Source organism: Candidatus Enterococcus willemsii, from assembly GCF_009933335.1.
Lineage (GTDB): Bacteria > Bacillota > Bacilli > Lactobacillales > Enterococcaceae > Enterococcus_F > Enterococcus_F willemsii.
The window spans coordinates 57,672-115,342 of the sequence record NZ_MAEL01000045.1 but is presented as its reverse complement, the minus strand read 5'-3'; the positions used below and the strand labels follow the sequence as shown (position 1 = coordinate 115,342).

The 57,671-nt window shown below is 36.1% G+C and carries 50 protein-coding genes (1 of these 50 only partly in view); 10 read left to right on the top strand and 40 right to left on the bottom strand.

The features are described 5' to 3' along the window. Window positions 1–10: 10 nt before the first annotated feature. Window positions 11–454, bottom strand: coding sequence for a 3-hydroxyacyl-ACP dehydratase FabZ (gene fabZ / locus BAU17_RS09540; RefSeq protein WP_161902591.1), 444 nt, complete (start codon window positions 452–454; stop codon window positions 11–13). A gap of 212 nt (window positions 455–666) precedes the next feature. On the opposite strand from fabZ, the gene fabI reads away from it, so the two are divergent. Both fabI and BAU17_RS09530 read left to right on the top strand, forming a co-directional pair. Then, complete coding sequence (gene fabI / locus BAU17_RS09535) at window positions 667–1,422, top strand: enoyl-ACP reductase FabI (RefSeq protein WP_161902590.1); 756 nt, start codon at window positions 667–669, stop codon at window positions 1,420–1,422. A gap of 84 nt (window positions 1,423–1,506) precedes the next feature. After that, window positions 1,507–2,418, top strand: coding sequence for a mechanosensitive ion channel family protein (locus tag BAU17_RS09530; protein ID WP_161902589.1), 912 nt, complete (start codon window positions 1,507–1,509; stop codon window positions 2,416–2,418). A 41-nt stretch (window positions 2,419–2,459) separates the two neighbouring features. On the opposite strand, the gene cbpB is transcribed toward BAU17_RS09530, so the two are convergent. The 8 genes from cbpB to BAU17_RS09490 all read right to left on the bottom strand — a co-directional run bounded on the left by cbpB (window position 2,460) and on the right by BAU17_RS09490 (window position 8,857). Beyond that, window positions 2,460–2,954 carry a cyclic-di-AMP-binding protein CbpB gene (gene cbpB, locus BAU17_RS09525; protein WP_161902588.1) on the bottom strand — a complete coding sequence of 165 codons (495 nt, stop codon included), beginning with the start codon at window positions 2,952–2,954 and terminating at the stop codon, window positions 2,460–2,462. Window positions 2,955–3,050: 96 nt separating this feature from the next. Beyond that, window positions 3,051–3,563 carry a metallophosphoesterase gene (locus BAU17_RS09520; RefSeq protein WP_161902587.1) on the bottom strand — a complete coding sequence of 171 codons (513 nt, stop codon included), beginning with the start codon at window positions 3,561–3,563 and terminating at the stop codon, window positions 3,051–3,053. Between the two features lies 1 nt (window position 3,564). Beyond that, window positions 3,565–4,911 carry a ribonuclease PH gene (gene rph / locus BAU17_RS09515; protein ID WP_161902586.1) on the bottom strand — a complete coding sequence of 449 codons (1,347 nt, stop codon included), beginning with the start codon at window positions 4,909–4,911 and terminating at the stop codon, window positions 3,565–3,567. Window positions 4,912–4,941: 30 nt separating this feature from the next. Then, window positions 4,942–5,742, bottom strand: a complete 801-nt coding sequence (gene racE / locus BAU17_RS09510) for a glutamate racemase (RefSeq protein WP_161902585.1) — start codon at window positions 5,740–5,742, stop codon at window positions 4,942–4,944. Between the two features lie 219 nt (window positions 5,743–5,961). Then, on the bottom strand, window positions 5,962–6,618 hold the full coding sequence (locus tag BAU17_RS09505) for an amino acid ABC transporter permease (RefSeq protein WP_161902584.1): 657 nt from the start codon (window positions 6,616–6,618) through the stop codon (window positions 5,962–5,964). A gap of 13 nt (window positions 6,619–6,631) precedes the next feature. After that, window positions 6,632–7,279 (bottom strand): amino acid ABC transporter permease, encoded by a 648-nt coding sequence (locus tag BAU17_RS09500; protein ID WP_161902583.1) that lies wholly within the window; start codon window positions 7,277–7,279, stop codon window positions 6,632–6,634. Between the two features lie 10 nt (window positions 7,280–7,289). Further along, window positions 7,290–8,102: a transporter substrate-binding domain-containing protein gene (locus BAU17_RS09495; RefSeq protein ID WP_161902582.1), complete on the bottom strand. Its 813-nt coding sequence runs from the start codon at window positions 8,100–8,102 to the stop codon at window positions 7,290–7,292. Between the two features lie 17 nt (window positions 8,103–8,119). Beyond that, window positions 8,120–8,857, bottom strand: coding sequence for an amino acid ABC transporter ATP-binding protein (locus tag BAU17_RS09490; protein ID WP_161902581.1), 738 nt, complete (start codon window positions 8,855–8,857; stop codon window positions 8,120–8,122). A gap of 219 nt (window positions 8,858–9,076) precedes the next feature. On the opposite strand from BAU17_RS09490, the gene trpS reads away from it, so the two are divergent. Then, window positions 9,077–10,087, top strand: coding sequence for a tryptophan--tRNA ligase (gene trpS / locus BAU17_RS09485; RefSeq protein ID WP_161902600.1), 1,011 nt, complete (start codon window positions 9,077–9,079; stop codon window positions 10,085–10,087). A gap of 54 nt (window positions 10,088–10,141) precedes the next feature. Here trpS and BAU17_RS09480 read toward each other — a convergent pair whose 3' ends face one another. From BAU17_RS09480 to BAU17_RS09425, 12 genes are all read right to left on the bottom strand, one after another. Next, the gene (locus BAU17_RS09480) at window positions 10,142–11,725 is read right to left on the bottom strand and encodes an ABC transporter ATP-binding protein (RefSeq protein ID WP_161902580.1); all 1,584 of its coding nucleotides are present in this window, start codon (window positions 11,723–11,725) and stop codon (window positions 10,142–10,144) included. A gap of 222 nt (window positions 11,726–11,947) precedes the next feature. Next, entirely contained in the window at window positions 11,948–12,937 is a 990-nt protein-coding gene (locus BAU17_RS09475; RefSeq protein WP_161902579.1) for an NERD domain-containing protein, read from the bottom strand. A 193-nt stretch (window positions 12,938–13,130) separates the two neighbouring features. Then, entirely contained in the window at window positions 13,131–15,008 is a 1,878-nt protein-coding gene (locus BAU17_RS09470; RefSeq protein ID WP_161902578.1) for a BglG family transcription antiterminator, read from the bottom strand. A gap of 94 nt (window positions 15,009–15,102) precedes the next feature. Beyond that, window positions 15,103–16,395, bottom strand: coding sequence for a PTS sugar transporter subunit IIC (locus BAU17_RS09465; RefSeq protein WP_161902577.1), 1,293 nt, complete (start codon window positions 16,393–16,395; stop codon window positions 15,103–15,105). Window positions 16,396–16,397: 2 nt separating this feature from the next. Then, a complete protein-coding gene (locus tag BAU17_RS09460) occupies window positions 16,398–16,691 on the bottom strand; it encodes a PTS sugar transporter subunit IIB (protein WP_161902576.1) in 294 nt (97 codons plus the stop codon). After that, window positions 16,688–18,097 carry a glycoside hydrolase family 1 protein gene (locus BAU17_RS09455; protein WP_161902575.1) on the bottom strand — a complete coding sequence of 470 codons (1,410 nt, stop codon included), beginning with the start codon at window positions 18,095–18,097 and terminating at the stop codon, window positions 16,688–16,690. Before BAU17_RS09455 ends, BAU17_RS09460 begins: the two co-directional genes overlap by 4 nt. Beyond that, on the bottom strand, window positions 18,090–18,422 hold the full coding sequence (locus BAU17_RS09450; protein ID WP_161902574.1) for a PTS lactose/cellobiose transporter subunit IIA: 333 nt from the start codon (window positions 18,420–18,422) through the stop codon (window positions 18,090–18,092). Before BAU17_RS09450 ends, BAU17_RS09455 begins: the two co-directional genes overlap by 8 nt. 200 nt (window positions 18,423–18,622) lie before the next feature. Beyond that, a complete protein-coding gene (pheT, locus tag BAU17_RS09445) occupies window positions 18,623–21,043 on the bottom strand; it encodes a phenylalanine--tRNA ligase subunit beta (protein WP_161902573.1) in 2,421 nt (806 codons plus the stop codon). A gap of 5 nt (window positions 21,044–21,048) precedes the next feature. Continuing rightward, a complete protein-coding gene (gene pheS, locus BAU17_RS09440; RefSeq protein ID WP_161902572.1) occupies window positions 21,049–22,092 on the bottom strand; it encodes a phenylalanine--tRNA ligase subunit alpha in 1,044 nt (347 codons plus the stop codon). 330 nt (window positions 22,093–22,422) lie between these two features. Continuing rightward, window positions 22,423–22,746: a winged helix-turn-helix transcriptional regulator gene (locus BAU17_RS09435; protein WP_161902571.1), complete on the bottom strand. Its 324-nt coding sequence runs from the start codon at window positions 22,744–22,746 to the stop codon at window positions 22,423–22,425. Between the two features lie 62 nt (window positions 22,747–22,808). Beyond that, window positions 22,809–26,474 carry a helicase-exonuclease AddAB subunit AddA gene (addA, locus tag BAU17_RS09430; protein WP_161902570.1) on the bottom strand — a complete coding sequence of 1,222 codons (3,666 nt, stop codon included), beginning with the start codon at window positions 26,472–26,474 and terminating at the stop codon, window positions 22,809–22,811. Beyond that, entirely contained in the window at window positions 26,467–29,997 is a 3,531-nt protein-coding gene (locus BAU17_RS09425) for a PD-(D/E)XK nuclease family protein (protein WP_161902569.1), read from the bottom strand. Before BAU17_RS09425 ends, addA begins: the two co-directional genes overlap by 8 nt. 202 nt (window positions 29,998–30,199) lie before the next feature. On the opposite strand from BAU17_RS09425, the gene BAU17_RS09420 reads away from it, so the two are divergent. Further along, window positions 30,200–30,796 (top strand): nitroreductase family protein, encoded by a 597-nt coding sequence (locus BAU17_RS09420; RefSeq protein WP_161902568.1) that lies wholly within the window; start codon window positions 30,200–30,202, stop codon window positions 30,794–30,796. A 23-nt stretch (window positions 30,797–30,819) separates the two neighbouring features. Here the strand turns inward: BAU17_RS09420 and BAU17_RS09415 are convergent, their stop codons facing one another. Then, window positions 30,820–31,311, bottom strand: a complete 492-nt coding sequence (locus BAU17_RS09415; protein ID WP_161902567.1) for a hypothetical protein — start codon at window positions 31,309–31,311, stop codon at window positions 30,820–30,822. A 148-nt stretch (window positions 31,312–31,459) separates the two neighbouring features. Between BAU17_RS09415 and BAU17_RS09410 the strand changes: the two genes are divergently transcribed. Beyond that, entirely contained in the window at window positions 31,460–31,987 is a 528-nt protein-coding gene (locus BAU17_RS09410; protein WP_161902566.1) for an HdeD family acid-resistance protein, read from the top strand. Between the two features lie 85 nt (window positions 31,988–32,072). Beyond that, on the top strand, window positions 32,073–32,513 hold the full coding sequence (locus BAU17_RS09405) for a hypothetical protein (RefSeq protein WP_161902565.1): 441 nt from the start codon (window positions 32,073–32,075) through the stop codon (window positions 32,511–32,513). 40 nt (window positions 32,514–32,553) lie between these two features. Here the strand turns inward: BAU17_RS09405 and BAU17_RS09400 are convergent, their stop codons facing one another. From BAU17_RS09400 to cdaA, 8 genes are all read right to left on the bottom strand, one after another. Further along, the gene (locus BAU17_RS09400; protein WP_161902564.1) at window positions 32,554–33,081 is read right to left on the bottom strand and encodes an HdeD family acid-resistance protein; all 528 of its coding nucleotides are present in this window, start codon (window positions 33,079–33,081) and stop codon (window positions 32,554–32,556) included. Between the two features lie 143 nt (window positions 33,082–33,224). After that, window positions 33,225–33,851, bottom strand: coding sequence for a hypothetical protein (locus BAU17_RS09395; protein WP_161902563.1), 627 nt, complete (start codon window positions 33,849–33,851; stop codon window positions 33,225–33,227). A 146-nt stretch (window positions 33,852–33,997) separates the two neighbouring features. Continuing rightward, complete coding sequence (locus BAU17_RS09390) at window positions 33,998–36,133, bottom strand: DUF4129 domain-containing transglutaminase family protein (RefSeq protein WP_161902562.1); 2,136 nt, start codon at window positions 36,131–36,133, stop codon at window positions 33,998–34,000. After that, window positions 36,130–37,125 (bottom strand): DUF58 domain-containing protein, encoded by a 996-nt coding sequence (locus BAU17_RS09385; RefSeq protein ID WP_161902561.1) that lies wholly within the window; start codon window positions 37,123–37,125, stop codon window positions 36,130–36,132. The genes BAU17_RS09390 and BAU17_RS09385 overlap by 4 nt, the downstream gene beginning before the upstream one ends. A gap of 3 nt (window positions 37,126–37,128) precedes the next feature. Next, a complete protein-coding gene (locus BAU17_RS09380) occupies window positions 37,129–38,046 on the bottom strand; it encodes an AAA family ATPase (protein WP_161902560.1) in 918 nt (305 codons plus the stop codon). An 83-nt stretch (window positions 38,047–38,129) separates the two neighbouring features. Beyond that, complete coding sequence (glmM, locus tag BAU17_RS09375) at window positions 38,130–39,482, bottom strand: phosphoglucosamine mutase (protein ID WP_161902559.1); 1,353 nt, start codon at window positions 39,480–39,482, stop codon at window positions 38,130–38,132. A 16-nt stretch (window positions 39,483–39,498) separates the two neighbouring features. Beyond that, window positions 39,499–40,641: a CdaR family protein gene (locus tag BAU17_RS09370; RefSeq protein WP_161902558.1), complete on the bottom strand. Its 1,143-nt coding sequence runs from the start codon at window positions 40,639–40,641 to the stop codon at window positions 39,499–39,501. After that, window positions 40,641–41,531 carry a diadenylate cyclase CdaA gene (gene cdaA / locus BAU17_RS09365; RefSeq protein WP_161902557.1) on the bottom strand — a complete coding sequence of 297 codons (891 nt, stop codon included), beginning with the start codon at window positions 41,529–41,531 and terminating at the stop codon, window positions 40,641–40,643. Before cdaA ends, BAU17_RS09370 begins: the two co-directional genes overlap by 1 nt. 194 nt (window positions 41,532–41,725) lie before the next feature. Here cdaA and BAU17_RS09360 point away from each other — a divergent pair, with 194 nt between their 5' ends. Both BAU17_RS09360 and BAU17_RS09355 read left to right on the top strand, forming a co-directional pair. Next, complete coding sequence (locus tag BAU17_RS09360; protein ID WP_161902556.1) at window positions 41,726–42,238, top strand: thioredoxin domain-containing protein; 513 nt, start codon at window positions 41,726–41,728, stop codon at window positions 42,236–42,238. A 52-nt stretch (window positions 42,239–42,290) separates the two neighbouring features. Continuing rightward, window positions 42,291–42,800 carry a DUF3916 domain-containing protein gene (locus BAU17_RS09355; RefSeq protein ID WP_161902555.1) on the top strand — a complete coding sequence of 170 codons (510 nt, stop codon included), beginning with the start codon at window positions 42,291–42,293 and terminating at the stop codon, window positions 42,798–42,800. An 85-nt stretch (window positions 42,801–42,885) separates the two neighbouring features. On the opposite strand, the gene whiA is transcribed toward BAU17_RS09355, so the two are convergent. The 5 genes from whiA to uvrB form a co-directional block, all read right to left on the bottom strand. Next, entirely contained in the window at window positions 42,886–43,821 is a 936-nt protein-coding gene (whiA, locus tag BAU17_RS09350; protein ID WP_161902554.1) for a DNA-binding protein WhiA, read from the bottom strand. A 15-nt stretch (window positions 43,822–43,836) separates the two neighbouring features. Continuing rightward, the gene (locus tag BAU17_RS09345; protein ID WP_161902553.1) at window positions 43,837–44,835 is read right to left on the bottom strand and encodes a gluconeogenesis factor YvcK family protein; all 999 of its coding nucleotides are present in this window, start codon (window positions 44,833–44,835) and stop codon (window positions 43,837–43,839) included. Then, window positions 44,832–45,716, bottom strand: coding sequence for an RNase adapter RapZ (rapZ, locus tag BAU17_RS09340; RefSeq protein ID WP_161902552.1), 885 nt, complete (start codon window positions 45,714–45,716; stop codon window positions 44,832–44,834). Before rapZ ends, BAU17_RS09345 begins: the two co-directional genes overlap by 4 nt. Before the next feature lie 262 nt (window positions 45,717–45,978). Then, a complete protein-coding gene (gene uvrA / locus BAU17_RS09335; RefSeq protein WP_161902551.1) occupies window positions 45,979–48,807 on the bottom strand; it encodes an excinuclease ABC subunit UvrA in 2,829 nt (942 codons plus the stop codon). A gap of 14 nt (window positions 48,808–48,821) precedes the next feature. Continuing rightward, complete coding sequence (uvrB, locus tag BAU17_RS09330; protein WP_161902550.1) at window positions 48,822–50,807, bottom strand: excinuclease ABC subunit UvrB; 1,986 nt, start codon at window positions 50,805–50,807, stop codon at window positions 48,822–48,824. Window positions 50,808–51,061: 254 nt separating this feature from the next. Here uvrB and BAU17_RS09325 point away from each other — a divergent pair, with 254 nt between their 5' ends. Continuing rightward, complete coding sequence (locus BAU17_RS09325) at window positions 51,062–53,212, top strand: amino acid ABC transporter substrate-binding protein/permease (protein ID WP_161902549.1); 2,151 nt, start codon at window positions 51,062–51,064, stop codon at window positions 53,210–53,212. Between the two features lies 1 nt (window position 53,213). Continuing rightward, window positions 53,214–53,951, top strand: a complete 738-nt coding sequence (locus BAU17_RS09320; protein ID WP_161902548.1) for an amino acid ABC transporter ATP-binding protein — start codon at window positions 53,214–53,216, stop codon at window positions 53,949–53,951. 65 nt (window positions 53,952–54,016) lie between these two features. On the opposite strand, the gene BAU17_RS09315 is transcribed toward BAU17_RS09320, so the two are convergent. From BAU17_RS09315 to dnaJ, 5 genes are all read right to left on the bottom strand, one after another. Next, window positions 54,017–54,799 (bottom strand): metallophosphoesterase, encoded by a 783-nt coding sequence (locus BAU17_RS09315; protein ID WP_161902547.1) that lies wholly within the window; start codon window positions 54,797–54,799, stop codon window positions 54,017–54,019. 187 nt (window positions 54,800–54,986) lie between these two features. After that, complete coding sequence (locus BAU17_RS09310) at window positions 54,987–55,640, bottom strand: ABC-2 transporter permease (protein WP_161902546.1); 654 nt, start codon at window positions 55,638–55,640, stop codon at window positions 54,987–54,989. After that, window positions 55,637–56,488: an ATP-binding cassette domain-containing protein gene (locus BAU17_RS09305; RefSeq protein ID WP_161902545.1), complete on the bottom strand. Its 852-nt coding sequence runs from the start codon at window positions 56,486–56,488 to the stop codon at window positions 55,637–55,639. Before BAU17_RS09305 ends, BAU17_RS09310 begins: the two co-directional genes overlap by 4 nt. Then, the gene (locus tag BAU17_RS09300) at window positions 56,489–56,866 is read right to left on the bottom strand and encodes a GntR family transcriptional regulator (RefSeq protein WP_161902544.1); all 378 of its coding nucleotides are present in this window, start codon (window positions 56,864–56,866) and stop codon (window positions 56,489–56,491) included. A 125-nt stretch (window positions 56,867–56,991) separates the two neighbouring features. Next, window positions 56,992–57,671: the 3' portion of a molecular chaperone DnaJ gene (gene dnaJ, locus BAU17_RS09295; protein ID WP_161902543.1), read on the bottom strand. The gene runs 487 nt beyond the window's last position; the window shows 680 of its 1,167 coding nt (coding positions 488–1,167); its start codon lies beyond the right edge, outside the window; its stop codon occupies window positions 56,992–56,994.

Genomic DNA, 57,671 nt, shown 5'->3' with positions numbered 1-57,671 from the left:
CGCCATTTTTTTATTGTTTTTGCTCACCGACGATAAAGGTAAACTCACATTCTGCTACTTTCTTACCTTCAACTGTTGCAATTGCATCTGCTGTTCCGACTGAACCCTTTACTTTAGTAATTTCAAACGATAATTTGATTGTATCTCCCGGTACCACTTTTTGACGGAATTTTGCTTTATTGATTCCACCAATATAAGCTGTACGACCTAAAAATTCTTCTGATTTTAAAATTAAGATTGAACCAGCTTGTGCAAGGGTTTCTAAAATTAAGGCGCCCGGCATAACTGGATTTCCTGGGAAATGTCCTTGGAAGAAATCTTCATTGATTGTTACATTTTTCGTTGCAATAATTTTTTTACCAGGATCAATTGAATCAACATAATCTATATAAATAATTGGATAACGGTTTGGAATTAACTCCATTACTTCTACTTCAGTCAACAATTTTTTCATTCTTTCGTTCCTCTTTTCACTAGTTTAAAAATTTCTTTTACTTTGATTATCAAAGTATCATATTTTGATTAATTTGGCAACTTTAGAATTAATTAAGTAAATTTAGTTTGACAATCAAACAATTTTATCTAATAATAGATAATCATGGTGGTAAGCCATGAATTACAAAATTGAATGTACTTATTCATCTATTTATTATAAGGAGTGGAATTATGAGTTTCTTAACTGGTAAAAAAATCGTCGTCATGGGTGTCGCAAATAAACGTAGTATTGCATGGGGTTGCGCACAAGCTTTACGTGAACAAGGTGCAGAAGTTATTTACACTTATCAAAACGAACGTATGAAAAAACCTTTGGAAAAATTGTTAGAAGGAAATGAATTTTTAGTTGAGTTAGATGTTGCAAGCGATGAAAGTATTGCCAAAGCTTTTGATGCAATCAAAGAATATGCAGGTGAAATTCATGGTGTGGTTCATGCTGTTGCTTACGCAAACAAAGAAGACTTACAAGGAAATGTCACAGATATTTCTCGTGATGGTTATGCTTTAGCGCAAGACATTAGTAGCTATTCATTAATTGCTGTCACACACTATGCAAAACCAATTTTAGCCGACAATAGCGGTATTGTGACATTAACTTACTTAGGTGCTGAACGTGCGGTTCCTAACTACAACATGATGGGAATTGCAAAAGCTTCATTAGAGGCAGCTGTTCGTTACCTAGCTGCTGAATTATCTCCACAAAAAATTCGTGTGAACGCTGTTTCTGCTGGCGCTTTAAAAACACTAGCTGTAACAGGCGTGAAAGATCACCAAAAATTAATTCAACTATCTGAAGAACGTACACCAGATCATATTGGTGTAACAATCAAAGAAGTCGGAAATGCGGTTGCTTTCTTAATCAGCCCATTATCAAGCGGAATTATCGGAGAAACGATCTTTGTAGATAAAGGTGTTCATTTATCTTAATTTTTCTTTTAACTGCATCTAATTAGTTTTCTTTTTTAACAATCTCTTGCTACAATAAGAAACGGAATTGTAGGAGGGATTGTTATGTATTTTTTAGGAACAGCTGCAACAACCGATTCATCAGAAATCGGTATTATTGAGCCTGCTGCCAAGCAATTAAATGCTTTTCAACGCTGGTGGGCAAATTTAGATTGGGAGGCTATTACAGGTCTTCTTATTCAAAAGACGCTAACGATTATCTTTATCATTATATTGTTTGGGATTCTCGCACGTGTCGCTAATTTTTTAATTGACCGTGGATTTCGTTCCTATGGAAAAAAAGTGAATAATGAAATTAGAATGACAACATTACGTACATTGATATATAATATTGTGCAATATACACTCGGATTTTTCTTTATTTATGCCCTACTTTCAACCATTGGTATCCCTGTCGGTTCATTGTTAGCAGGTGCGGGAATTGCAGGTTTAGCCATTGGTTTAGGTGCACAAGGCTTTATGAATGATATTATCACTGGTTTTTTCATCATTACCGAACAACAAATTGACGTGGGTGATTATGTTCGTCTGATTGATTTAACTATTGAAGGTACCGTCACTGCGGTTGGTTTACGTACGCTACAGTTAAAGTCTGCTGATGGAACGGTTCACTTTGTACCCAACCGGAATATCACCACTATCAGTAATACGTCTCGTGCAGATATGCGCGTGTTAGTAGATGTTCGTATTGACCCAACGGAAGGAATTGCTGGCATCCAACAAGCAATTGAACGAGCAAACCAAAGCATCGTTGAAAAATATGCGGAATTTATTCAAACACCACCTGTTGTTTTTGGCACAGTCGATTTAGGAAATAGCAATTATGCTATTCGTACAACAATGTATGTGACAAACGGTCGCCAATTTAAATTGCAAGAAGAATTATTGACTGCATCCATTCATGAATTAGCAAAAGATGGTTTTACGATTCCAAATAGCCCAATTTTGCCAAAATAAAAAGAAGTGCCTAGAAGATTTTTCTCGGCACTTCTTTTTTATTAACTAATTAATTTTTCTTTTATTGGCTTTTCTTTTGGTGTCATCTCATATCTTTTTTCTAGTTCATGAACCAAATGATTAACTGATTTTAAGATTTCTTTTCTGGTGACAATTCCATGAAAGACTTTTTCTTCATCTACGACTGGAAGAAAAGAATTGTTGACTAATAAATGCAACATATCTTCTAGTTCTTCTTTATAAGTGATGGATGGTACATTGACTTCCATGACATCTGCCACTGTTAGCCCCTCCAAAATCCCGATATCAAAGCCTGTTAGTCCCATCATCTTATCAATGATATTAGCTAAACTAATCAAACCGACTAAATGGTCTTCTGAATCTAATACTGGAATTTTGGCATAGCCAACTTTTGAAAGAACAAGCAGTGCATGTTCCAACGGATGATTATATAATACCGTTGCCACATTATCTGCTGGAATTAAGAAATTTTCTTGATTTTCCATCAGTAATGCTTCGATATGTTTCCCAATCAAATTTATTCCTCCATTTCAATTTCCACTTTATTATTTTACCTTAAAAATGGAAAAAGAAAGCGAGAAAATCGCTTTCTTTATAAAAATTATAACAATTTATTTTGCAAAGGTAAATGCTAAATCAGGGATTGCTTCAAACTCTCGATTATAATATTGCACATGGAAAGCTTCTGGTGTGCTATCAATAATCGCATAGCTTTTAATTTGAATGGGCCCGCGCGGTTGTGAAATACTACCTGGGTTTAAGAAAAGACGTGATCCAACCTTTTCACAACCGATTTGATGAGTATGACCAAATAACACGATTGTTGCATCATTCGTCTGTGCTTCGATTCCTAATTGCGTGACACCCATGCGAACATTTGACAGATGACCATGCGTGACATAAATTCGATCTTGACCAGTGTCAATCAATTGATTTTTTTTGTACCCTGCATCATAATCACAATTCCCAGTAACAACGTATGCTGACTGCCATAACTCGTCACTTGAAGGTAATTCAGAATCTCCACAATGAATCATATAATCGACTTTTCCTTGATAGTGCTGGAACAAATCGACTAAAATTTTGCGGTCGCCATGATTATCACTTACCACTAAGTATTTCAAATTAAATCTCTCCTTCCAACCAAGTTTGCCAGTTCTCACGTAGTTTTTCTATTGCTTTCCCACGATGACTTTGTTTGTTTTTTTCTTCTGGTAACATCTCTGCTGCTGTTTTGTCCGTTCCATCCACAATAAATAGTGGATCATAGCCAAAGCCATCATTTCCTCTTGGAATACGTGCAATACGTCCTGGCCACTCGGCTTCAACGACTAAACTTTCTTTTTGAGGTGCTGCAAAAACTAACGTACAATGGAACTGCGCTGTTCGTTGTTCATCAGGTACATCGGTCAATTCATGTAAAAGTTTAGCATTATTAGCCGCATCACTTTTTTGCGTACCGGCAAAACGCGCAGAATAAATCCCTGGCATGCCTCCTAACGCGTCTACTTTCAGCCCAGAATCATCCGCTAAAACAGGACATTGTAATAAATTGGCAATAGTTTCTGCTTTTAAGCGCGCATTGTCTTCAAATGTTTGACCGGTTTCTGCCACGTCTGGTAAATCAGGGAAATCATTCAAGGTTTTTACTTGATAGCCCGCTTCTCCAAAAATTGCAGCGAATTCTTTGGCTTTCCCCATATTACCAGTGGCAATCATAATGGTTTTATCCGAAAATTCACTTTGATCAACCGATGCGTACAGTGCTTCTTTTTGCAAAGCAATAAGTTCTTCAATCGCTGTTTTCCCATAAACTAGCATCTCATTGAGTTGCTCACCGTCAAAAGTTGCTCCTTCACCTGTGCCTTGAATTTCCACAAAGCGTCCCGATTCAGTCATCACTAAGTTCATATCGACTTGTGCAGCACTATCTTCGACATAATCTAAATCTACGCCACAAGAACCATCTGGGAGAATCCCCACACTAATTGCTGCTAAGTGTTCTTTAATCGGATTTTCTTTTAATTCATTACTTTGCATTAATTTATCAATCGCTAAGCGTAACGCAACAAAGGCACCTGTAATACTAGCTGTGCGTGTACCACCATCTGCTTGGACGACATCGCAATCAACAACAATACTACGCTCTCCTAATTTATTCAAATCAACCACCGCACGCAACGAACGCCCAATCAGACGTTGAATTTCCATTGTGCGACCGGTGAGTTTCCCTTTAGAACTTTCTCGACGATTTCTTGTATTTGTCGCACGAGGTAGCATACTGTATTCTGCTGTTACCCATCCTTGACCAGTATTTCTTAAAAAAGGAGGCACACTCTCTTCAATTGTTGCTGAACAAATGACTTCCGTATCTCCAAATGAAATCACAACTGACCCTTCCGGTTGTTTGTAAACATGTGTACGGATTTGAATTTCTCTTAATGCTTGTTGTCCTCTACCATCATGACGCATGAATCTTCCTCCTTGTATAAATAAATCTTTCTATAAATCAATATGTTCAGAATGCACTGGAATTGTTTCTAACCATTCCTTAGCAATACCATCGAACATGACCGTTGAGCCAGTCGTATAAAAGTATGCACTTGGTTGTCCAGCTGTGGTATTGGCTATATCAAAGTAATCCAACAACATACTGACTTCCCCAATCGTTTCTGCACCAGAATCAATTAACGTAACTTGTTCACCCATCACATTTTGGATGATTGGTCGTAATAAAGGATAGTGTGTACAACCTAAAATTAAGGTATCTAACTTTTTAAATTTCAACGGGATTAAAGTCTCAGCCACAATTTTTTTTGCTACGGATGATTGAAATTGATTACTTTCAACAATGGGTACAAATTTCGGACATGCTAAACTCGAAACAGTTGCTTCTGGTACTTTAGTTTTGATGGCTTTTTCGTAAGAACCACTTTTTACCGTTCCAGCAGTCCCAATGATACCAATATTGCGATTTTTCGTGGTTTTAACCGCTGCTCTCGTGCCGGGTAAAATCACGCCGACAACAGGAATATTCAACTGCTCTTTAATTTCTTCTAATGCGACTGCCGTTGCGGTATTGCAGGCAATCACAAGCATTTTAATATTTTTTTCGAGTAAGAAGTGGGTCATTTGCCAAGTATATGCAATGACTTGTTCGGCAGGACGCGGACCGTATGGACAACGAGCTGTATCACCTAAATAAATAATATGCTCATTTGGCAATTGTTTCATTGCCTCCTTCACAACAGTTAAGCCCCCCACCCCAGAATCAATAAAACCAATGGGTTGTGTATTTGTCATTTTTTCCATCCTTGTTATTCAATTTATCTCTTTATTTTGTACTTTTTCCTATTTTTTTTCAAGCGTTCCATTCGTAACCCCGCTCTTTTTTATTATAGCACGAAAAAAATCCAAGGACCTGCTACAATCTAGTTGTTTTTTAGATAAATAAAAAGTGTTAGAATCGGCAAGCGACTTTCTAACACCTTTTATTTGCAAAACTCGCTCATGTGAACGAGTTTAATATTTGTATTTTTTTGTTTCCAAATATTTTGATAACAATGATAAAACGTAGCAAATCGCAAAATAGCTCACGGTCATCGCGACGAACATCGGAATGACATAATTGGTATTTTGACCATAAATAATACGTGCATGGTGGGTAATTTCTGGTAAAGAAATAATTACTGCTAAGGATGTATCTTTAACCAATGAAATTAACTGGCTGACAATTGCTGGAATCATTGAACGAACAGCTTGTGGCAAAATAATAGTACGCATCGTTTCTACATAAGTTAATCCTGTCGATAAACCTGCTTCCATTTGTCCTTTTGGTACTGCATTCAATCCTGCACGGAAAATTTCTGATAACATTGCTGATTCAAAAATCGTTAATGCTACAACTGCTGACCAGAAAATATCAAAACGAATCCCAATTTGTGGTAAAGCAAAATAAGTGAAAAAGATGATTAATAATAGTGGTAAGTTACGAATGATATCTACTATTGCACCCAAAATTTTTGAAAAAAATGGAATCTTAGCAAAACGTAATGTTCCTACTAAGCCACCAATTAAAAAACTAAATACAATTGAAAGAACAGAAACCGCAACAGTTACCTGTAATCCATCTAATAAAAATCGTAAATTTACGAATGAAAATGCACCGATAAAATCCATTGTTGTCTCCTTTCTATCCTCGAACTGCCCAACGTTTTTCTAAATTAGCCATTAAATATGATAATGGTAAGGTTAATACCAAGTAGAAAAGCCCTACAATGATATACGTATCAAAAGTAATGAATGTCGCATTAGCAACTAAATCACCTTGATACATTAAATCCATCCCGGCAACCATTGCTAAAATAGATGAATTTTTAATCAAATTAATAAATTGTCCACCTAATGGCGGAATAACAATTTTAAATGCTTGTGGTAAGACAATATATCGCATCGTTTCCGCATAAGTAAATCCTGAAGAAAGCCCTGCTTCCATTTGTCCTTTCGGTACAGTTTGAATACCTGAGCGTACCGTTTCAGCAATAAATGCTGAAGTGTAGATGGTTAAACCGATCGTTCCTGCTTGGAAACCGTCAAATGGCATCCCATATAATGGTAAAACGACATAAAAAAACATCACAATAATTAAAAGCGGGATATTTCTAAAAAATTCAACATACGCCTTCGCTAAATTTTTGACGAATTTATTTTCTGAAAGTTGCAAAATTGCCATTAACGTCCCAATAATCAAACTAAAAAATAATGCTAGTAAACTTGAAAGAATCGTATATTTGAATCCTTCAAAAAACAAATTGGCATTTGTTTGAAATAACTCAATCATTTTATCCCTCCTATTTTACTCTTCCTGTGTCATCATTCGGGAACCATTTCTCATAAATTTCATCATAAGTTCCATCTTCATGCATTTCTTTTAATGCTTGATTGACTGCTTTACGGAAGTCATCTTGTCCTTTGTTAATCGCAATTCCATAAGGTTCTTCAGTGAAAGTCCCACCGACTAACTTATAATCGGGATTTTCACTCGCCATTCCTAACAAAATAGCATTATCTGTGGTCATCGCATCCCCTTGTCCGGCTTGTAGCGCAGTGAAAGCTTCTGCATAATTTTCTAGCTCTAAAATTTTTGCTTTGGGTGATGCTTTTCTAATATTGACAGCTGAAGTTGAACCTTTAACAGCTAACACTGTATCATTTTCATCTAACGTGTCGACACCTTGAATATCACTATCTTTATTTACTAATAATGATTGACCTGCATCAAAATAAACATCTGAAAAGTCTACTTGTTTCTTACGCTCCTCAGAAATCGTCATCGTCGCAATAATCGCATCAATATTCCCATTTTTTAATAAAGGAATTCGCGTTTTAGAAGTCACTTCAACAAAGTTAGCATGACCGTCACGGCCTAAGATTTTTTCAGTAATAGCTTTGGCAATATCAATGTCAAATCCCTTCACTTCTCTCGAAGGAATATCCATTAAACCAAATAGGCGGGTGTCATTTTTCACACCCCACACAATTTCATTCGAAGTCTCTGCTGTTTCCAAAATATTCAAGTCTGCAACATTTCCTGACTTACATCCAGCAAATCCGAAAAGAGCTAGTCCAAGAATAAAATAGGAAAAAAACGTTTTTTTACGCATCCTTTTCCCTCCTAATCCTAGTGATTAATTACTTTACTAATAAATTGTTGCGCACGTTCTTCTTTTGGATTTTCAAAGAATTCTTTTACGTTACGACTATCTTCTAATACTTGTCCATCGGCCATAAAAATAACGCGATCGGCTACTTCTCGCGCAAAGCCCATCTCATGCGTCACGACAATCATTGACATTCCTTCACGGGCGATTTTTTTCATTACATCCAGTACATCCCCAATCATTTCAGGGTCAAGAGCTGATGTTGGTTCATCAAATAATAACATTTCAGGTCGCATCGCTAATCCTCTAGCAATTGCCACACGTTGTTGTTGACCACCAGATAGCATCGAAGGATACGAATCTTTTTTGTTCAACATTCCAACACGATCTAAAATTTCTTCAGCGCGCTTGGTTGCTTCTGCTTCACTTTCTTTCAAGACTTTTGTTGGCGCTAAAATAATATTTTCCAATACAGTTTTGTTTGGATAAAGATTAAAATGTTGAAAAACCATTCCTATATTTTTACGAATTTCCGTTAATTTTGTTGCTTTACTACGGATATCCTGACCATTAATCAATAAATTTCCAGAACTAATCTTTTCTAGTCCATTGATGGTACGAAGCATTGTACTTTTTCCAGAGCCTGACGGTCCGATCACTACGACAACTTCTCCTTTTTCAAATTCCAAATTAATGTCTTTTAACGCATGGAATTTTCCGTAGTATTTCTCAACGTTTTTAAATTCAATCATTGACATTGTTTCACGCTCCTATTTTCTTTTAAATGGCAATTTAAAATTGCACAATAATGCATATTATAGTCTGTCTATTTCTCATTTGTAAAGTTTTTTATAAGTCTAAGTAAGCAATATATACCAAGATTCAATAAGAATTGCGAAGAAACGCTTAGAAAAGATTGTGTATTTTTGTAAAAAAAGGTAAGATTATGTGTAAACTATTTAAAAGAAAAGGTGAATATTTTGAATACAATTCTTACTGGAGATCGTCCTACAGGGAAACTGCATTTAGGACATTACGTGGGTTCTTTAAAAACACGTGTTGAGATGCAAGCTAACCCAACGAATAATTTATATGTCATGATAGCTGATGTCCAAGCGCTAACTGATAACGCCAAAAATCCAGAAAAAGTTGCTTCAAATATTTTAGAAGTTGCTTTGGATTACTTAGCAGTTGGTTTAGATCCAACTAAAACAACCATGTTTATTCAATCGCAAATCCCACAAATTGCTGAATTAACAATGTTCTATATGAATTTAGTCAGCGTGGCTCGCGTTCGTCGTAATCCAACGGTGAAATCAGAAATCGAACAAAAAAAATTTGGTGAAGGTGTGCCTACAGGCTTTTTTGTTTACCCGATTTCACAAGCTGCTGACATTACAGCTTTCAAAGCAAATTTAGTGCCCGTTGGTGAAGACCAAAAACCAATGTTAGAACAAGCCCAAGAAATTGTACACAGCTTTAACGCCACATATGATGACGTCTTAGTTCATCCAAAAGGCGTTTTCCCACCAAAAGGTATGGGGCGTTTACCAGGAATTGATGGTAATGGCAAGATGAGTAAGTCTTTAGGTAACGGTATTTACCTAGCAGATTCTGCTGACATCGTACAGAAAAAAGTGATGAGCATGTACACTGATCCAAATCATATTCATGTGGCTGACCCTGGTCAAGTTGAAGGCAATATGGTCTTCACTTATTTAGATGTATTTGGAACAGAGAAAGAAAAAATCCAAGAATTAAAAGAACATTATCGTCGCGGTGGTTTAGGTGATGTGAAAATTAAGCGTTACTTGATTGATGTCTTAGAAGCGGAACTAGCACCGATTCGTGCTCGTCGTGAAGAATTTGCCAAAAATCCTGACCATGTGATGGATATCTTACGTCAAGGTAGTTTAGCCGCTGAAAAAGTAGCCGCTGAAACCTTGTCAGAAGTTAAATCAGCAATGGGAATCAATTATTTTAACTAGTTTCAAATAGTCCCCCTCCGTTAGAATATTGAAACGGAGGGGGATATTATTTCGTTATAGTTTTTCTATATATACAACCTCATCAACAAACTGTAAGTCATCTAATTTGTGAGTAATCATTAGAACAATCTTATGTTCAAAAATTTCCACAAGCTCAGACAATACACGTTTTGCCGTTTGTCGATCCAGTGCTGATGTCGCTTCATCTAGCAAGATAACATCTGCTTCTGAAAAAAAGAGCCTGGCAAAAGCAATCCGTTGACGTTCTCCTCCAGATAGCGTCTCTAAATGTGGTCCTAATTTAGTAGCTAGTTTGTCTGGTAACTGTTGATAGAAAGAAAGCAATTGACATTTTTCTAACACTACTTCAATTTCTTCATCTGAAACATCTTTTCCTAAGCAAATATTTTCTCGTAACGTATCTGCAAAAATCGGAACGTCTTGAGAAATGTAGCTTACCTTTTCATAAACAGACTGAATATTTAAGTCATGCAATGATTGTTGATTATAAGAAATTTCACCACTATCCACAGAAAACAAACCTAGCAATAAACGAAACAAAGTTGATTTACCAGTCCCACTTTTACCAACTAGTGCATATATCTTCCCTTTTTCAAATACTGCTGAAAAATTCGTAAAAATTGCCTGCTGTTCAATGCTAAACGACATATTTTTTATTGTAATCGTATCAACACCCGTTAATTGTTGGTCACCATAAAATTTTTCATCCTCAGCCGAAGCATATACCTCTTTTAAACGTTGATAAGCAGTTTGATCCAACTGATACTGCACGAACAACACATTGACTACGGCAATTGGTTGATAAATCCTGTCAACATAAGCAAGCAGCGCCACAAAACTCCCTAGAGATAAATTTAGTTTCCCAGAGAAAAACAACCCTACAAGTATAATCTTCAAAATTGCCATTAATATAGCAAAGCAAGCAAAAAAGAACTCATGAATCATCCGCATTTTGGTTGCAGTACGCACTGATTCTACTGATAATTGCTGATAGCGTTCGATTTCTGATTGATATTTCTTATTTACGCGTAAGGCAACTAGTTCAGTTAAGCCACGGACAAAAATGCTTGTCAATTCTTCTTCATTGTTTAGAATTGTTTCTTTGAGAGAATATAAAAACTTTAACAACAATTTAGTGAACCCAAAAATAATCATATATCCTACTAAAATCAAACCAAGCAGGTACGGATTTATGAACAAGACAAATAACAATGTAAAACACATTTCCGGTACAAGTTCTCGTAGTATACGTCCATAGAAATGCACATAGATATTGCGACCCGCAGTCGCTCCTGCTTCAATCCGCTGTAGAAGTTTTTCAGGACGAATAGCCAGATATTTCTGATAGTCAATAACAGCCACTTTCTTCAATGCTTCTGTTTTCAAAAAGTAAACCAAACCATACTCCAAGTAGCTTTCTGAGTACTCTGCTACATAGGCAATAATTGGTCCTAATAATAAGGTACATGCGTAACTTACGACCCATAATATATGACGATGGTCTAAAATTTTTTGTAAAAAATGAATATTTAAAGTACTAATCAATGACCCTACTATTCCTAAAATAAGGTATAAACTAAATGTCTTTTTAAACACCTTGCGTATTTTTTTGTTCATAGCGATATCCCCTTCATTATTTAACTAATAAGGACGATATAGCTAAGTATGATAGGAAAAAATCCTCGATATAGTGCCTATCTCTCAGCTATATCGAGTAGATACCTCGTTGACCACTCATTTTACACCCTCCGATTAAATCGCTTTCATAGACTGTAGCATATTTCCTAATTTTGGACAATTGATTTTATGATTTCAACATGTATGAGCTATTAATAATGACTACTCATATTGGGCAATTTTTAATACTTCTAATAATTCAGCACCAAAATCAGCAACCCGCTTCTCTCCAAATCCTGGTACTTCAGTTAATTCTCCTTTATTTTGTGGCATTCTTTCTATCAAAGCTTCCATTTGTTTATCTGTAAAAATATAGTAAGCTTTTCCAATTAGTCCTTTTTCCCTACTTTTTTGTAAACGGAATTGTTTCACTGCATTGATTAATTCCGTACGATTCACTAACTGAATCTTTTTTTTGTATTTTTGATAATTATCCAAATAATTGACCATTTTAGACTGATGCAATGCTAAGTGTTTCTGCGCCCAATTCAATAAATCTTTATCAGAAAAAGCTGTATTTTTTGATTCTTTCACTTGTTTTTCAATATACGTAATAAGCTGATCCGCTTGAATCACTTGTGATTTAATTTCTTTTTTCGCAAAGCGATCTTGTACGACTGTTCTTGGATTTGCTAACACCACCACTGATTGATAACGCTCTTCTTGAAACATTTTTCTAAGTATTTTTTTCAAAGGGTGTTCATTTTCATCCTTTAGCACATGCTTAAGAACATCAATATGTCGTTTATTTTGAGCAAGAGGTGAATAGATACGTTCTGGCTGACGTTTCCCAACCTTACGAATAAAATCACCTCGGTTGGTAATCTCAATATTGCCGTATAAATTTTTACATTCAACAACAAAACATATTTTATGGGTAAAGATTAAATAATCAATCTGTGCAGAACGTTCTCCATGTTCAATATAGATATCATGCAAAATATACATAGGTATTGTTGCATGCTTTAATTCAAAAGCAATATTTTTCTCTCCTTGAATCCCATACTCCAAAGAACGAACATCATGAGCTAATTGCTTTTGGCCTTCTTCTGACAATTTTGAAGAAAATTTTTTCATTTCCTCAATTCGTATATGGTGGTCTTGAAATTCGCGCAAAAATATTGGTTCAGACAACTTCTTTGAAAAAAACATTTTATTTTTCCTCCTAAATAGCATGACAAATTACTTCTTTGATTTATATTCTTACTTTAAATATACCATTTTTAGTGTCAAAAAAATCAGAAATGTCCTAAACGTCTGATATCTGTACTTGAACGTTAGTTTTTAGAAATTAAAATCAAAAAACACCAAAAATCGATGCATCGACTTTTGGTGTAAAAGTGGATTAGTTGTTAGTCTGCAAATAGTTTAACCTCATCGAATGTTGACATAAATAAATGAACGCTTCAAAAGTTTGTTGCTTTGCCAGTTTCTTGACAAAACTCGGTTCGTTAAGCATTTCTACTAACTGGACAAATAATTCTTCAAACATATCTTCTCGCTCTTCTTTCAAAGCTAACAATAAAACTAGTTTTACTTTTTTTCCGCCCCAATCAATCGCTTTGTCTAAGCAGCAAATGGATACAGCATTTTTTTCTGCACATCTTTTAATAGCATGTGGAATCGCAAAATAATTTCCATAGGATGTACTTGAAAGTAGCTCTCTTTCTAAAACTTTCTCATGATACTCTTCGTTACAATACCCTTTATCCAATAATTGTTGACACAGAAAATCGATGACTGCTTCTCGGGTATCAAATGACATTTGACTAAAAAATAATTCCTTCTTGAAAAATCGTTCAAAAACTGTACTTTTTTTCGCCTGCTGTTCAAATAATTTGGTAATTTCTAAAATATCATGGTCTGTTAAGAAGGAAGCATAATGATAAATTGGTACATCTGACTCTGGTTCTAAATATTCGGAAGTAACAATTAAATCTACATTCTTAATTTTGCTTGCTTTATATTCCAAAACAGATAAAAATTGAATGATTTCAATTGAAAATCCTGTAATTTTTGATAACTTTTGACTGATAATTCGCTGACTTGCAATGCCATAAGGACTAACAACCAGGACTCGTTTCTTTTTATTAATACGTAAGGTCTCTGAAGCAGATAAAAAATGAAGAGCAATATAAGCGATTTCATCATCGGGAAAAGAAATAACTAGTTGCTTTTGAATCATTGACGCTGCGTAAACACTAATATTATAAATAAAAGGGAATTTATTCTTCATTTCCTCCACTAAAGGGTTGGTTAGATAGCTTTTTTGAATGCCTCTAGTATACAAACCTGAAAGATGCATCGTTAGGTAAGTTTTGAATTGTTCATCTTTAGAAAAGTCAATTTTATACATGTGTCTGATACTTTCAAGAATCTGCTCGACAATTTCAGTAAGATAATAATCTTCAATTTGTGGTTGTTTGGGTAATTTCCCTAAGTATAATCTACGGATGTAAGGTAATTCATTTTCTGGGATAGTTATCCGAATTTTCTTTAGTTCTGTAGACAACTCTTGCGCAATTTGATAACTCATATCTTTATCATATGCTTCTATCTCTTCAGATAAAATACTCCCCATTGCTACTCGTTCAATTAACACAGCAAGATGTAATACAAAAGAAATTGTTGAAAAATCATTTAGTACGATATTTTTCTCACGATGAAAGTGAATAATGCAATCGGATAGCTCTCCTAAGTCGCAGGATGTAAAATAATTACTATATTTATCAAGGCTTAATTTGTTGATTTCAATTTCTCGATTTAAAAATATATTAAATAGCTTGCGTTTTTGTTCTTCATCACCTGGAATAAACAATTGATTTTGCTGGCGAGTAATTAATAGTTTTTTATCTTGTTTTTCAATAACAGCATTTAACTCCCTAACTAGTCTATCTAAAGTTGATTCACTGACAAACAAAAGATCGGCTAACTCAAAAAAATTAATTGCTTGTTTTTCAATCATATGATATACCAGTCGAAAACGAACATCTTCTTTAATCGGTAATACCGACACTTCTGAAGGCCGAATCAACATAAATCCTTGTCCAGCCTTTGATTGAATAATTGGTTCATCTCCTTGTTTATTCAACTGCGAAATATCATTACGAATCGTTTTAGATGAGACCATTAAATGTGCTGCTAATTCATTGGCAGTTAATGTATGGTTTGTTGTATGTTGTAACAATTGAATAATTTCTTGTTGACGTTCCAGCGGATTCACTTGAACTCCCCTCCTCATGTCAGTATATTAGCATATTCTAATAGCTATCGCACAAAAGCGGAAACAGCACTAGTATTGTCTCCGCTTATTTTTACTATTCAGATTCTGCTTCGAGTTTAATTAAGTTCTTTTCGTAAACTTTTAAAAATGGATAGTAAATGACACCATTTAGTACCATTAAAACCATCACTAACACAAACGCTCGCCAATCTAAGGTTGATAAAAATGCTCCTAATGGTGCGGGCATCTGCCATGAAAAGACAGCAAATGTTTTTCCAACAACACCCCAGCTCATTAACAAATACGTTACAATACTATTAAATACTGAAGTAAAAATAAATGGAAATAAGAAAATCGGATTAAGCATTAATGGTGTGCCAAAAATAATTGGTTCAGAAATACCGAAAATAGATGGGAGGAATCCGATTTTTCCAACTGTACTTAATTGTTTTGATTTTGACCGCATCATTAGAAAAGACAAGGCTAAAACCGATCCTGAACCACCGATAATAACAAAATATGTCCAAAACGGCGTGGTAAAAATATTGGATAATTCTGCACCTGTTATTTTTTCTGCGGCATTGATTGAAAGATTCCCATCACGAATTGGTCCTAAGACGCCTGCTAAAGCAGCATCATGAATACCAAAGAACCAAAATAGATGAACTAAGAACGTAATAATAATAGTAAAAGTTAGACTATCTGCTGCTTTAAAACTTGGAGACATGACATTATAAATAAATTGAACAGCTGTGGTGCCCATCAAATGAAAGACAATAAATAAAACGGAGTAAAAGCTCAATAAAATCATTCCAGGCACCAAAGTAGCAAATGTTTCTGATAAAGAAGCAGGTACGCTATCTGGCATTGAAATACGTCCAATATTTTTCTTGCGCATCCAATGATAACCTTCCACTGTTACAATTCCAACAAAAATTGCCATTAGAATCCCTCGACCATCAATAAAACCAATCTCTACTTCTTTGCCATCCCACCCCATTTTTAGAGGTGTTAAAACCAGCATTAAGAAACCAGCAATTGCAAACATAATTGGTCTTAAAACATCCTCATTGTAATGTCTACATAAAAAATACGTCACACCTAAACAAATATATAACGACATAGCTCCTAGCGTAATACCACTCAACCAATTTAAAATCATACTATTATTATTGGCAAAATCTGCCCAAGCTAATAACAGCTTATTTGTTGTATCATCGGTTACTGGTGCTGCATTAATGATAATTGGAAGAGATCCAAATAAGGTGATTGGTAACATTGACATAAAGGTATCTCGAGTTGCTTTTAAATGCCGTTGCTGACTCAATTTATTCGCAAAAGGTGAAATATATTTATCCATACTATCGCTTAAAGATTGAAATCCCATATTTATTCCCCTCCAATTAATTTAACTATATCTTCATAGACACCTTTTCCATCCATTATCCCATATTTCATTGGTGAAATGGCACGAACAGGTACATCTACAGCTTGCTCAATTTGTGGTAATAAAAAACGAATTTGCGGTCCAATCAATACTAAGTCGGCACCAGCAAGATAATCTGTATATTCGGACTCACTATACGCTTTTACTTCTAGTGTATGATTTGATGCTGCTTCAATTTTTTTGGCCAGCATCCCAGTAGACATCCCTGCATTACAAACTAAAATCACTTTTTTCATTTTATTTTGTCTCCTTCGAATTTTCGACGTGTAATCAATCTTGCATTGCTTGCAATCATTTCTTTAAACCAATAATAAGAAGCTTTCGGTTTTCTCACTTGGTTATTTTCAAAGTCTACAGCAACCAAGCCATAACGTTTTTCTACACCATTTTTCCAAGAATACAAATCAAAGGATGCCCACGCATAATACCCTCGAATATCAACACCTTGATCCATGGCATTCATAATTGCATTAATATGATCGTTCATAAAAGCAATTCGGTACTCATCTTGAACACACTCAACCGAAACATCTTCACGAACTCCTACCCCATTTTCTGTTACAAAAATTGGCAATTGATATCTTTGCCATGCTTCCAAAAGACCATCTTGCAAGCCTTTCGGATAAATTTCGGTATCCCAAGCAGTATACTCACTATTTGGATCTTTCACTTGTTCAAACCAGTTTTTAATTACCACTTTACTTTGCCCTTTTTTACCTGAGTGATTAAAAATCAGTTGTGTTTCTCCTTCGGTATAAGGTTTCACCAATGTACGTGCATAATAGTTTAATCCAATAAAGTCAACGGTATATTGTTTGATAATAGCGAGTTCTTCTTGTTTCATAAAGGATACATCATATTTTTCTGATAGCTTTGCAATTAAATCGATTGGGAATTCACCTAAAGCAGCAGTATCTAAAATCCAATTATTACAATAATTGTCTGCATAGCGCATTGCAATTTTTGTTTCAATCGAATCATCCACCCCATTTACTGGTGTATAGCTATGGACAATCCCAATTTCCCCTGGATAGTTTCCTTCTCGAAAAGCCCTTACTGCTAATGCACTAGCATACATCACATGGTAAGCACCGTACATTGTTTTCTGAACATCTTGCAAACCTGGAGGATAGTTTCCAATAAAGTAACCATTCACAATAAACCACTTTGGTTCATTAAATGTCGTCCAATACGTCACTTTTTCACCAAAATTTTCAAAACAAACTTTAGCAAAATGTTCATATGCTGCGCATACTTGATGATTGAGCCAACCACCTTCTGCTTCCCAATACTGAGGTAAATCCCAGTGATAAATAGTTACAAAAGGTTCAATACCATACTTATGACAAGTGTCTAAAATACGATGATAAAAAGCCACCCCTTTTTCATTGACCGTACCTTCTTTATCTTTGATAATCCGTGGCCATGATAATGAAAAACGATACGTATTTTGTCCACCTTCCGCCATCATACGAATATCTTCTTCATAGCGATGATAGTGATCGCTCGCAATATCGCCATTTTCTAAATTATTTTCATGTAGATAGACATCCCACATTGAAGGTTGCTTGTCATCTACATCCCATGCACCCTCACATTGATAAGAAGCTGTTGCGCCACCCCATAAAAAGTTTTTATCCATATAAATTCTCCTTCCACTTATATAGTTCTCCAATATCTCCAATTAATTCAACAGCAATATCCGTTGACGATAAATGGCCTTCTGCATGAACTAAAAGTAAATCAATATTTTCCATACATTCAGCAGCCGATAATTTCCGTAACAATTCTGCATGTGCTTTTTTAGCCAAAACAATTTCTTTTCTTGCTTCCTGATATTTATCATTGTAACTTTCAACATTGCCTTGTTTGACTTCCATCATAGCTTCAAAGGCACAACTCTTAGCATTTCCTGCATGAAGAATAATTGCCATTGAATCTAATTCTGTATTTATTTTTTCTTTCATTTTTTCAACTCCTTCTTACAAACACAGTATAAAACGTTTTCAACATTTGCTGAAATCAATTTTTTCCACATTAGAAGTGGCAATCTTCAACTTATATGTACTTCCACAATAAAAAAACCACTAAAGAGTCAGTATTTAACTCTTTAGTGGTTTTTTTTATTGAATAATAATTATAGGCGACTTGAAAAAAACTTCTCCTTCTATCGAATCACAGCTTCTAAATTATCCGTCAGTGCTTTCGTTACTTTATTCATCGCACGATTAATTTCTTCATCTGTTAATGTCGCTTCTGGATTCACAAATGTTAAGCTATACGCCAATGATTTGTGCCCTGCTTCAATATTTTTTCCTTGATAAACATCAAATAATTCGACGTCAGTTAGTAATTTACCCGCAGCTTTTGTAATTTCTTGGGTAATTGTTTGATTAGAGATGTCTTCTTTGACTAACAACGCAATATCGCGTGAAACAGCTGGGAATTTTGATACGGGTGCATAAACTAGTTTACCTGCGTCTGATGCTAACAATGCTTCTAAATTCAATTCCGCTACATACGTTTCTGGAATATCATAAGCTTTAGCAACTGTTGGATGGATTTGTCCGACAAAGCCGACTTTTTCTTCCCCTAAATAAATCGCTGCTGTGCGACCTGGATGCATATCTGGCATATCGCTAATTTTTTCAAATGTCACCACTTCTTCAAGTGATAACATTTCTACTAATTGATCGACAATTCCTTTGGCATGGTAGAAATCAACTTTCTCGCCTTTTCCTTGCCAATCACGTGTTGTCCATTCACCAGACAAAGCAAACGCTACATGGTTTTCCTCTAAAGGTAATTTCGTTTTTGCATCTTCATTTTGATAGAAGACACGACCGATTTCGTATAATGCTAATTGCGTATTTTTACGAGCCACATTATATGCTACATCGTCTAACAAACCGCTAATTAAGTTTAAACGTAAAACTGCACGATCCTCAGTCATTGGCCAATCCAAACGAGTCGCTTGACTTTCTTTCATCATGAACGATGTTGATTTTTCTTCTGTTGTTAAGGCATAGCTAATGGCTTCGTTGACTCCATTGCCTTCTAATAAGCTACGAACTTTACGAGTCAGACGTTGTTCACGAGTTAATGCGCCGGCAACAGTCTCCCCACTTGGTAAAGTTGACGGTAAGTTATTATAGCCGTAAATACGAGCAACTTCTTCAATAATGTCCGCTTCAATTGAAATGTCCCAACGACGTGGTGGTACAACCACAACATAATGACCTTCTGTTTCTGTATAACCAAACCCTAATGCTTCAAAAATAGCATTGACTTGAGAAACAGTTAATTCTGTTCCTAAATAGTGATTAATACGCTCTAAGCTAATTTCAACTTTGACATCCTCAACAGTCACTTCTGATCCTTTGACAGCGCCATTTAAGACTTCTCCACCAGCAAGACTGGCAATCATTGCAGCTGCAACATCACACGCTTCACCAACAGTCGCTTTGTTAATTCCTTTTTCAAAGCGAGAAGAAGATTCACTGCGTAAATTAAATTGTTTTGACGTACGACGAATCGATAATGGATCAAACAATGCTGCTTCTAAAGCCACGGTTGTCGTTGTTTCCACAATTTCTGAATCCAAACCACCCATGACACCCGCTAAAGCTACTGGTACTTTACCATTGGTAATGACAATGTTTTCTTTTGTCAATTTACGAGTCACATCGTCTAAAGTCACCAATTCTTCGCCTTCATGGGCACGACGAACGAAGATTTCTTGACTACCCAATCGGTCATAATCAAACGCATGTAAAGGTTGACCAAACAATAATAAAATGTAATTAGTCACGTCGACCACATTATTAATTGGACGAATACCAGCATTCATCAAAATGTTTTGCAACCATTGTGGACTTGGCGCAATTTTAACATTTTCAATAACACGAATTTGATAAGCTGGTGCATCTTTTTCATCTTCAACACGTACACTAATTTTTTCGCTTGCTTTTTTAGCTACTTCATTTAATTTTTCATCTTTGAATGTTGGTACTTGATTATAAATAGCGCCTACTTCATAAGCAACGCCACGCATACTTAGTGCATCTGCACGATTTGGCGTAATGGATAATTCAATAATTGCATCATCCATATCTAAATAAGAGAAGACTGGTTCACCTGGAACGGCATCAGCTGGTAAATATTGAATTCCTTCTGAATATTCTTTAGGAATCACACTATCAGAGTAACCAATTTCTTGAAGAGAACAAATCATCCCATTCGAAACTTGTCCACGCATTTTCCCTTTTTTAATTTTAACGTTACCGGCAATTCGTGAATTTGGTAAAGCAACAATTACTTTGATACCTGCTTTGACATTCGGTGCCCCACAAACAATTTGTGATAGTTCTTCTTCACCAATGTTGACTTGGCAAATGTGTAAATGGTCTGAATCTGGATGATCAACACATTCAACAACTTCCCCAACAACGATTTTTTTCAAGCCTTCTTCAGGAACTTCTACTGCTTCGACTTCGATTCCTGTAACAGACATTTTATCAGCTAATTCTTGTGGTGAAACACTTGATAAATCAAGGTATTCATTTAACCATTTATATGAAACTAACATTACTTTTATTCCCCCTTGAATTGACGAATGAATCGTACGTCATTTTGATAGAAATTACGGATGTCGTTTACACCGTAACGAAGCATCGCAATTCGGTCAGGTCCTAAGCCAAAAGCAAAGCCTGAATATTTTTCTGAATCAATGCCAGACATTTCTAAGACGTTTGGATGAACCATCCCAGCACCTAGAATCTCAATCCAGCCAGTATGTTTACATACATTACAACCTGCACCACCACATTTGAAGCAGCTCACATCTACTTCAACAGACGGTTCAGTAAATGGGAAGTAACTCGGACGCAAACGAATTTCACGGTCAGCACCAAACATACGTTGCATCAATGCTTCTAATGTTCCTTTTAAATCGCCCATTGTAATATGTTCATCAATGACTAATCCTTCGATTTGGTGGAATTGATGGCTATGTGTCGCATCATCGGTATCTCTACGGAAAACTTTCCCTGGAGAAATCATACGTAGTGGTCCTTTAGTGAAGTCATGTTTTTCCATGGTACGGGCTTGAACCGGTGATGTGTGGGTACGAATTAAAATTTCATCAGAAATATAGAATGTATCTTGCATGTCACGAGCTGGATGATCTTTTGGTAAGTTCATACGCTCAAAGTTGTAATGGTCTTGTTCAACTTCATAGCCTTCGACAACTTGATAGCCCATTCCGATAAAAATATCTTCAATTTCTTCCATGATTTGTGTTAACACGTGACGAGTTCCTTGTGCCATTTTTTTACCAGGTAAGGTTACGTCAATACTTTCTTCGGCCAAGGCTTTGTTCATTGCAGCTACTTCTAATGCTGCTTTCTTTTCCTCGATTTCGGCTGTCAAGGCATCTCGAATTTCATTAGCAAAACTCCCAATTTTTGGACGTTCTTCAGCAGATAAATCTTTCATCCCTCTTAAAACTTCCGTAATTGGTCCTTTTTTTCCAAGTGTTTCTACTCGAATTTGATTTAATAATTGTAAATCTTCCGCCGCTTTAATTTTTTCAACGGTTGCTACTTTTAATGCTTCCAGTTTTTCCTGTAAAGACATTTGATTGCCTCCTTTATATAATTAACTTTTTAATGATTAAATAAGTTTACGTTGTGACAACAAAAAGACCTCGCTCCTATACAAAGGAACGAGGTCTCGTGTTACCATCCTAATTCGCGACAAACAGCGCGCACTTAATTCTTTAACGATAGTGAATTACCGACTTGGTGTACCAAGTAAACTCCGGAAGTGAATTTCATTTATTGAAGACAGTCATTGCTTTCAGTCTATGGCAAATCTCCCTTTTCTGTTTCGACAAAACTACTTGTTTCCATCAACGCTCTTTATTTATTCAATTGATTGTTAGTTTACTAGATATTCCTTAAGAAATCAACTACATTCTTCATCAGTTACCCAATCATGACTCCAATTTTTAACAGATTCTAATGCATCACTCAAAGCAACGCCCTTTTCTGTTAATTGGTATAAATTATTGGCTTTTATAACGATTCCTTCTCTTTCAAGTTCTCGTAAACGTTCTGTTAACACACGATCACTTAGCATTGGAATTTTTTTCGCAAGGTCAACAAACCGCTGTTCGTCGTCTTGAAGTAACACATCAATGATTAGACCATTCCATTTTTTCCCTAAAATCAAAAAAGCTTTTTCAAATTTAGGACAAAGGGTATAGTCTGTTTTTTCCGTTTCTATCATTGGCACTCACCTCTTCGTTACCCATTGTACCATAATTTATACAAAACTATGGTCGCGCGCGCTTAAGGTGTGAACAAAGAAATTATTTTTTTACCACTCAACAAAACTAAATAAGTTTCAGTCACTGGTTTTTGCAGTGCTTCTTGTAACGCTTCTTTATACAAACGTAATTGTCCACGATATTGTTCAACAATTTTACTTTCATTGTCTCCATAGATAGCATCCGTTTTAAAATCATATAATACAAGGTGATCTTCAAATTCAATATACCCATCAATAATTCCATGGACCAATAACTCGGCGTCTGGTTCAGTAAATCCTAAAAATATTTCACGCGCATCTTTCAACATTGAAAAGGGTTGCTCTCGTCGAACGTTTGCGGCTTGCTCAATGAGTTGTTGACCTAATTCTGTTTGATAAAACCAGACGATACTAGCAAGATTAATTTTTCTAGCTGTTTTTTCGTCAAGGTATTGATTTGCGATTAATTCCTCTAATTTTTGTTGAATACTTTCTAGCGTTGGAGTGGTATCTAAAGGCAACAATTGCAATAAAGTATGGGTTGCGGTACCTACCATGGCAGCATCTTGTTCTTTTTGTAAAAATTTAGGTTTCGCTAATTCATCCGATACATAACGAAAATGCTGTTTTTGATTTTGTTCAAGGGTACTTTCCCACGTCAATTTGGCAATTTCTTGTTCATCTGGATCATTATAAATCCGTTTAATCTCTGACACCGATTGATAGCTGGTCGTTTTAGTTGATTTCTCCAAAGGATACACAAATTCTAAACGATCTTTCAAGTCTTTCGCTGGTTCACTGCTAGTAACAGTTGGTTGCTCTGATTTCTTATCAGCAATAGAAATTCTTTGCATCGCGTCAAAAATTTGTTGCTGATTCCACCAGTGAATTTGAAAATGCGCCTCATGATTTATCGTCCGTACTGTTTCACTAGCTTCTTCATAAACGCGGCGCATATCTGGATGACGCATTAACGTCAATCCAATCCAATTCATCAATGTCCCTTTGCCAGTCAAACGCATCGTCGCATCTAAGACAAGATTTTCTTGTGTCAATGCTTTTTGCCACGCAGTAAAGGCTTGTTCTTTATTTTTATAGGATCCTACCAAATACAGTTTTTGTTCGGCACGCGTAAAAGCAACATAGAGCTTTCGCATCTCCTCTGACAATGATTTTTGAATACGCACTTGTTTAATTGCTTGGTAAGGTAAGGTATCAAAACGTACACGTTCTTCATCAATGTATTGAATCCCCGCACCTAAACGTTCTTCAAAAATCGCACGCGACATAAAGTCTTGGTAATTAAACTGTCTCGTTGTATCTAATAAGAAAACAATCGGAAACTCCAAACCTTTACTTGCATGGACTGTCATAACACGCACGGCATTTTCTGCTGCCACAGCCAACGGTTCAGCTAAGTCTTTATCTTTTTCCTGCATTTTCTCAATAAAACGAATAAATTGATACAAGCCACGGAAACTACTGTTTTCATAACTTTCAGCACGACTCACTAAAGCAATTAAATTCGCATAGCGTTGACGGCCAGATGGCAACCCAATGACATAATCTAAATAAGCCGTTTCTTCATAAATGCCCCAGATTAATTCAGTCAATGAACGACGACGAGCGATTTCACGCCACGCATTTAATTGTTCTAAAAATGTTTGTACACGTTGGGCTAAGGCATCTTCTTTTTCAGCATATAATTGAAGAGCTTCAAAATAATCCCCATTTTTCTTCATTAAACGAATATCTGCTAGTTCTTCTTCATTAAGGCGGACAATTGGTGACCGCAAAACAGCTGCTAACGGAATATCTTGATAAGGATTATCAATGATTTGCAACAATGAAATCATCGTTTGGACTTCTGTCGCTTGGAAATAATTTTGAGCATCATTTACTTCCAGTGGAATATCAAATTTCTTAAAAATATCCATAATCACGAGATTATTTTTGCGTGTCGGTGTCAGCAAAACAATATCATTGAAGGTTACTGGACGGTTCATTTTTGTTTTTTTATCGTAAATTTCAAATTTTTGATCAACTAACTCTTTGATTTTTAATGCAACGAGATGTAGTTCCCCTTCTGTTTTGTCATCAACGACTTCGGCATCTTCTTCCACTTCTTTTTCAAACAGTAGTAATTCTGTATCAAATTGCTCACTCTCAGGAAAAGCTGGAAAACCGGGAATTAATTCGGCTGCTTCATCATAAGGGATTTGACCAACTTCCTCATCCATTAATTGCTGAAAGACTAAATTCGTAAATTGCAACACTTCTGAACGTGAGCGGAAATTTTCTGCTAAGACAATTCGACGGCCGCCGCTCTCTTTTTCAAAAGCTAAATATTTATCAATAAATAAGGTTGGGTCCGCTAGACGGAAAGCATAAATCGATTGCTTCACATCGCCCACCATAAACATATTTCCTTGTGTATCGTCTGGTTCACGAGTCCAATACAAAATCGCTTCTTGAAGACGATTGACATCTTGGTATTCATCTACCAGCACTTCTTCAAATTTTTCACGGTAATAAGTCGCCGCTTCACTACCTTGTCCAGATCCTTGCAAAATCTGCAAGGTAAAATGCTCTAAGTCGTTGAAATCCAGCACACCTTTTTCTAGTTTACGTTGTTGGAAATTTTCCATAAACTGCTGGGTAACTTGCCCCATTTTCTCAACAATAGGACGGGCGTGATCCATCAATTGCAACATCTCTTCTGGTGAATGGGTAAAAATGCTTTTCAGCGCTTCTAAATGTTCTTTTGCTGCTTGGCGATGAGGTTTCACTCGCTCTGATAATTCTTTTTGCTCGGCTTTACGGTATGCTGGATAACGTCCAAAGGCTAAGCTTTCAATTTGTGTGTAAGCTAAGTCGACTTGATCTGATTCCAAGTAAGTTGCCAAACGTTTCGCTTGCTCTAATTCATTGCCGAGTAACTCAGCTGCTTTTTCAAGCGCTGGATCTTGCGCTTTTTCAAGGCCAAAAGTCAATCGGTCAACTGCTGAATGAACAAGATGAAGCAAATGCGGTTTGATTTGATCGATATACAATGCGTTTGCTGCTAAACCATTCGTTGTATCGTAATTATCAGCCAACTCCTTTAACCATCGTTTAGGATTAGGATTCGCTCTTGCAAAAGTGTAGAGTGACATAATCACATCGGTTAAGCCTTCATCTGAACGATCATTCGAAAAGTTTTCAGTTAATTGATAAAATGCTTCGTCTTTGGCTTCATAATAGGCATCACGCAATTCGATCCAAACTTCTTCTTTTAATAATAATGTTTCTGTTTCATCTGTTAGCATCCGAAAAACAGGATCTAAATCAATTAAAAAATAAAAACGTCGGATAACGGTTAAGCAAAACGCATGCAAGGTTGAAATATTCGCCATTGGTAACAAAGTCAATTGCTTCGTAAAATGTTGACGTCGTTGCACATCGCTTTCTTGATTAATCGCCTCTTGTAAGGCTATTTGAATTCGTTCCTTCATTTCTCTAGCTGCCGCTTCAGTAAAAGTAACAATTAACAGTTCATCGACATTGCTACCGCTTTTCAGTTTTTCAATCACACGACGAACCAAAACAGTCGTTTTACCAGAACCGGCAGAAGCCGATACAAGCAAATTATCACCTTGATCAAAAACGGCTTGCCATTGACTATCTGTAAAAGTCTCATTAGCTGGTTTTAAAGGGATATTAGTCATTTTCTTCCTCCCTCATTCGTTCAATAATTTGTTCTTTTGATAAGTTCTCGATTCGGTGGTAGTCATTTTCTTTCAACATCACATCGAAATTACAAATGCTACGGAACGGACAAAACTGGCACGCGCGCTTTTTGTCTTTCATTTTATAAGAAGGATTCAACTCAATCTCTCCAGATAAAATTTTATTGCCACCTTCCGTCATTTTTCTCCGATTATGCATGCGTAATAAATGAATTTCATCTTCGGTATAAAATTTCTTTTTGCTTTGGCTGACTTTTTGCAATTGCTCATTCTTATCTTTTCGGATTGGAAATAGAATAGAATTTTTCGATTTTTCCAAACTATCATCATAAATCGGAAATACCGACGCATCATCAACAAATAAGCCATCATATTTAAATTGTTTTAAGCGTTCATTTTCAGAGGCATTTTGCTGATCGAGCAATGGATTATGCACATGGAAATAATAGGCTCCGGCAATCTTTGCGTCTGGACGACCAATTAACTCAATCGCGTCTGTCAATGCGACATCGAGGTAGGTAATCAACTGCATTGCTAAGCCATAATAGGCTTCAGTCAAATCAAAATCACGACTGCTCGATTTGTAATCGACCACTGATAACCACGGTTGATCGTCAACCATTGCCATATCAACACGGTCGATTTTCCCACGGACATGAAGCTTGCCACCCGTTTCTAATGGTAATTCCAAACCAGAAATTCCTAAATTTCCAGCAATTTGCCCAAATAATACTTCGGTTTGGACAGGTGATAGATGGGTTTTTTCACTTTGCTTTTGTAAAGCCCACGTCACACGTTGAATTGTCTTGGCTAATTGATATCGAATAAAATTCATTCGTGCAGAACGGTTCAATAAATCATAGCGAATATCACCAAAAATTTCTTGTAATACTCGTTCAACAAAACTTTCACGTGCTTCTGTTGACAATTCAAGCAATGAAATATTCTCTTCGATAATGACGCGCATAAATCGATCTAACGCATCGTGGAAAAATTCCCCCGTAATTGCTGGATTTAAGCCATACACATCTCGTTCTTGCAAGCGAAGTCCATAACTTGCAAAATACTTATACTCACATTGATGGAACGTCTCCATTCGTGAAATCGAACTATGAATGTCTTTGCCATATAAAGCAATAGCAGTTTCTTTGGATAAAGACACGGGTTCATTCTTATGCGTTTGGCTATCAAAGACTTTCGTTGCTAACTCATGGAATTGCGAGTGGTGCAAAGCATTGGATAATTGTTGCCAAATCAATGGTAACGTCGTTTTTTCTTCGTCCATTTGACGATAGAGGTTATTTAATTGACGAATTAAACTACGATACGTTCCTAAATGCTGTTCCGGAGGACTTTGTAAAGTTAACCCCTGACGATTCTGTACAGCTAAATTTGACCAACGTCGGATTCGTTCCAAATAAGGTGACGGTTTGATATTTTGTTGTGTATCATAATTAGCTGCATAACTTAAGTACAAATGCTGGCTAGCCGATAACAATAAATTATAAGCGACAAATGGTTCATTTCGCAGCGTTTGAGTCACTTGGTCACGAACATATTGTTCTTCAGATAATAATTCATTTAACTGCTCACGTTCTTCCGTCGACAACAAGCTTTTATTCTCAACTTTGCGAGGGAATGTCGTTTCATCCAAACCAATTGCAAAGGTGATTTTGGCTTGCAATGGACGTGCCAAACTCAAAGGATTGATTTTCACTTGATCAATCGCTGTCGGAATTTTACCGAAAGTTAGATTTTCTAATCCACTAATTAAAATCTCCTCAAATAATTGGAAATCAAAAGGCTCTTCTCCATAAATTTCCACGTATTCATCTAAGACATCCATCAATGCTGCCCATGTTTGTTCATGATTACGACCTTGTTCTAGGTTCCCTCGTTCAATTTCTTGGTTGCGCCAACAAATTAATTGTTGCTCAATTCCTTTTTCAATTAAAAAATCATAGAAAAGTTGTACCGCTGTCTTCGTGTCGCTTGCCTTTTTCAGCGTTTTAAAAAAGCTCACAATATCACGACGAAAAGCACGGCGTACCTGATTCGTTTGCTCATTCAATGAGACCGTATCTGTTAATTCATCTTCTTCAAAATTGTATTCAATTAACTGCCAATCAGTTTCTCTTATCCAATCGTTTCCATGGAAATGATGTGCCAACGCTTTATTTTCGGTAATGTCTACATACTTGCGAAAAATATCGCGCCCTTTCGTCCAATCCCCCTCGGTTTGTAATTCAGCAGGAATATATAATTCCGTTCGCAAAAAACGAAACACATCGGTTAGTCGGTAATAATAATTGTCTAAAGCAAATAAAGCATGAATGAACTCAACAAGTGGATGTTGTTCCATTTTTCGACTCTCATCTAAATAATAAGGAATTTCTAACTCATCAAAAACTATCGGAATTAACGAATAATAAATCGTTGGATCTAATGTCAAGAGTTGAATATCTCGGTAACGAATCGGTCGCTCACTTTGCGATGATTCTGCTACAATTCGGCGAATCTCAACAGCTATTTGTCGTAATTCCTCTTCCGGAGTCTCTGCTTTCCATAAGTCGACAAAATCTGCAAGATTTGTTGATTTCGGAGCACTATTTTTCTCTAAACGCCAACTTTTTTCAAGAGCTAGATAGCCTTCACTCACTTCTAATTGCGGCGCTTTATAATCAAAACGAACCGGAATGTGATGGCTCTGCGCATAGCCTTTCAATTGGCCATAGGTTTGCTTCGCTTCATAAAACAAATCTAACGCCGTCGTTTCCTGCGTGTTATCCATATATAAATCAATGCATAATTGACTTTTACTCATCAATACTTGTAAAAGTGCCTGTTCTTGTGCCGAAAAATTAGAAAAACCACTGACAATAAATCGCACATTACTTAAATCAAAAGTCGGCTCGTGTTCTTCCATTAAATAGCGCGTTAACATAGGAATAGGTTGTTCAATTTGAACTTGCCGTGCAAGTAATTCTTCTTCATAAGCGGCAAAAATTACTTGAAATTCTTCCATCTTTAACCGAAAATCTTTTTCTTTACTTGTCGTGTCGGTAAATTGCAATTGTGACAAGTGGACATTCCCCACTTGCAGTTCTTTGTACAATGCTAACAATTGGGCAATAAAGCCTGTTTTATTCAGCTCGCCTCGAAAAATTGTTAACTGATCTGCGACAGATTCTAAGACTTTACGCATCACCATTGATGCACCGACATCAGAAATTAGTTTTCCGCCAGATTGTCCTGTGCGCTGTAAAAAATACCACGCCAAACGATTAAAACTATATACTTGACTACGTATAGACGTAAAATTGGTTTGCTGCTGTTGTTTTTTTAGCTGAGAAAGCAACTCTTGCTCTCGCTCAAACTTATTGTAGTTTGGTACTAGAAAAAAAACTTCATGTTGTGAATCTGCTAGCCATTCGCTAGCAAGTTCAATGATTGCTTGTTGGTGGTTTTTATTGCCAGCACCAGTAATAAATTGCAAACTCAAGGCAGTTCCTCCTTCTTTTATTTTCTATTATACCAAAAATCGACTGATTCAAAACAAGATAACCCTCTCATTAATATTCGTTTTAAATAAACAAAATTATTTTTTCAAAATTATTGAGCAAAAATCTTTACTGACTTTTAGTAAGTCTGTATACTAGCTTTTGTAATCAAAAAAACAAATACAAAAAGGTGGAATTCTTTATATGAGTAACTTTTTAGAAACATTGCAAAATCGCCGTTCAATCTATGCATTGGGACGTAACGTAGAATTAACAGAAACAGAAATCGAAGAGCTAGTGAAAAATGTTGTCGAAGCAAGTCCAACTGCATTTCATGCACAAGGAACACGCGCTGTTATTCTATTTGGTGATGCTCATGAAAAATTATGGTCTTTAACACAAGATGCTTTAGAGCCATTAACTCCTGCAGAAGCATTTGAAGGCACAAAACAAAAATTAGCTGGCTTCAAAGCTGGTTACGGCACAGTGCTATTCTTCTCAGATTTAGATACTGTTAAAAACTTACAAGAACAATTCCCATTATATGCTGATAGCTTCCCAGGTTACGCTGAACAAGAACACGGAATTGCGGCGGCAAACACTTGGACAGCTTTTGCTGAAGCTGGCTTAGGTGGTAACTTACAACATTACAACCCAGTCATTGACGAAGCAGTTGCAGCAGAATGGAACATCCCTGCCAACTGGAAATTACGTTCACAATTAGTATTCGGCTCAAAAGAAGGCGATGCTGGTGAAAAAGAACATTTAGCAGCAGATGTACGTTTCCGCGTATATAAATAAACACAAAAAGCTAGTGGAATCCACTAGCTTTTTTGATTTCCTTGATCGATAATTACATCAATTGGTGTTCCTTGATTCAAACGAGTGGCTAAATAAGAAACTAATTTTTCAGTCGTTGTATTAAATTTCATCAATGGTCCGCGTAAGCCATGACGAAAAAAATTTAATTTAATCACATTTTCTGTAGAATCTTGGAACAATACTACACGGTCCACTTCCTTAAATTTAATCCCCCGATTATCTAATGCATGCAACACAAAACGATCTTCTGCGATACCACGTCCATTAATCAAATAACTTAAAACAAGTAAAACGGCTACAAAGCCCCGCACCTGTTCATCAAGGGTATCCGATGTCAAGTAGGCACTCCCAACAAAGAAAGCTAAGACGATTGGCAAAATCACAGATGTTGCTGATTTTCTTTTCGCAATAAAAAGTAGTTCTTTCCTTAATACCAATAAATAGGCATATAAAATCAAAGTGAATAAAGCAAATACCAAAGTAAATACGCTCATTTTTTTCTCCTAATCTCTTCTTTCCTCCTAGTTTAACAGAAATTTAAAGCATATCGCAATTGAATACTATTTCTTTTGGCAAATAATTTTCTATTTTAGGTAATTTTCGATAAAATAAGGTGAACAAATAAAAAAAGAGGTGAATCCTATGAGTAAACTGATTCAACAATTTCAACGGTATGCCTTATTACGAGGAATTTGCTATATTGTGGCTGGTATTCTTGTCATTATGTACCCTCAACAATTTACGCAAGCAATTATTTATTTAGTTGCTGGCTATGTCGCTGTCTTAGGGCTACTAAATCTTTGGAATGCGTACCGTGAGAAAAAACAAACAGGCTATACAGGAATGGAATTAATTTTAGGTATTCTATTATTAGTTGCTGCAGCTGCCATACTCGCTCTGGCGAAACCAATCTTCACCATCATTACAGTGTTCTTGGGGATTTTAATCGTTTTAAATGGTTGTACAAGAATGATGCAAGCTTTTAATTTAAAGAAATTAAATCAACCTTTCCTTCCATGGATGATTTATGCCGGTATTTTGATTATTGGTGGCTTTGTCATAATGTTCCATGCTGTTGCTAGCATTATGACACTTTTTGGTAGCATTTTAATTTTTATGGGGATTTCAGAGATTGCTGGTTACTTCCAAATTCGACGAAACTTACCTTAAAGAAAGCTTTTTCATAATTCTAGTAGCACTTTAAAAAAAAATGTAGTATATTTAATATATCACATTACATCCAGGAGGTTATTTTATGAAAAAAATTCAAAATGAACAAACACATCCAAATGACGTTCCTGTGATTTTTTTATATGATGCAAATGGCCAAATAACTGGAAAAATTTCTGTGAATGAATGGAAAAAACAAAAACAAGAAGCAAAACTTCTTGAAGAACTTGAAATTAAACTTTACCGTGAAGCGATTACTTATTATGGCAACAATGAGTGTACCAAAGCAGAAGACTTATTAACGTACCTCATTGCGCGAACAGATTATACACATTATGAATACGTTGAACGCTTAGCGAACATTTATCGTCGCCAAGGTCGCCTCGCTAGCGAAAAACGTTTGCTACTATGTGCCCGTAAAAACGTGGACTCTCTTGATTTTTCAGAAGGCATTATTCGCCGCATTGACAAACGTTTGACCAAACTTGAAGAACCTGGCTTCAATACACGTCCATTATTTAATTAAAAAGAACCATCATCGATAATCGATGATGGTTCTTTTCTTTTTAGTTTGAAAATGCATGAACGAAATAGAAAATTCCTAATAATAACAAATAAAAACCAACTAAAAATGATAAAGTCAACATTGAAACGATTGGATCAAAGAATAAAGAGAAGCCAACAAAAATCCCTAATACATTCACAATCAATGAGAACCAATAATAAGCCTTTCTATCCCCTGAGATTTCATTTAATACTATTAAGTTACGAATCGAGTCAATGACAAACCAGATGGCAAAAACATAAGCTAATGCTAGAATTCCGGCATTTAGATTGAACATCAAAACGATACCAACAATAATTTCAATAATACCTAGCACTAAGAACATTGTAAATTTCAAACCAGTTAATTGTTTGACTTTGCGACGAATCAATAAACTAGCCGCACCATTAATAATTGCCGTAATTGCTAGATAAATAACAATTGCTGTTAAACTAGTTCCTGGATTACGAAATGTAACCAGAGCAGTTAACATAAATAAAATCCCCAGTAAAAGACTCATCCAATCAAAGTTCTTTTTTTCTTCGTACATAAAAAACACTCCCTCAGCTAATTTTTGATAAAGTATTGAATAACAATTTCATCCTTCATCACTATTAGTTTAGCTCTTTTACAAAAAAAGTGTCAAACCATAACTGATTAAGTGAAAATTAAATGAGGAAGCCTCTGATTGTATTAGAAAAAACGATTAATTACTGGAAAGCCCCATTTTTTTACAGAGCTTGTTCCGTACTTTTGACTGGTACCATAAACAGTAATTGGACTTTCGATATAAGTTGCACTATTTGCCAAATATTCATCGACAGTACCTTCATAAACGAGTCGCGGTTGAACCGCTTCAATTAAGTCTGTTGGTGTAATTAAATAGATTGGCTTACTAAAACGTACAGTTTGGCTTTCTTCAAAGACATGGGCTAAAAATTGCGAACAAAAATACGCATCTTTCCGATTCCAATGTTGATGTAAAGCAATCCCTACTAATCCTAACAAATTATATTTGTATTTTGCTGAATCTAATCCAAAAGCTTGCACAGTATCCTGCAATCGTTCAAATTGTTCTTCTGCTACTTCAAAACAATAAACCTGACAACTCGCTTGTAGGAAAAAATCCTGATATAAATTTTCTTTTACAAACCCACCATCAAATGGATTTGTAACTTTTTTGCGTCCGAAACTATACACTTGGTTTAATTGAAGGTCTAAACCCAGTGATGCATGATTGTATTTTTTCCCCGTAAATACCCGAATACATTTGGTGAAGACCGTCCCGGTATCTGTTAATAAAATATATACTCTTTTCATTTTTTCTCCTTGTGAACCAACCCTCTAACATAATAAAACAATTATAACATACAAAAGATTCAATTAGTTTTTTTTCTTATAGGACTATGGGCTGATTTTTCTCACCGGATTTGTTTAGAAAAAAAAGCATTTAGTTTCAACAAACACTAAATGCTATTTTTATTCATTTTCCGTATTTTAGCAAGAAGCTTCTTAATAAAAGGATAATCAATTTCCTGAGTCTCGATTGATGCAGATGCATAGAGTGCTGCTTCATAGTTTTGAGTTAAGGTTCGAAAATCTCCGTCAAAAATTGGAAAATTCGCTTCAACTCGCTCAGCATACGCATGTAAGGTTTGTTCAGCAGGTCGTTCTTGTTGTTTCTCAATTTGTTTTAATAATCTTGGATAGACACGTATCAATGATTGTTTATTAAAGCGCCAAAGGATTAGTATTTGCCACGTGACACCCCAACGCCATAAACTCAAGACACACACAGCTAGAATCAGCCAACGTAGATAGCGCCAACTGTTCTTGAACAGTTGAATCATCGGTTCCCAAAAGTGATTGGTTGTCGTTGGCTCATCTGTTGCACTAGTTGATTCATTTGACGTTGATAATTCGGTCGAACTACTTGAAGTGGAAGATTCCTCTGTTGATTGACTCGTTTCACTAGTTTCAGATGAATCGCTGGTTGCAACGGTACTATCTAACGCTTGGCTGAATGAAGGTGTTGGTTCAAATGGTACCCAGCCAACTCCATCAAAGAAAACTTCTACCCATGAATGGGCATCAGAATTACGGATAGCATACACATCATGGCCATCTTCTTCTCGAACCACTTCCCCAGGAGCAAACCCTTTGGCCCATCTCGTTGGGATATCAACGGCACGTAACAAGACTGCCATTGCCGTCGAAAAATTGTCACAATAGCCTACTTGAGAATCAAATAGAAAATGGTCCACATAATCTCTTCCTTTTGGTGTAACAGGTGTATCGATTTTTGAGTAACGAAAGTCCGATGAGTTTTTTAAATATTCTTCAACTGCCAATACTTTTTCCAACAAAGTGGGTTTATCAGCGGTCAAATCCTCTGCTAGTGTGACTACTCGTTCAGGTAATATAGGTAAACTTAGGTAGTGCTCAATTTCTTGATTGGTCACCCCAGCCAAAGTTGCCTGTGTATAATCTGGCTGAAACCAGCCAATAGTTAGATTGGTTCGATCCGAAGCTGATGCGTAATTGAGACGACCATTTTCATGAGAACGTTCCAATTTTAAAAAGTCTGTCTCTGACTCTAAAATGACCCGACCATAGGGCAACGGCAAATAACTATCGTTCAAGCTAAATGAAAGTTCAATGCTTTCCCTCGGTTGATACTCACCAAGATAAGCTTCATCTTCTAAATAAATTCTACCACCAGATTCCTCATAAATGGATTCATTATATGACGAAGAATTACGCCAGCCAGTGCCAGTGTACACTTCTTTACTTTCAACCCGCCAATAATGAGCCGTTTGTTGCTTTGCCTCAAATAATAGTGTGTGGTCATCCATCAATGGTCCACCTAATACAGCGTCATTTTCTCCAAATCCTGTACGTGTCCCTGATGCGCCTTCTTCAAAAAGCTGATAAAAACCTGTTTGATTTAAATGATTGCGAATCCTCGCGGAACGAATAACCAATTCATCTCGAATACTAGTTATCGGTAACAATGACGCTCCTATGACTAATCCAATCACTAGCACGCTTCCATAAATGACGCGTTGATACTCTTGTTTTGCCACAATTAACAAACGCATAATTAAAGCAACGGCTAAGAGTAAAATAATTTTATAGCTAACATCCACACGGTTGAAGGTGGCTATCAATAACATATAAACAATAATCACCAGTGTACTTAAATAGATACGTTCATATTCAATTTGCAGCTCAGTCAATAAAATCAGTAGTAGCAAAAGAATAACCAATGCTACTTCTAACGGTATAAAAGACATTTCTCCTGTCAGAAAACGAGCAATTTCTGATTGAATTAACTGGCCTGCAGTTCGAAACCATGACAAAGAAAAAGTCTGCTCTAAGCGAACATATTGATAAAAAATCCAACTACCACTCAATAAATACACTGGGAACTTAAGGAGTCGATAACGAAGCAGAGCAACCACACAAAGCAAAGCAATCGCAAAAAAACTAAAACCAGTTACAGATACTTGATAGGTTGTTAAAAATTGCGTAAATAACACGGAAAAACTGATAAACGATAAAAACAGCAAAGGTAATTTTCTTTGTAGTCGTCGCATCATTGCTGTCCCTCCAGTCGTTTGATATCTTGATACGTATAGATTTCAAATGGATTGGCAGTCGCCACCAATGCTTCGATTAAGTTATCTGATTTTTCTGGTACGAACACAATCATTTTTTTCTTTTCTTTTACGATTTCGGGTGGCGTTTCAAAAGGTTCAATTTGTGCAAATTGCTGAAGTAATTCATCGGTTTGTTCAATTTGATTTCCTAATAATTTCAGTTGTCGAGAAGTTAAATGCCATTGTTGGAAGAGCGTATACACAACGGTCAACATTTCTTCAAAGTAAATACTCTTTTGTCCGTAGAAAACCAGTATCCAATCTGATTTTTGATACATCTGATACTCTCGCCACATCAATTCGTCTTCTCGGCTAGATAATTTCCAATCAATGTGCTTCAATGCATCGCCAGGTTGATAAGGACGATAATTTTTGATAGAAAAATCATTTTCCCCATTCTCATTTTGCTGAAGTATTCTTTGAAAAAGAATTTGTAATTTATCAGCATAGGGATATTGCATAGGCAGAATCATCCAAGAAACAGGCACGCTGATTTTACGTCGCTTCTGTAGCCAATCAAATAAATCACTGGCAACCAGTGTAACAACCACTTCCGAGTAATTCCCTCTCTTTTTTGGTGTCCAAACGACTTCTATTAGACTATTTTTATGAAAGAACCAGATTTTTTTCTCCGGATGTAATTGTTTCCCTGTCAATGTGACGTATGGAAAGAACAACAAACGAGCGCTACTTTTTTTGATAGCAAATGATACTGCTTGCGCTTGATTCACTTCAGTTACTAAGTTAGGACTCTCAACAAATAATCGTTTAAGCGAACTCATCAAACCCAGAAACTCTACAAATAAAAATAAACTTGCAAAAAACCACATGCTCCATCCTGTTTGAGTATTAAATACTAGTGCATAGAGTGTAATCAGACTATATACCAAACCAAATATCACAAGTAAATATAGTTGTTTTATTTTTCGCATACCTTACCTCCTTACAGGTACGGCAACGCGACGAACAATTTGCTGTAAAATAGCCTCTAGTTCATTTCCATGAGCATTTTTCAACTGTAAACGATGACCAAAAACAGCCGGAAGAATTTTTTGCAAATCTTCAGGAGTCACATATTGTCTTCCCTCTGTTAAGGCATAGGCTTTTGCAGCACGAATAAAAGCAACTGCACCACGTGGACTCACGCCTAAAACTACACCTTGATGATTTCGACTAGCTTGCACTAATTCTAACGCATATTTTCCAACACTCTCATGAACAAAAACTTCAGAAACCTTCTCCTTTAAGCTAGCAACTTCTTGCTCAGTCATGATTTGCTTAACTTTTGTAACGGTTCGTTTTTTACCTAACATTAATGCTAATTCATCCGAAAACGTTGGGTAGCCAATTGTCAGGCGAAATAAAAAACGATCTAGTTGCGCTTCAGGTAATGGATATGTTCCTTCATATTCAATCGGATTTTGCGTGGCTAAAACAAAAAAATGTGGCGATAATTCATATGTAACATTATCAATCGTTACTCGATTTTCAGACATAGCTTCTAATAACGCTGCTTGTGTTCGAGGTGTTGTCCGATTTAATTCATCTGCTAAGAGAACTGTGGTAAAGACTGGACCTTTCCGAAATTCAAATTGATGTGTCTGTCGATTAAAAATCGAAACTCCTAAAATATCACTCGGCAATAAATCAGGAGTAAATTGGACTCTAGCAAATTTCCCTTGAATAGTTTTGGCTAACGTTTGAATCATCAATGTTTTCCCAACGCCAGGAATATCTTCAAACAATACGTGACCATCAGCTAAAAGCGCAGCAACAGTCATTTGAATAACCTCTCGTTTTCCTAAAATAACCTTTTCGACTTCATCAATTAATTGTGAAATTTTATTTTCCATGTAAATCCTCCTTATTACTCAGCTTTTCTCCTTTTATAAAAAAAGAGAAAAGTCACCACAACTTTTCTCTTTTTAACGTATAATTATAAACCAATCTCTTGACGAACAACATCGGCAATTTTGTCTACATAATAATTTACTTTTTCATCGGTTGGCGCTTCTGCCATCACTCGCAACAGCGGTTCTGTTCCTGAAGGGCGAACTAAAATGCGACCTTCGCCATTCATTTCAGCCTCGGCTTCTTCAATCACTGCTTTAATCGCAGGGACTTCCATCGCACCATTTTTATTAGATACGCGAATATTCACTAATTTTTGTGGGTAAATCGTTACTTCATCGGCTAATTCAGATAACTTTTTGCCCGTTTGTTTCATGATATTCAATAATTGGATACCTGACAACATGCCATCTCCAGTGGTATTAAAATCTAAAAAGACCATATGTCCAGATTGTTCACCACCGAAGTTGTAATCATTTTTACGCATTTCTTCCACGACATAACGGTCACCCACTTGAGTAATCACATCTTTCAAACCAATCTCTTCCACAGCTTTATGGAAGCCTAGATTACTCATCACGGTTGTAACAATTGTGTCTTGTTTCAAGCGTTTATTTTCAGCTAAATATTTGGCACAGATGTACATGATTTTATCGCCATCGACGATTTCGCCACGTTCATCAACCGCAATAATTCGATCGCCATCGCCATCAAAAGCTAAACCAGCATCAGCACCTTTTTCAACAACAAATTCGGCTAATTTTTCTGGATGTGTTGATCCAACACCGTCATTGATATTCACACCATTTGGTGAAGTGCCAATCGTATAGAAATCTGTTTCTAAATCAGCAAACAAACGATTCACTGTTGAAGCTGTCGCTCCATTCGCTGCGTCTAAACAAACCGTTAAACCAGACAAATCGCCACTGATTGTTTGTTGTAAGAATTGAGAATATTTCAATAGCCCTTCTGGGAATTCCTCAACTGTTCCTAACCCCTCAGCTGATGGACGAGGCAGTGTATCTTCATCTGCATCTAATAAAGCTTCAATCTCTGCTTCTTGTTCATCAACTAATTTGAAGCCATCATTTCCGAAAAATTTAATGCCATTGTCTTGTGCTGGATTATGCGAAGCAGAAATCATGACACCCGCACTCGCTTTTTGAATACGAGTAAGATAAGCTACTCCCGGTGTTGAAATCACACCAAGTTGAAAGACTTCAATCCCCACAGAAAGTAAACCTGCAATTAAAGCATTTTCTAATAGTTGTCCTGAAATACGAGTATCTCTCCCAACAAGGACACGAGGTCTTCTTTCTCCTGTTTCATGTTGACTTAATACATAACCACCACAACGACCTAACTTGAATGCTAACTCTGGTGTCAATTCCTTATTTGCTTCTCCTCTGACACCATCTGTTCCAAAATATTTTCCCATGATTAACGTTCCTCTCTTATTCTGTTTCTTGTTCTTGTGAAGATGACGATTGAATAGGCTCTTCTACATTTCCTGATTCGCTCACTTCTGGCGTTGTTGAAGCAGAAGTGGTTGTTTCGGAACTAGGAATAGGCTCAGTCGATTCTGTTCCAGAAACGGGCGAAGAAGTAGAAGGTATCGTTTCAGACGGTCTTTCTTCTGATGAATCCAAAAAGACTGGCGTAATTTCTATCGTTACTTCTTGCGGATGACTGATAACTCCATCAGGTACAGGAATCGTCACAACTTGTGTCGTTTTCTCACGAATCGTGGAAACATCAACTGGTACTCCTATACTGCTTAATGAATCAATCAGTTCTTGTGAACCAGAAATTGTTGCTTTTGTTTGATCTAAGACATAATTAAAATGTGATATCCCATTGGGTGTCGTTCCCTGTTGACTTGCAAACAGACTCACTTCTTTTTCAGGTGCTGAAACTATAGCTTCAACTTGCACTTCTTCTGGTTGAATTGTTGTTTGAAGAATATCGCCGTTTTTATTAACTGCATGTACAGGGACTTTTTGTGTTTGATTGCTTGTTATGCCTTGTAATGAGCTAACATCAGCAATTACTTTGCTAATTTCTTCAGCTGTTTGTTCCCCCGTAGTCACTGTCACTTTATTAGGTATCGAAGTTATTTTATCTAATCGAAAGCCATCTTGCAAATTTTCTTCAGAAAAATCAACTTCAACAGGAAATTCTTTTGCCACTTTTTTCTCAATGGTTACAGTAAAAATTTGCGGAGAAATAGTTGCTTTTACGCTATTACTCATATTTTGGACTTCTAACATAACATCATGCGTGCCTTCGGATAAACTTGTCAAATCGGCAACCACCCGAAAATTACGAGTCTCTTCATTTGTTTCCGCATCTAATTGTATGCGATTGATGCTTCTTAAGTCAACGTTCACTGTTGGTTGATATCCCTGGATAAAATATTTATCCTGATTATACTTGATTTGAACTGGTACGTCTTCTAACGTTTCTTCAAACATATTTGGTGTTGTTGTAAATGTATTTTGTAAGTTCGAACCATTTGCATAAAAAAACAGTACAAAACTGAAAAGCAGAGCTAATAATGCATACATAATGTTACTACGTCGTTCTTTTGTAAACATTATTTCCCTCCTTTATTCAATTTGTTTAATTCATCTAAAATAACATGAAAAATATTCTTTTTCTCTTTTGGTTTTTCATCTGGTACCAATGCTGTCCGTAACATATCCATATACTGTTCTTGTGTTAAATCAGCATGCAACTGGTTGTTCCAAGTTAAACTGACATCCCCAGTCTCTTCTGACACAATAATCGTAATAGCATCACTGACTTCAGATACCCCTACTGCCGCACGATGTCGCGTACCAAATTCTTTTGGAATTAACAAACTATCTGATAAAGGTAAGTAAGCACAAGAAACGGCTATCTTTCCATCACGAATAATGACGGCGCCATCGTGTAAAGGTGTATTTGGAATAAAGATATTAATTAGCAATTCACCTGTAATATCTGCATCCAAGGGAATTCCAGTTTCGATGTATTCATCTAATCCTGTATTACGTTCAATTGTAATTAATGCACCAATTTTTCGCTTGGACATATATTGAATTGCTTTATCAAAAGACTTCAAGACTTGTTCATCATTATTCTTATCCATTTTTGTTGGAGTGAAAAATGTCGTTCGTCCCAAATGCTCCAATCCACGCCTGATTTCTGGTTGAAAAATAACTATTGCAGCAATGACACCATACGTAATAACTTGATCCATCAACCAAGATAATGTGTGGAGTCCTACCAGTTCTGCAATAAAACGAGTAGCAATAAACATTGCTACACCTTTAAATAACTGAATAGCTTTTGTTCCTCGTACCAATTGTATCAACTTATACACAATAAACCATACAACAATAATATCTAATATATTGATGACAAAAGGGAGTGAAAACACATCCACAGAGAAAATTTCTTTCCAATAAGTAATGTTAAATAACTCGCTAATATTAAATTTCATACTAACAGCCTTCCTTTGCTATAAGACTTGTACTAATTATCAGTATAGCACAGCTTTTTTCACTTGTTGATAAAAAAGGTGTTATCTTTGAAATTTTTCAAGAAAATAATTATCAATTATTTTTTCCATTAAGATACCTTGGCTTTTTCACAAAAATTCGTTAGACTAATAATAACATAAGGAGGAATCAAAAAATGGATATTTCAGTTATCAAAGCGCAAGAAACTAATGCAGATTATGGCATTCACGTTGGCAAAGATGCACCAAAAACAATCTTAGAGTTCATCAATGTACGTTGCCCTTATTGTAAACAATGGTTTGAAAATTCTAAAGATATTTTGACAGAAGCAGTTGCAGCAAATCGTGTCCAACGTGTAATCAAATTAGTTGACCGTGAAAAAGAATCCTTGCAACGAGGCAATGTGATGCATCGTTTTATTACTACCAATGATGCAACACAAGCACTCGCAGATTTAACTAAAGCTTTTGAAACACAAGAGCAATGGAAAGATCTTTCATTAGAGGAAGTAGCAGACTTCGCCAAAAACACGCTAGGTTTGACAGAACACAACCACTTAGATTATGCAAAACAATTAGTGACTGAAACTGAGCAAGCGAATATCAAATTTGTACCAACGATTATTGTAGATGAACATATTTTTGATGAAAATATTGATTCAGAAACCTTGGCATCTTACTTAAAATAAGACTCTGTTAAATAGCTCTGTTGATATTTGAATGGAAATGAGGAGTAATATTATGCGGGAGAAAAAAGTCCGAGGAGTTAAACGTAAGTATAATAATATGATTAAGTGTATTGAAGAAAACACATTGGAATTTCCAACAGAATTTTACAATGGTTATTGGCATCTGCACCTACCAGTTGCACAAGACTTTATAACTTCCGATAAAACACCTAAAAAAATTAAACGACTTTGCATTCAAACACTATTGGATAGAGCTGAACATCTAATTAGTTTGAAGCCAAATGATAAAGAAAAGCATCGAGTAGTAGTTTCAATTGATTTACCTAGTTTATGGGGTGCGCAAATTATTGTATTTAAAAATGACTCTCATTTTAAAGATTTCTTTAACAGGAACGACGAATATCAAAAATGGCTTCATCTTTCTGAAGATAGAAACATTCAAACTGAATGGGGATTAGCTATTCCTAACGATTTGCAAATATCAGGTTTTAAAGAAGTAATTACTGATGAAGATGGCTACCACTACGAAGGTGAAATTTGGTTTATTGGGGAATTAACATAAAATTAAAGGAACATCAACATTCGTATATCTCTTTTCTTAATCAAAAAAACAACCTGACGACATCAACAATGTCATCAGGTTATTTTTATACTGCACCTTCGCGCAATCGATCGGCAAATTCATTAATTTTACGAATACGATGATTGATTCCTGATTTAGAAATCATTCCCGACGGAATCATTTCGCCTAGTTCTTTTAGACTAACTTCTGGATGCTCTAATCGTAATTCTGCAATTTCCTGTAATTTATCGGGTAATGCTTGTAGACCCACTCGTTCTTCAATGTACTCGATATTTTCAATCTGTTTGGAGGCTGCATCAATTGTTTTATTCATATTGGCTGTTTCACAATTGACCAACCGATTAACAGAATTACGCATATCCCGCACAATGCGAACATCTTCAAATTTTAACATCGAATTCGTCGCGCCAATCAAAGTTAGGAAGTCAGCAATATGTTCTGCCCCTTTTAGATAAGAAATATATCCGTTACGACGTTCAAGTGTGCGTGCATTTAAGCCGTAATAATTGAGCATATCACAAATATCTTGATTGTGTTCCTCATAAATCGAATAAATCTCTAAATGGTACCGACTGGTTTCTGGATTATTAATCGATCCAGACGCCATAAATGCCCCTCGCAAATAAGAACGCATTTTTTGAGCATTCCCCATAATTTCAGTAGAAACATGGCTATGAAACATTAAGCCATCCATAATCCCTAAGTCATCTAAAACTTCTCTGGTTTCTTGTTTCAATCGTACAATATAGACATTATTTTTCTTTAATTTCATTTTTCGGCGAACAAGTAATTCACTACGAACATCATAGTGATCTTTAAGCAGAGAATAAATACGACGAGCAATCGCAGCATTTTCAGTCTGTACATTTAAAATAATTTGTTGGTTAGCTAAACTAATTGAGCCATTCATACGAATTAATGCAGCAAGTTCCGCTTTTGCATGCTCACGGTGAACTTCCAAACTAGTTAATTCTTTTTTTACTTCTGCTGCAAAAGACATCTTTTCCCTCCTCTCTTAAATCTTTGCGCCATAAACAATGCGGATTAACTCTTCCACAACTTTATCGCCGTCGTGGAATACGCCATTGTCTTTAAGTTCCAAAAAGTCGGTCGAAACAACTCGACACCCTTCTTCTCGTAAGGCAGTAAAATCATGTTTTACTTGTACCAAATATTCATCGTATGTTTCATAATCCATGTACCCATCCGGCACAGGTTCTGTATTCACTAAAACAGTGTCGATAAAATTGTTTTTCAAGTGTTGATGCAATACTTGCACATGATTGGCATCGGTAAAATGTTCAGTTTCGCCTTTTTGGGTCATAATGTTACAAATATAGACTGTTTCAGCCTTCGTTTTTAATAATGCATCCCCAATCTCAGTAATCATCAAGTTTGGTAGGATGCTTGTAAATAAACTTCCAGGACCCAAAACAATCATGTCCGCTTCAAGAATAGAAGAGACCACTTTACGCGCAGCTTTTGGTTCTTCATTTTGATGATTTCTGACAAAGACATGATCAATCGTTTTTCGATCTAATGCAATTTTTGATTCTCCTGCAACAGTTGTGCCGTCTTTAAAGACAGCATGCAAAACAAGTGGCTCATCTGAAGATGGATACACTTTTCCATCCACATGCATCATTTTCGAAAGTAATTGAATAGCTTCATAGGTACTGCCACGCATTTCTGACATGCCCGCAATAATTAAATTCCCTAACGCATGATTAGCTAAAAATTTATCGTCTTTGCTAAATCGATATTGAAAAATATCAGAGTACAATTTTGGCATATCTGACAATGAGACCAATACATTCCGTAAATCTCCTGGAGGGGTCATTTTAGTGACAGAATCTCTTAATTCACCACTACTACCGCCATCATCAGCGACAGTTACTATCGCTGTGATGTCGACCCCTTGATTTCGTAAGCTTTTTAGAATGACAGGTAAACCTGTTCCTCCACCTAATACAACAATTTTTGGTTTTCTGATGCGATATGTTTTTAGTGTCATGAGCGATTCACCGTTTCTTTACGCTTGTCTTTGTCACGATGCGTAATATTTACTTTATAATCTTCTGACAAAGCTTCACCGATACGTTCAGTTAAGGCAACTGATCGATGTTGCCCCCCTGTACAACCGATCGCAACCGTTAAACTGCTTTTGCCTTCTTTCACATAACCAGGCATAATTGCTTGTAGCAAACTTAAAAATTGTTGATAAAATGTTTCAGTTTCCGGAAATGACATAACGTATTCATAGACCGGCAAATCTTTTCCAGTTAATGGACGTAAATGGCTAATATAATGCGGATTTGGCAAGAAACGCACATCCATCACAATATCTGCATCAATTGGTAGTCCATATTTAAAACCAAAAGAAACCATTTCAATTCGGAAACCAGTATCTTTTGAATGACGAAATTCTTGATTGATTTTTTCTCTTAATTGTCTAGGTGTCAAACTGGTCGTATCAATGACAATCGAAGCACGCGTTTTTAAATCGTCTAAAATCGCACGTTCTTTACGGATACCTTCTGTAACTAAACCATCCATCGCCAATGGATGTGTTCTTCTTGTCTCCTTATAACGTGAAACTAATTCTGTATCTGACGCATCTAAAAATAAGACGCGTGTATCGATAAACGCCGTATTTTCGATTTCAGCTAGCATACTTTGAATTTCTTCAAAGAATGAACGTGAACGTAAATCGACGACCAACGCAATTTTTGATACTTTTCCTGATTCTTTAATTAATTCCCAAAATTTAGGCACTAAACTTGGTGGCATATTATCAATACAGAAATACCCCATATCTTCAAAGCTTTGGATAGCGACCGTTTTCCCGGCACCACTCATTCCTGTAATAATAACTAACTCTAAACTTTCTACCATCTTTCTTCGCCCCTTTCTTCCTACATCTAGCTAATTATATCATTCCGGGCGTATCATTGCGATAGTTTTATGATGAATTTAAGAAATAAGTTTGTGGGATTACAAAAAGAAAAAAGCAATCAGCGCTAATCACCGATTGCTTCTTTCTATCTGAACGGATAAAACTTATAGGCGAAATGACCATGAGGTGCTTTTCGACCTGATTCAATTCTAACCAAGCATAGAACATCTTACAAGTGTTTTATTAGAATTTTGAATTAATTTAATTCTTTTCTTTCAAAACATTTTGTAAATATTGTCCTGTATAACTTTCTTTGACTTGGGCAATCTCTTCGGGTGTACCTGTTGCTAGAATGGTACCACCACCATCGCCACCTTCTGGTCCTAAATCAATGACATGATCCGCTGACTTAATGACATCTAAATTATGCTCAATCACCAACACTGTATTACCAGCATCTGCCAAACGTTCCAATACTTTCAACAAGCGTGCAATATCATCAGAATGTAACCCAGTTGTTGGTTCATCCAAAATATAAAAACTCTTGCCATTGGAGTTTTTATGAAGTTCGCTTGCTAATTTCATGCGTTGCGCTTCCCCACCAGATAAGGTTGTAGCAGGTTGTCCTAATGTCACATAACCTAAACCAACATCCACAATTGTTTGTAGTTTGCGATGGATTTTTGGAATGTGTTTGAAGAACTCTACTGCATCATCTACGGTCATATCCAATATTTCAGAAATATTCTTTCCTTTATAATGGACTTCTAACGTTTCAGAATTATAACGTTTGCCATGACACACTTCACAAGGTACATAGACATCTGGCAAGAAATGCATTTCAATCTTGATAATACCGTCACCACGACATGCTTCACAACGTCCACCTTTAACGTTAAAACTGAAACGGCCTTTTTTATAACCACGAATTTTTGCTTCATTCGTTTGTGCAAATAAATCACGGATATCATCAAAAACGCTTGTGTAGGTTGCAGGATTACTTCTAGGTGTACGGCCAATTGGACTTTGGTCAATATCGATAATTTTCTCAATATTTTCGTAACCAGTCATTTTTTTGAATTTTCCTGGTTTGTTTGAATTGCGATTGATTTTTTGAGCCAAGGCTTTTTTCAAAATTTCATTCACTAAGGTTGATTTTCCGGAACCAGAAACACCTGTCACTGCCACAAACTGCCCTAATGGGAAAGAAACTGAAACATTTTTTAAATTATTTTCTGTTGCACCAGTAATTTTAATTGCTTGTCCGTTACCTTTGCGACGTTCTTTCGGAACTGGAATCACTCGCTTACCAGATAGATACTGTCCTGTTAAAGAAGCTGGATTTGCGGCTACCTCTTCGGGTGTACCTGCAGCAACGATTTCGCCGCCTGCGTGTCCTGCACCAGGTCCGACATCAATCAAGTAATCCGCTGCTCGCATCGTATCTTCATCATGCTCAACAACAATCAGTGTATTTCCCAAATCACGCATCTTACGTAAAGATTGTAACAATCGATCGTTGTCACGTTGATGTAACCCAATGGAAGGCTCATCTAAAATGTATAAGACACCTGATAAATTAGAACCAATTTGTGTTGCCAAACGAATCCGTTGCGCTTCTCCGCCTGACAATGTACCTGCTGAGCGACTTAAAGTTAAATAATCTAACCCAACATTTTGTAAAAAGCTTAGACGGTCATCAATTTCTTTGACAACTGGACGAGCAATCATCGTTTCTTGTTCACTTAATTCCAAACTTTCTACAAACGGTAATGCTTTATTAATCGCTAATTCGCTGATTTCACCAATATGTTTACCACCAACTTTAACGGAAAGAGCTTGTGGGTTTAAACGATACCCTTTACATGCTTTACAAGTTAATTCGTTCATATACAAACGCATTTGTTCTCTTGTAAAGTCACTGTTTGTTTCATGATAACGACGTTTAATATTGGTCATGACTCCTTCAAATGGCACTTCAACATCACGTACGCCACCAAAATCATTTTCATAATGGAAATGGAACAATTCACCATTTGAACCATTCAAGACAATATCTCGTTGTTCTTCTGGTAAATCTTCAAACGGGATATCCATATCAATACTAAATTCTTGGCAAGCTTGCTCTAACATTTGTGGATAATATTGGGAGCTGATTGGATTCCAAGGAACCAACGCCCCTTCACGTAATGTTTTCGTTGCATCAGGCACAACTAAATCAATATCAACTTCCAGCTTAATCCCTAAACCATCACATTCTGTACAAGCTCCAAATGGTGCATTAAAAGAAAACAGACGTGGTTCCAATTCACCAACAGTAAATCCGCAATAAGGACAAGAATAATGTTCACTAAATAATAGTTCTTCTTGACCAATCACATCAACAATTGCATAGCCTTCAGCCATCCTTAGTGCTGATTCAAATGAATCAAACAAACGTGAACGAATACCTTCTTTCACAACAATTCGGTCAATAATGATTGCAATATCATGTTTTTTATTTTTTTCTAACTCAGGTACTTCTGAAATATCATAAATTTCACCGTCAACACGAACTCGCACATATCCTTCACGTTGAATCATTTCAAAGACACGTTTGTGTTGTCCTTTTTTCTGTACAACAACTGGCGCTAGAATTTGAATTTTACTTCTATCTGGTAATTCCAACACTTGATCAACCATTTGCTCAACCGATTGACTCGTAATTTCAATGTGGTCATTCGGACAAATCGGATGACCAATACGAGCAAATAATAAACGTAGATAGTCATTAATTTCAGTGACTGTTCCAACTGTTGAACGCGGATTTTTACTTGTGGTTTTCTGATCAATGGAAATCGCCGGGCTTAAGCCATCAATACTATCGACATCCGGTTTATCCATTTGACCTAAAAATTGACGCGCATACGCAGACAGACTCTCAACATAACGACGTTGTCCTTCTGCATATAACGTATCAAAAGCTAACGAGCTTTTGCCTGATCCAGACAGACCAGTTACAACAACCAACTGATCTCTAGGAATCGTTACATCTATATTTTTTAAATTATGTGCACGCGCACCATGAATCACAATCTTGTCATTTGCCATTTTTTTCCTCCTGACTATGCTTTTAATTCTAGAATCGTATCACGCAGAGTAGCTGCTTTTTCAAAGTCTAACGCTTTGGCAGCTTCTCGCATTTCTTTTTCTAATTTAAGTAGTAGCAATTCTTTTTCCTCTTTCGATAATTCTTCATATGAATTTACTTCATAATCTGCAACTTCTTCAGCAACTTTCGAAATTGAGATTAACTCGCGAATTTCTTTAATGATTGTTTTCGGTTCAATGCCGTGTTCTTTATTGTACGCTTGTTGAATCTCACGTCGACGGGAAGTCTCATCCATCGCACGTTGCATTGAATCGGTGATTTTATCAGCGTACATAATGACTTTTCCTTCTGCATTTCGCGCGGCCCGTCCAATTGTTTGCACTAGTGAACGTTCGCTACGTAAAAAGCCTTCTTTATCAGCATCTAAAATAGCCACTAACGATACTTCAGGAACATCCAATCCTTCACGTAACAAGTTAATACCCACCAACACATCAAACTCGCCTAAACGTAAATCACGAATAATTTCCGTTCGTTCAAGTGTTTTAATATCACTATGCAAATACTTGACTTTGATGCCTAGTTCTTTGAAATAATCTGTTAAGTCTTCTGACATTTTTTTAGTCAACGTTGTAACAAAAACCCGTTCATTACGTTCTGTACGTTCATTAATCTCGCCCACTAAATCATCAATTTGCCCCATAATTGGACGAACTTCAATGACTGGATCCAATAACCCAGTTGGACGAATAATTTGTTGTACCACTGTATCTGTTTGCTCATGCTCATAAGGACCCGGAGTCGCAGAAACATAAATAATTTGATTGACACGTTCTTCAAATTCCTCTAAACGCAACGGGCGATTATCCAAAGCTGAAGGCAAACGGAAGCCGTAATCAACTAACATTTGCTTTCTCGCACGGTCCCCATTGTACATTCCACGAATTTGTGGCATCGTTACATGTGATTCATCAATAACAATTAAATAATCTTTTGGGAAGAAATCGAGTAATGTATAAGGTGGTTCGCCTTCTTTTCGGCCATCCATATGACGTGAATAGTTTTCAATTCCTGATGTATAACCCATTTCTCTCAACATTTCAATATCGTAATTGGTACGTTGCTCTAAGCGTTGAGCTTCTAAGAGTTGATTATTTTCTTTCAAAATAGCTAGACGCATATCTAACTCGGCTTGAATCGAAGCAATCGCATGCTCTAAATGATCCCCATCAGTTAAGAAATGTGTTGCCGGGAAAATTGATACATGTTCCGTCTCACTTAAAATTTCCCCTGTCAAAGCATCCACTTCACGAATCCGATCAATTTCATCACCAAAAAACTCGACCCGTAGTGCACGTTCATCTCGAGATGCAGGGAAAATTTCCACAACATCACCACGTACACGGAAACGTCCACGTTGAAAATCAATGTCGTTACGCTCAAATTGAATTTCGATTAATGAACGCAATAAAGCATCCCGACTAATCTCCATACCAACACGAAGAGAAACTACTTGCTTTTGATATTCGAGTGGTGAACCTAAACCAAAAATACAAGAAACAGATGCCACAACAATTACATCATTCCGTTCTAGCAAAGCACTAGTCGCCGAATGGCGTAGCTTATCAATTTCATCATTAATACTGGAGTCTTTTTCAATGTATGTGTCACTCGAAGGAACATATGCTTCTGGTTGATAATAATCATAATAACTAACAAAATATTCAACGGCATTATTTGGAAAAAACTCTTTAAATTCGCCATATAGTTGACCGGCGAGTGTTTTGTTGTGAGCAATAATTAACGTTGGTTTATTCACATTTTGAATGACATTTGAAATCGTATAAGTTTTACCTGTCCCTGTTGCACCAAGTAAAATTTGCGCTTTTTTATCTTCAAGCACGCCTTCTGTCAATTCCCGAATTGCTTCCGGTTGATCTCCTGCTGGTTCATATTTAGAAACCAACTCAAATTGACGAGATGTTTCTCTTTCAAACATAGAGGTACTCCTTCTTTCTGTTTCGTAATTCAAACAATAATCTGCTCTTATATTTTAACACAGCGAACATACTTTCGCTATTTTTATTACTTTTTAACTATTTTTTTATGTATTTCAAAAAAATGTTACCATTTCTAACATCTCTTGTAAGAAACACGGAACTTTTTTCATTAGAAAATGGCGAAACCCTTGCTTCCTTTAAAAACTTTGATATATAATTTTATAACATCAAAAAACTATAGGGGGATTTATTTATGAAGAAAAGAAAAGCAATTTTCATTTCATTTTTTTCGCTACTGATGTCACTTTTTCTCTTCACAGGAAAAACAACATTTGCTGAAGAAAAAACATATAAGATTGGTACTGATACGACATTCGCACCATTTGAATTTCGTGACGAAAATAACGAGTACATCGGAATTGATATTGATTTATTAAAAACCATCGCAGAAGATCAAGGATTTGAAGTTGATTTACGTCCACTCGGTTTTGACTCGTCTGTTCAAGGCGTACAATCAAATCAATTAGATGCGATGATTGCAGGAATGAGTATCACCGAAGAAAGACAGAAAAGCTTCGATTTTTCTGATCCTTATTTCGACAGCGGCATTCAAATGGCTGTTCCAGAAGACAACAAGGATATCAAATCATTTGAAGATTTAGAAGGAAAAACAGTCGGTGCTAAAGTTGGGACAGAGAGCGCAACTTTCCTAGAAGACAACAAGGATAGATATGGCTTTGATATTAAAAACTACGATGATGCAACTGGTCTTTATGGTGCGGCCAAAAACGGAACCGTCGCAGCTGTATTCGATGACTTACCTGTATTGGGATATGCTATCAACCAAGGTGAGCCTTTAAAATTAATTGGTGAACCACAAGAAGGAAATTCTTACGGTTTTGCTGTAAAAAAAGGTGAAAACAAAGAACTATTAGAAAAATTCAATGCTGGACTAAAAAAATTAAAAGACTCTGGTGAGTATAAAAAAATTGTTGACCGTTACATCACTTCTGGTACTTCAGATGATGGTGGCGAAATGATAAAAATTGAACCTAAAAAAGATTTATACGTGATTGCTAGCGATTCAGCATTTGCGCCATTTGAATTTCAAGATGAAAACAATCAATATGTCGGGATTGACGTTGATTTAGTCAATCGTGCAGCTGAATTACAAGGATTCAATGTTCGTTTCAATCACATTGGCTTCTCTGGTGCTGTCCAAGCTGTTGAAGGCAATCAAGCGGATGGTATGATTGCAGGAATGACTATGACCGATGAACGCCGCAACACATTTGACTTTTCAAATTCATATTTTGAAAGTGGTATTCAACTAGCTGTCAAAGCTGGTAATGAAGATATTACCTCATATAAAGATTTATCCGGCAAAAAAGTTGGTGCTAAAGTTGGAACAGAAAGTGCGGACTTCCTAGAACAAAATAAAGAAAAATACAATTATACAATTAAATACTATGACGCAGCCGATCAATTATACGACGCTGTTCGCGTAGGTGCCGTAGATGCCTTAATGGATGACTACCCTGTTATTGGCTACGCTATTGCACAAGGACAAGCATTAGAAACACCTATCGAACGCGAAACTGGTGGCGAATATGGCTTTGCAGTGAAGAAAGGCCAAAACCCAGAATTAATTGAAATGTTTAACGAAGCACTTGCTGAAATGAAACGTACAGGCGAATACGATGAGATTCTATCTCGCTATATTAAAGACGGCAAAGCCGAATCAAAAACTGATGAATCTACCTTTGTCGGTTTAATCAAAAATAACTATAAAATTCTATTAACTGGTTTAGGTAAAACAATTGCACTTGCTTTAATTTCATTTGCATTAGCATTAGTTGTAGGTGTTATCATTGGGTTATTCAGTGTGGCCCCTATTAAACCATTACGAATTTTTGCATCTATTTATGTTGATATCATCCGCGGTATTCCAATGATGGTACTTGCATTCTTTATCTTCTTTGGATTATCTGATGCAATTGGCGTCACTATTCCAGACTTTACCGCTGGGGTCATTACCTTAACCTTAAACGCCAGTGCGTATATCGCAGAGATTGTTCGTGGAGGAATCAACGCCGTACCAGTCGGACAAATGGAAGCCTCACGAAGCTTGGGACTTTCATATAATCGAACAATGCAAAAAATCGTTTTACCACAAGCTATTAAAATTATGATCCCTTCTTTCGTGAATCAATTTGTCATTTCATTGAAAGATACAACCATTATTTCCGTTATCGGTGTGGTAGAATTACTACAAACAGGTAAAATCATTGTTGCAAGAACAATGCAAACAACATACGTTTACCTAATTATTGCTATTTTATACCTTGTTGTAATTACTGCCTTAACTAAATTTGCCAAAGTGTTAGAAAAGAAGGTGAACTAAGATGAAAGAAAAAATTCTTGTTGAAAATCTAGTCAAAAAGTACGGTGACAATACCGTATTAAACAACATCAACACATCCATTAAAGAAGGCGATGTCGTTTGTATTATTGGTCCTTCTGGTTCAGGTAAATCTACCTTTTTACGTTGCTTAAATCGTTTAGAAGATCCTACTAGCGGTGATATTATTGTTGATGGTGCACATTTAATGGATAAGAATACAAACATTAATGAAGTACGTCAGCATATCGGAATGGTTTTCCAACATTTCAATTTGTTCCCACATCTATCTGTCTTAGAAAATATTACGTTAGCACCAACAGATTTACGAGGAACATCAAAAAAAGAGGCGGAAGAACAAGCCATCAAACTCTTAGAAACAGTTGGTTTAGCAGATAAAAAAGATATGTATCCTGATAACTTATCAGGTGGTCAAAAACAACGTGTGGCTATCGCAAGAGCCCTAGCAATGAATCCAGACATCATGCTGTTTGATGAACCAACATCAGCTCTTGACCCTGAAATGGTCGGCGATGTACTAAACGTTATGAAAAAGCTTGCTAAACAAGGAATGACCATGGTTATCGTGACACATGAAATGGGATTTGCTAAAGAAGTAGCCAATCGTGTCATGTTCATCGATGGCGGTAATTTCCTTGAAGATGGTACTCCAGAAGAAATCTTCGGTAACCCACAACACGAACGAACAAAAGACTTTTTAAATAAAGTATTGAATATTTGATAAAAAGCCATTCTTTCAGTTTTGAAAGAATGGCTTTTTTGTATTTTCTTAAGATGATTCCGATTTTATTTCTTTACGATATACTCACGCCAGCAACCATCATCATACAAATAACTCGTAAACATTTCCGTCTCTGTATCATAAACCAACACAGGAACAATTCGACTCTTATTTGTCTCCCCATCAATATAAAAATGACTCTTTCCATCAAAAAATACTTGCCCTAAAAACGTTTGATTTTTCGCGATTTCGGTTGTACCAATATGACCTGCAATAATATTTTTATAAAATTTCCCAGTTTCTGCAGGGTATTTCCAAACAAATTCATCTTTAGTCGTTGCGACTTTCCATAATTCCTCATCCTCAAAAATTCCGGCATGGACATAAATATTGGTTTCCGTTTCAATATACCAATTATTTTCTTTAGTACGTAACCATTTGATAAGTTCAGAATGCTTTTCGGTTATTTTTTGCGCAAAAAAATGACTGATTTTTTCCACTGCACCTAATGATAGCAAATGTTCTTTCATTTCATCAAATTCAACATCACTAAAAAATGAGCGGATCGTTTCAAAATAAGAATCTACCATTACTGTGTATTCTTCACTATTTTGTAACCATTCTAGAAACATTTGTTCATGATTACCAATTAATATCGTCACTTGGCTTGGATACAGTTCTTCTAATTCTTTGATTCGATACAATACCTGACAGCCTTGATTCCCACGATTAATATAATCTCCTAAAAGAAATAAACAATTCTTTTCTTGCCAATCTACTAAAATTAATGCTTCTTCCATACACGCTAATTCACCATGAATATCTGATATTGCGTAAAGTTTTGTCATGAAAACACTCCTCAACAATGATTCGTTTTTCCTTATCTAGTCGTATTGCTAAAAAGATAATATGCTACATTCAAACTAAAAGAGTAAAGACGTACTTTTATTTGTGTCACTAAATAAAAGTATAACACGAAAAAAGTCAACTCAACTACTTCTCCTGAGATGACTTTTCTCGATTTTAGATTATATATCAGTAAACTTTAATTATTTTATGGCTAATAACAGCTGAAATAGCTGACACAAGTAAAGAAAGACCAACTAGCAGTAACGATAGTTGAATACTCGTCGCACTTGTTAAAAACTGTATGCCTCCCCATTCCAAAATGACTTTCAAAATAGGTGTTTTCTCAACTAAAAATCCTACTGCTACGAACCCTCCAATTGTAAGAAACATTACTACTCGCGCTTGTTCGCTATTAAATTTTAAATACAATGGTGTTACTATAGCTCCATAAAAACAACCTAATAATAATGCTGTACCAATAATAAGTAACAACTTATCCAAAGGCATCATTAATCCATAATGAATATAAGAAACCAAACCAGCAAGAATCGTTGCTATTAAACAAGCAACTAATGATGAAAATAAAATAAGTAATTCTTTTTGAACAACATACTGACCTTTGGTGATTGGCAATGAAAAAAGATACGTCAATCCCTCATTCTCTTGATCATAATACAGGGTTGCTACAGCCAAAGAGACAAAACCAAAACTAAGAAATAAAAAACCAATTTCAATTGATTGTGTTGCATATATATTAAAAATTGCAATCCCTAAAAAAATCAAATAAGTCATAAATTGTTTTTTCAAAAGAAGATAATCTTTCATCCATAAGCTTCTCATCGTTGCTCCCCCTCCATAATCATTAATAAAATTTGGTCTAACCCTGGCTTCTCAATCACAAGTTGAGGATAATTTTCTTGATAGAATAAACGCTGATTGGTTAGTAAGTCATATCCATAAAACATTTTCTTTTGATAGACAATATAATCTTGTGAAATAGTTTCAAAAATATCTAAATCAACTTTTACTATCCCATAAGTATTTAACAATACGTCTGTGTCTTCATGTAAGAGAATCTTTCCTTGTTTTATATAATAGATATCGTCACATATTTTCTCCAAATCACTAGAAATATGTGAGCTAATCAAAATTGAACATTCGGGGTGCTGCTCCATATATTCTTGTAAAATTACTATAATTTCATGACGAGCACTCACATCTAATCCATTCGTTGGCTCATCTAAAATTAACAAGTCTGATTGATGAGATAGCGCTGTTAAGATTTTTAACTTGGCTAACATCCCAGTTGAAAACTCTTTAATAGCTTGATTGTCTGGTAATCGAAAGTTTTGACACTGTGATAAAAAGTAAGTTGAATCATATGTTGAATAACTTTTTTTAAGTAGCTGATGAATATCTTTAATCGTAAACAATCCGTTAAAAAAAGCATCAGATAAGACCGTACCAATTTTTTCTCTTTTCTTGTTCGTTAATTTGTTAACAGGGACATTATCAATTAAAATTTCCCCCGATTTAATGGGAATAATACCTAACAATGCTTTAAATATAGTTGTTTTCCCCGCACCATTTTCGCCAATTAATCCTGTAATCATTCCTGTCTTGACTTCCAACGTACAATTTAACTCAAATGTCGGATAATTCACTTGAACATTTTGCATTGAAATCATTTAACTCTCCTCCTTTAAAAGCATTTCTACTAATTCTGATAACTCTTTTTTGGTTATTCCAGAATTTCTTGCTTTTTGAATTGTGCCTTCTAACTCTAACTGAATTTGATACAGAATTTCTTCTTTTTTTACATTTGGGTTCACTGGTAATACATAGCTACCTTTTCCATGGATTGTGGCAATAAATCCTTCTTTTTCTAGCAAATCATAGGCTTTTTTGACTGTTAGCGCACTAATTTTTAACTCTTTAGCTAGCGAACGTACTGAAGGAAGTGGACTACTTTCTTTTAATTTCTCATTTAAGATTAATGATTTAATCTGACTACAAATTTGATCATAAATAGGAATCATTGAATTATTTTGAATAATAATATTCAAAATAATCACCCCCTTCTTTAATAAACAGTATATAACAGTAGTTAACAGTTTGTCAACGAGTCATTTAATAAACATTCCCAAATAAAAAAAGCAGAAATTCCACTAATCAGAATTTCTGCTTTTATTTATTTTTTCTTTCCACCAAAAGCATCTTTGACTTTATCAAAGAAACCTTCTTGTTGTTGTTCGGTTGTTTTTTGTCCACTTACTTCAGCAAATTGACGTAAAGCTTCTTTTTGGCTTTCATTCAAGTTACGAGGTGTAATAATTTTCACTGTTACTTGTTGATCGCCATTGCCACCGCCGCGAAGACGAGGTGCACCTTTGCCACGTAAACGGAATTTTGTTCCTGTTTGTGTTCCAGCAGGTATTTTTAATTTCACTTCACCATGGACAGTTGGTACATTAATTTCATCACCTAAGGCAGCTTGCACAAAGTTTAATGGTAACTCATAGAAAATTTCACCGCCATCACGATCGAAGATATCACTTTCTTCCACATAGAAGACCACATATAAATCTCCGTAAGGACCACCATTTGTTCCAGCTTCACCTTGTCCAGCTAAACGCATTTGTTGACCATTTTCAACACCAGCAGGAACATTTACCTTCACACTGTGTGTTTTCTTTTCATGACCAGTACCATGACACGTTCCACAAACATCTTTAATTTCTTTCCCAGTACCATGACAAACGTCACAAGTTTGACGGCTCATGACACGACCAAGCGGTGTTTGACGTTCCACATTAATTGTTCCAGAACCATGACACTTGTGACATGTTTCTGGATGCGTACCAGGTTTCG

Coding starts and splice junctions, on each gene's coding strand:
- fabZ (WP_161902591.1), bottom strand. CDS start 454: ATGAAAAAATTGTTGACTGAAGTAGAAGTAATGGAGTTAATTCCAAAC.
- fabI (WP_161902590.1), top strand. CDS start 667: ATGAGTTTCTTAACTGGTAAAAAAATCGTCGTCATGGGTGTCGCAAAT.
- BAU17_RS09530 (WP_161902589.1), top strand. CDS start 1,507: ATGTATTTTTTAGGAACAGCTGCAACAACCGATTCATCAGAAATCGGT.
- rph (WP_161902586.1), bottom strand. CDS start 4,911: ATGCGTCATGATGGTAGAGGACAACAAGCATTAAGAGAAATTCAAATC.
- racE (WP_161902585.1), bottom strand. CDS start 5,742: ATGACAAATACACAACCCATTGGTTTTATTGATTCTGGGGTGGGGGGC.
- BAU17_RS09505 (WP_161902584.1), bottom strand. CDS start 6,618: ATGGATTTTATCGGTGCATTTTCATTCGTAAATTTACGATTTTTATTA.
- BAU17_RS09500 (WP_161902583.1), bottom strand. CDS start 7,279: ATGATTGAGTTATTTCAAACAAATGCCAATTTGTTTTTTGAAGGATTC.
- BAU17_RS09495 (WP_161902582.1), bottom strand. CDS start 8,102: ATGCGTAAAAAAACGTTTTTTTCCTATTTTATTCTTGGACTAGCTCTT.
- BAU17_RS09490 (WP_161902581.1), bottom strand. CDS start 8,857: ATGTCAATGATTGAATTTAAAAACGTTGAGAAATACTACGGAAAATTC.
- BAU17_RS09480 (WP_161902580.1), bottom strand. CDS start 11,725: ATGAACAAAAAAATACGCAAGGTGTTTAAAAAGACATTTAGTTTATAC.
- BAU17_RS09475 (WP_161902579.1), bottom strand. CDS start 12,937: ATGTTTTTTTCAAAGAAGTTGTCTGAACCAATATTTTTGCGCGAATTT.
- BAU17_RS09465 (WP_161902577.1), bottom strand. CDS start 16,395: ATGGGATTTCAATCTTTAAGCGATAGTATGGATAAATATATTTCACCT.
- BAU17_RS09460 (WP_161902576.1), bottom strand. CDS start 16,691: ATGAAAAAAGTGATTTTAGTTTGTAATGCAGGGATGTCTACTGGGATG.
- BAU17_RS09455 (WP_161902575.1), bottom strand. CDS start 18,097: ATGGATAAAAACTTTTTATGGGGTGGCGCAACAGCTTCTTATCAATGT.
- BAU17_RS09450 (WP_161902574.1), bottom strand. CDS start 18,422: ATGAAAGAAAAAATAAATACAGAATTAGATTCAATGGCAATTATTCTT.
- pheT (WP_161902573.1), bottom strand. CDS start 21,043: ATGTTAGTTTCATATAAATGGTTAAATGAATACCTTGATTTATCAAGT.
- pheS (WP_161902572.1), bottom strand. CDS start 22,092: ATGTCTTTACAGGAAAAACTGGAAGCATTAAAAGTAGCAACCGTTGAA.
- BAU17_RS09435 (WP_161902571.1), bottom strand. CDS start 22,746: ATGATAGAAACGGAAAAAACAGACTATACCCTTTGTCCTAAATTTGAA.
- addA (WP_161902570.1), bottom strand. CDS start 26,474: ATGACTAATATCCCTTTAAAACCAGCTAATGAGACTTTTACAGATAGT.
- BAU17_RS09420 (WP_161902568.1), top strand. CDS start 30,200: ATGAGTAACTTTTTAGAAACATTGCAAAATCGCCGTTCAATCTATGCA.
- BAU17_RS09415 (WP_161902567.1), bottom strand. CDS start 31,311: ATGAGCGTATTTACTTTGGTATTTGCTTTATTCACTTTGATTTTATAT.
- BAU17_RS09410 (WP_161902566.1), top strand. CDS start 31,460: ATGAGTAAACTGATTCAACAATTTCAACGGTATGCCTTATTACGAGGA.
- BAU17_RS09405 (WP_161902565.1), top strand. CDS start 32,073: ATGAAAAAAATTCAAAATGAACAAACACATCCAAATGACGTTCCTGTG.
- BAU17_RS09400 (WP_161902564.1), bottom strand. CDS start 33,081: ATGTACGAAGAAAAAAAGAACTTTGATTGGATGAGTCTTTTACTGGGG.
- BAU17_RS09395 (WP_161902563.1), bottom strand. CDS start 33,851: ATGAAAAGAGTATATATTTTATTAACAGATACCGGGACGGTCTTCACC.
- BAU17_RS09390 (WP_161902562.1), bottom strand. CDS start 36,133: ATGATGCGACGACTACAAAGAAAATTACCTTTGCTGTTTTTATCGTTT.
- BAU17_RS09385 (WP_161902561.1), bottom strand. CDS start 37,125: ATGCGAAAAATAAAACAACTATATTTACTTGTGATATTTGGTTTGGTA.
- BAU17_RS09380 (WP_161902560.1), bottom strand. CDS start 38,046: ATGGAAAATAAAATTTCACAATTAATTGATGAAGTCGAAAAGGTTATT.
- glmM (WP_161902559.1), bottom strand. CDS start 39,482: ATGGGAAAATATTTTGGAACAGATGGTGTCAGAGGAGAAGCAAATAAG.
- BAU17_RS09370 (WP_161902558.1), bottom strand. CDS start 40,641: ATGTTTACAAAAGAACGACGTAGTAACATTATGTATGCATTATTAGCT.
- cdaA (WP_161902557.1), bottom strand. CDS start 41,531: ATGAAATTTAATATTAGCGAGTTATTTAACATTACTTATTGGAAAGAA.
- BAU17_RS09360 (WP_161902556.1), top strand. CDS start 41,726: ATGGATATTTCAGTTATCAAAGCGCAAGAAACTAATGCAGATTATGGC.
- BAU17_RS09355 (WP_161902555.1), top strand. CDS start 42,291: ATGCGGGAGAAAAAAGTCCGAGGAGTTAAACGTAAGTATAATAATATG.
- whiA (WP_161902554.1), bottom strand. CDS start 43,821: ATGTCTTTTGCAGCAGAAGTAAAAAAAGAATTAACTAGTTTGGAAGTT.
- BAU17_RS09345 (WP_161902553.1), bottom strand. CDS start 44,835: ATGACACTAAAAACATATCGCATCAGAAAACCAAAAATTGTTGTATTA.
- rapZ (WP_161902552.1), bottom strand. CDS start 45,716: ATGGTAGAAAGTTTAGAGTTAGTTATTATTACAGGAATGAGTGGTGCC.
- uvrA (WP_161902551.1), bottom strand. CDS start 48,807: ATGGCAAATGACAAGATTGTGATTCATGGTGCGCGTGCACATAATTTA.
- uvrB (WP_161902550.1), bottom strand. CDS start 50,807: ATGTTTGAAAGAGAAACATCTCGTCAATTTGAGTTGGTTTCTAAATAT.
- BAU17_RS09325 (WP_161902549.1), top strand. CDS start 51,062: ATGAAGAAAAGAAAAGCAATTTTCATTTCATTTTTTTCGCTACTGATG.
- BAU17_RS09320 (WP_161902548.1), top strand. CDS start 53,214: ATGAAAGAAAAAATTCTTGTTGAAAATCTAGTCAAAAAGTACGGTGAC.
- BAU17_RS09315 (WP_161902547.1), bottom strand. CDS start 54,799: ATGACAAAACTTTACGCAATATCAGATATTCATGGTGAATTAGCGTGT.
- BAU17_RS09310 (WP_161902546.1), bottom strand. CDS start 55,640: ATGAGAAGCTTATGGATGAAAGATTATCTTCTTTTGAAAAAACAATTT.
- BAU17_RS09305 (WP_161902545.1), bottom strand. CDS start 56,488: ATGATTTCAATGCAAAATGTTCAAGTGAATTATCCGACATTTGAGTTA.